The sequence below is a fragment of the Aeromonas hydrophila subsp. hydrophila ATCC 7966 genome (assembly GCF_000014805.1).
GTDB classification, from domain to species: Bacteria; Pseudomonadota; Gammaproteobacteria; order Enterobacterales; family Aeromonadaceae; genus Aeromonas; species Aeromonas hydrophila.
Genome location: NC_008570.1, coordinates 3,686,389 through 3,744,059, shown reverse-complemented (window position 1 = coordinate 3,744,059; position 57,671 = coordinate 3,686,389). Strand labels below are relative to the sequence as shown.

At 62.5% G+C, this 57,671-nt stretch carries 50 protein-coding genes and 2 tRNA genes (2 of these 52 only partly in view); 32 read left to right on the top strand and 20 right to left on the bottom strand.

The window, feature by feature from the left end:
- The 3 genes from AHA_RS16810 to AHA_RS16800 all read left to right on the top strand — a co-directional run.
- Positions 1 to 1,479, top strand: the 3' portion of a protein-coding gene (locus AHA_RS16810; RefSeq protein ID WP_011707091.1) for an ABC transporter substrate-binding protein. The gene continues 78 nt to the left of window position 1, outside the view; the window shows 1,479 of its 1,557 coding nt (coding positions 79-1,557); the start codon falls outside the window, past its left edge; the stop codon is at positions 1,477 to 1,479.
- Between the two features lie 99 nt (positions 1,480 to 1,578).
- Complete coding sequence (locus AHA_RS16805; RefSeq protein WP_011707090.1) at positions 1,579 to 2,553, top strand: ABC transporter permease; 975 nt, start codon at positions 1,579 to 1,581, stop codon at positions 2,551 to 2,553.
- A gap of 3 nt (positions 2,554 to 2,556) precedes the next feature.
- On the top strand, positions 2,557 to 3,498 hold the full coding sequence (locus AHA_RS16800) for an ABC transporter permease (RefSeq protein ID WP_011707089.1): 942 nt from the start codon (positions 2,557 to 2,559) through the stop codon (positions 3,496 to 3,498).
- A gap of 74 nt (positions 3,499 to 3,572) precedes the next feature.
- On the opposite strand, the gene dxs is transcribed toward AHA_RS16800, so the two are convergent.
- From dxs to xseB, 3 genes are read right to left on the bottom strand one after another with little or no spacing between them, the layout of a single operon-like run.
- Positions 3,573 to 5,438, bottom strand: coding sequence for a 1-deoxy-D-xylulose-5-phosphate synthase (dxs, locus tag AHA_RS16795; RefSeq protein ID WP_011707088.1), 1,866 nt, complete (start codon positions 5,436 to 5,438; stop codon positions 3,573 to 3,575).
- A 21-nt stretch (positions 5,439 to 5,459) separates the two neighbouring features.
- Positions 5,460 to 6,350 (bottom strand): (2E,6E)-farnesyl diphosphate synthase, encoded by an 891-nt coding sequence (gene ispA / locus AHA_RS16790; RefSeq protein ID WP_011707087.1) that lies wholly within the window; start codon positions 6,348 to 6,350, stop codon positions 5,460 to 5,462.
- Entirely contained in the window at positions 6,351 to 6,602 is a 252-nt protein-coding gene (gene xseB, locus AHA_RS16785) for an exodeoxyribonuclease VII small subunit (RefSeq protein WP_164927727.1), read from the bottom strand.
- 220 nt (positions 6,603 to 6,822) lie between these two features.
- On the opposite strand from xseB, the gene pomA reads away from it, so the two are divergent.
- The 3 genes from pomA to greA all read left to right on the top strand — a co-directional run bounded on the left by pomA (position 6,823) and on the right by greA (position 9,120).
- Positions 6,823 to 7,581 (top strand): flagellar motor protein PomA, encoded by a 759-nt coding sequence (pomA, locus tag AHA_RS16780; RefSeq protein ID WP_011707085.1) that lies wholly within the window; start codon positions 6,823 to 6,825, stop codon positions 7,579 to 7,581.
- An 8-nt stretch (positions 7,582 to 7,589) separates the two neighbouring features.
- A complete protein-coding gene (locus AHA_RS16775) occupies positions 7,590 to 8,489 on the top strand; it encodes a flagellar motor protein MotB (RefSeq protein WP_011707084.1) in 900 nt (299 codons plus the stop codon).
- Positions 8,490 to 8,643: 154 nt separating this feature from the next.
- The gene (gene greA / locus AHA_RS16770) at positions 8,644 to 9,120 is read left to right on the top strand and encodes a transcription elongation factor GreA (RefSeq protein ID WP_011707083.1); all 477 of its coding nucleotides are present in this window, start codon (positions 8,644 to 8,646) and stop codon (positions 9,118 to 9,120) included.
- 47 nt (positions 9,121 to 9,167) lie between these two features.
- On the opposite strand, the gene AHA_RS16765 is transcribed toward greA, so the two are convergent.
- Positions 9,168 to 9,761 (bottom strand): hypothetical protein, encoded by a 594-nt coding sequence (locus AHA_RS16765; RefSeq protein WP_011707082.1) that lies wholly within the window; start codon positions 9,759 to 9,761, stop codon positions 9,168 to 9,170.
- Positions 9,762 to 9,865: 104 nt separating this feature from the next.
- Positions 9,866 to 10,162, bottom strand: a complete 297-nt coding sequence (gene yhbY, locus AHA_RS16760) for a ribosome assembly RNA-binding protein YhbY (RefSeq protein ID WP_005298134.1) — start codon at positions 10,160 to 10,162, stop codon at positions 9,866 to 9,868.
- Positions 10,163 to 10,259: 97 nt separating this feature from the next.
- Between yhbY and rlmE the strand changes: the two genes are divergently transcribed.
- The 16 genes from rlmE (at position 10,260) to AHA_RS16680 (ending at position 27,000) form a co-directional block, all read left to right on the top strand.
- A complete protein-coding gene (gene rlmE / locus AHA_RS16755; protein ID WP_011707081.1) occupies positions 10,260 to 10,889 on the top strand; it encodes a 23S rRNA (uridine(2552)-2'-O)-methyltransferase RlmE in 630 nt (209 codons plus the stop codon).
- Positions 10,890 to 10,934: 45 nt separating this feature from the next.
- Positions 10,935 to 12,884 (top strand): ATP-dependent zinc metalloprotease FtsH, encoded by a 1,950-nt coding sequence (ftsH, locus tag AHA_RS16750; RefSeq protein ID WP_011707080.1) that lies wholly within the window; start codon positions 10,935 to 10,937, stop codon positions 12,882 to 12,884.
- Between the two features lie 62 nt (positions 12,885 to 12,946).
- A complete protein-coding gene (gene folP, locus AHA_RS16745; RefSeq protein ID WP_011707079.1) occupies positions 12,947 to 13,792 on the top strand; it encodes a dihydropteroate synthase in 846 nt (281 codons plus the stop codon).
- Between the two features lie 17 nt (positions 13,793 to 13,809).
- Entirely contained in the window at positions 13,810 to 15,144 is a 1,335-nt protein-coding gene (gene glmM / locus AHA_RS16740) for a phosphoglucosamine mutase (protein WP_011707078.1), read from the top strand.
- A gap of 131 nt (positions 15,145 to 15,275) precedes the next feature.
- Positions 15,276 to 16,040 carry a triose-phosphate isomerase gene (gene tpiA / locus AHA_RS16735; protein ID WP_011707077.1) on the top strand — a complete coding sequence of 255 codons (765 nt, stop codon included), beginning with the start codon at positions 15,276 to 15,278 and terminating at the stop codon, positions 16,038 to 16,040.
- Entirely contained in the window at positions 16,041 to 16,367 is a 327-nt protein-coding gene (gene secG, locus AHA_RS16730) for a preprotein translocase subunit SecG (RefSeq protein WP_010633113.1), read from the top strand.
- A gap of 7 nt (positions 16,368 to 16,374) precedes the next feature.
- Positions 16,375 to 16,459 (top strand) — tRNA-Leu (locus AHA_RS16725).
- Positions 16,460 to 16,551: 92 nt separating this feature from the next.
- A tRNA-Met gene (locus tag AHA_RS16720) sits at positions 16,552 to 16,628 on the top strand.
- Between the two features lie 167 nt (positions 16,629 to 16,795).
- Entirely contained in the window at positions 16,796 to 17,254 is a 459-nt protein-coding gene (gene rimP / locus AHA_RS16715; protein WP_016351719.1) for a ribosome maturation factor RimP, read from the top strand.
- A gap of 14 nt (positions 17,255 to 17,268) precedes the next feature.
- Complete coding sequence (gene nusA / locus AHA_RS16710) at positions 17,269 to 18,771, top strand: transcription termination factor NusA (RefSeq protein WP_011707075.1); 1,503 nt, start codon at positions 17,269 to 17,271, stop codon at positions 18,769 to 18,771.
- A gap of 20 nt (positions 18,772 to 18,791) precedes the next feature.
- On the top strand, positions 18,792 to 21,485 hold the full coding sequence (gene infB / locus AHA_RS16705) for a translation initiation factor IF-2 (RefSeq protein ID WP_011707074.1): 2,694 nt from the start codon (positions 18,792 to 18,794) through the stop codon (positions 21,483 to 21,485).
- A gap of 55 nt (positions 21,486 to 21,540) precedes the next feature.
- Positions 21,541 to 21,975: a 30S ribosome-binding factor RbfA gene (rbfA, locus tag AHA_RS16700; protein ID WP_011707073.1), complete on the top strand. Its 435-nt coding sequence runs from the start codon at positions 21,541 to 21,543 to the stop codon at positions 21,973 to 21,975.
- Between the two features lies 1 nt (position 21,976).
- Entirely contained in the window at positions 21,977 to 22,936 is a 960-nt protein-coding gene (gene truB / locus AHA_RS16695) for a tRNA pseudouridine(55) synthase TruB (RefSeq protein ID WP_016351717.1), read from the top strand.
- A gap of 144 nt (positions 22,937 to 23,080) precedes the next feature.
- Complete coding sequence (gene rpsO / locus AHA_RS16690; protein WP_005298162.1) at positions 23,081 to 23,350, top strand: 30S ribosomal protein S15; 270 nt, start codon at positions 23,081 to 23,083, stop codon at positions 23,348 to 23,350.
- A 167-nt stretch (positions 23,351 to 23,517) separates the two neighbouring features.
- A complete protein-coding gene (gene pnp / locus AHA_RS16685) occupies positions 23,518 to 25,656 on the top strand; it encodes a polyribonucleotide nucleotidyltransferase (RefSeq protein WP_011707071.1) in 2,139 nt (712 codons plus the stop codon).
- A gap of 102 nt (positions 25,657 to 25,758) precedes the next feature.
- Positions 25,759 to 27,000 (top strand): MFS transporter, encoded by a 1,242-nt coding sequence (locus tag AHA_RS16680; protein WP_330932970.1) that lies wholly within the window; start codon positions 25,759 to 25,761, stop codon positions 26,998 to 27,000.
- Positions 27,001 to 27,003: 3 nt separating this feature from the next.
- Here the strand turns inward: AHA_RS16680 and AHA_RS16675 are convergent, their stop codons facing one another.
- On the bottom strand, positions 27,004 to 28,086 hold the full coding sequence (locus AHA_RS16675) for a protoglobin domain-containing protein (RefSeq protein ID WP_011707069.1): 1,083 nt from the start codon (positions 28,084 to 28,086) through the stop codon (positions 27,004 to 27,006).
- A gap of 134 nt (positions 28,087 to 28,220) precedes the next feature.
- Positions 28,221 to 28,574, bottom strand: a complete 354-nt coding sequence (locus AHA_RS16670; RefSeq protein ID WP_011707068.1) for a DsrE/DsrF/TusD sulfur relay family protein — start codon at positions 28,572 to 28,574, stop codon at positions 28,221 to 28,223.
- A 178-nt stretch (positions 28,575 to 28,752) separates the two neighbouring features.
- Here AHA_RS16670 and AHA_RS16665 point away from each other — a divergent pair, with 178 nt between their 5' ends.
- Positions 28,753 to 29,127: a DUF1090 domain-containing protein gene (locus tag AHA_RS16665; RefSeq protein WP_011707067.1), complete on the top strand. Its 375-nt coding sequence runs from the start codon at positions 28,753 to 28,755 to the stop codon at positions 29,125 to 29,127.
- A gap of 69 nt (positions 29,128 to 29,196) precedes the next feature.
- Here AHA_RS16665 and fumC read toward each other — a convergent pair whose 3' ends face one another.
- From fumC to AHA_RS16630, 7 genes are all read right to left on the bottom strand, one after another.
- Positions 29,197 to 30,591: a class II fumarate hydratase gene (gene fumC / locus AHA_RS16660; RefSeq protein WP_011707066.1), complete on the bottom strand. Its 1,395-nt coding sequence runs from the start codon at positions 30,589 to 30,591 to the stop codon at positions 29,197 to 29,199.
- Between the two features lie 73 nt (positions 30,592 to 30,664).
- A complete protein-coding gene (gene pepE, locus AHA_RS16655) occupies positions 30,665 to 31,393 on the bottom strand; it encodes a dipeptidase PepE (RefSeq protein ID WP_011707065.1) in 729 nt (242 codons plus the stop codon).
- Between the two features lie 192 nt (positions 31,394 to 31,585).
- Positions 31,586 to 33,394 (bottom strand): carbon starvation CstA family protein, encoded by a 1,809-nt coding sequence (locus AHA_RS16650; protein WP_011707064.1) that lies wholly within the window; start codon positions 33,392 to 33,394, stop codon positions 31,586 to 31,588.
- Between the two features lie 215 nt (positions 33,395 to 33,609).
- Positions 33,610 to 34,347: a two-component system response regulator BtsR gene (gene btsR / locus AHA_RS16645; RefSeq protein WP_011707063.1), complete on the bottom strand. Its 738-nt coding sequence runs from the start codon at positions 34,345 to 34,347 to the stop codon at positions 33,610 to 33,612.
- On the bottom strand, positions 34,341 to 36,035 hold the full coding sequence (locus AHA_RS16640) for a sensor histidine kinase (protein WP_011707062.1): 1,695 nt from the start codon (positions 36,033 to 36,035) through the stop codon (positions 34,341 to 34,343). The genes btsR and AHA_RS16640 overlap by 7 nt, the downstream gene beginning before the upstream one ends.
- A gap of 224 nt (positions 36,036 to 36,259) precedes the next feature.
- Positions 36,260 to 36,871, bottom strand: a complete 612-nt coding sequence (locus tag AHA_RS16635; RefSeq protein ID WP_011707061.1) for a response regulator transcription factor — start codon at positions 36,869 to 36,871, stop codon at positions 36,260 to 36,262.
- Positions 36,868 to 38,829, bottom strand: coding sequence for a sensor histidine kinase (locus AHA_RS16630; RefSeq protein WP_164927726.1), 1,962 nt, complete (start codon positions 38,827 to 38,829; stop codon positions 36,868 to 36,870). Before AHA_RS16630 ends, AHA_RS16635 begins: the two co-directional genes overlap by 4 nt.
- 259 nt (positions 38,830 to 39,088) lie before the next feature.
- Here AHA_RS16630 and dsrO point away from each other — a divergent pair, with 259 nt between their 5' ends.
- From dsrO to AHA_RS16615, 3 genes are read left to right on the top strand one after another with little or no spacing between them, the layout of a single operon-like run.
- Positions 39,089 to 39,877 carry a sulfate reduction electron transfer complex DsrMKJOP subunit DsrO gene (gene dsrO / locus AHA_RS16625; RefSeq protein ID WP_011707059.1) on the top strand — a complete coding sequence of 263 codons (789 nt, stop codon included), beginning with the start codon at positions 39,089 to 39,091 and terminating at the stop codon, positions 39,875 to 39,877.
- Positions 39,867 to 40,973: an NrfD/PsrC family molybdoenzyme membrane anchor subunit gene (nrfD, locus tag AHA_RS16620; RefSeq protein WP_011707058.1), complete on the top strand. Its 1,107-nt coding sequence runs from the start codon at positions 39,867 to 39,869 to the stop codon at positions 40,971 to 40,973. The genes dsrO and nrfD overlap by 11 nt, the downstream gene beginning before the upstream one ends.
- Positions 40,973 to 44,080 (top strand): tetrathionate reductase subunit A, encoded by a 3,108-nt coding sequence (locus tag AHA_RS16615; protein WP_011707057.1) that lies wholly within the window; start codon positions 40,973 to 40,975, stop codon positions 44,078 to 44,080. Before nrfD ends, AHA_RS16615 begins: the two co-directional genes overlap by 1 nt.
- Positions 44,081 to 44,136: 56 nt before the next feature.
- On the opposite strand, the gene AHA_RS16610 is transcribed toward AHA_RS16615, so the two are convergent.
- Complete coding sequence (locus AHA_RS16610) at positions 44,137 to 45,498, bottom strand: endonuclease/exonuclease/phosphatase family protein (protein WP_164927725.1); 1,362 nt, start codon at positions 45,496 to 45,498, stop codon at positions 44,137 to 44,139.
- Positions 45,499 to 45,639: 141 nt separating this feature from the next.
- On the opposite strand from AHA_RS16610, the gene AHA_RS16605 reads away from it, so the two are divergent.
- From AHA_RS16605 to AHA_RS16585, 5 genes are all read left to right on the top strand, one after another.
- Positions 45,640 to 46,476 (top strand): patatin-like phospholipase family protein, encoded by an 837-nt coding sequence (locus AHA_RS16605; RefSeq protein WP_011707055.1) that lies wholly within the window; start codon positions 45,640 to 45,642, stop codon positions 46,474 to 46,476.
- Between the two features lie 555 nt (positions 46,477 to 47,031).
- A complete protein-coding gene (locus AHA_RS16600; protein WP_011707054.1) occupies positions 47,032 to 48,006 on the top strand; it encodes an L-tyrosine/L-tryptophan isonitrile synthase family protein in 975 nt (324 codons plus the stop codon).
- Between the two features lie 10 nt (positions 48,007 to 48,016).
- Positions 48,017 to 48,892 carry a TauD/TfdA dioxygenase family protein gene (locus tag AHA_RS16595; RefSeq protein WP_011707053.1) on the top strand — a complete coding sequence of 292 codons (876 nt, stop codon included), beginning with the start codon at positions 48,017 to 48,019 and terminating at the stop codon, positions 48,890 to 48,892.
- The gene (locus tag AHA_RS16590; RefSeq protein ID WP_011707052.1) at positions 48,892 to 50,175 is read left to right on the top strand and encodes a glycosyltransferase; all 1,284 of its coding nucleotides are present in this window, start codon (positions 48,892 to 48,894) and stop codon (positions 50,173 to 50,175) included. Before AHA_RS16595 ends, AHA_RS16590 begins: the two co-directional genes overlap by 1 nt.
- Before the next feature lie 278 nt (positions 50,176 to 50,453).
- A complete protein-coding gene (locus tag AHA_RS16585; RefSeq protein WP_011707051.1) occupies positions 50,454 to 51,380 on the top strand; it encodes a L,D-transpeptidase family protein in 927 nt (308 codons plus the stop codon).
- 75 nt (positions 51,381 to 51,455) lie between these two features.
- On the opposite strand, the gene AHA_RS16580 is transcribed toward AHA_RS16585, so the two are convergent.
- From AHA_RS16580 to fldB, 4 genes are all read right to left on the bottom strand, one after another.
- Positions 51,456 to 51,848, bottom strand: coding sequence for a VOC family protein (locus AHA_RS16580; protein WP_164927724.1), 393 nt, complete (start codon positions 51,846 to 51,848; stop codon positions 51,456 to 51,458).
- Positions 51,849 to 52,023: 175 nt separating this feature from the next.
- Positions 52,024 to 53,364 (bottom strand): TldD/PmbA family protein, encoded by a 1,341-nt coding sequence (locus AHA_RS16575; RefSeq protein ID WP_011707049.1) that lies wholly within the window; start codon positions 53,362 to 53,364, stop codon positions 52,024 to 52,026.
- Positions 53,364 to 54,764: a TldD/PmbA family protein gene (locus AHA_RS16570; protein ID WP_011707048.1), complete on the bottom strand. Its 1,401-nt coding sequence runs from the start codon at positions 54,762 to 54,764 to the stop codon at positions 53,364 to 53,366. The genes AHA_RS16575 and AHA_RS16570 overlap by 1 nt, the downstream gene beginning before the upstream one ends.
- Positions 54,765 to 55,076: 312 nt before the next feature.
- Positions 55,077 to 55,595, bottom strand: a complete 519-nt coding sequence (gene fldB / locus AHA_RS16565) for a flavodoxin FldB (RefSeq protein WP_011707047.1) — start codon at positions 55,593 to 55,595, stop codon at positions 55,077 to 55,079.
- Between the two features lie 187 nt (positions 55,596 to 55,782).
- Here fldB and xerD point away from each other — a divergent pair, with 187 nt between their 5' ends.
- Positions 55,783 to 56,682, top strand: a complete 900-nt coding sequence (gene xerD, locus AHA_RS16560; RefSeq protein ID WP_011707046.1) for a site-specific tyrosine recombinase XerD — start codon at positions 55,783 to 55,785, stop codon at positions 56,680 to 56,682.
- Here xerD and AHA_RS16555 read toward each other — a convergent pair.
- Positions 56,679 to 57,671: the 3' portion of a sensor domain-containing diguanylate cyclase gene (locus AHA_RS16555; RefSeq protein ID WP_164927723.1), read on the bottom strand. It continues 546 nt past the right edge of the window; the window shows 993 of its 1,539 coding nt (coding positions 547-1,539); its start codon lies off the right edge, out of view; its stop codon occupies positions 56,679 to 56,681. The two genes, xerD and AHA_RS16555, sit on opposite strands and share 4 nt — an antisense overlap.

Below are 57,671 nucleotides of genomic sequence, written 5' to 3'. Positions count from 1 at the left end.
AAGGTTGCCGTCGCCTCCGATGCCACCTCGCTGGATCCGCAGGAGCAGCTCTCCGGTCAGACCCTGGAGATGTCCCACCTGGTGTTCGACCCGCTGATGCGTTACACCCAGGACCTGAAATTCGAGCCGCGTCTGGCCGAGAAGTATGAGCGCATCGATGACAAGACCGTGCGCTTCTTCCTGCGCAAGGGCGTCAAGTTCCACTCCGGCAACGACTTCACCGCCGATGACGTGGTGTGGACCGTCAACCGTCTGAAGTCCTCCGTCGATTTCAAGGCCATCTTCGACCCCATCGCCGAAGTGAAGAAGGTCGATGAGTACACCGTCGATCTCGTCACCGCCAAGCCGTTCCCGCTGGTGCTGCAGACCGTCACCTATATCTTCCCGATGGACTCCAAGTTCTATACCGGCAAGACCGAAGCGGGCAAAGACAAGGCCGAGATCGTCAAGAACGGCGACTCCTACGCCTCCACCCACGTCTCCGGTACCGGCCCGTTCAGCGTCAAGTTCCGCGAGCAGGGCGTGAAGCTGGAGTACACCCGCAACGCCAACTACTGGGACAAAGCCTCCAAGGGCAACGTCGACAACCTGACCGTGGTGCCCATCAAGGAAGACGCCACCCGCGTGGCGGCCCTGCTGGGTGGCGACGTGGACGTGATCTACCCGGTTGCGCCGAACGATCTGGAGCGCGTGAAGAACGGCAAGGACACCCAGCTGGTGACCCTGTCCGGTACTCGCGCCATCATCATCGAGCTGAACCAGAACACCAACCCGGCGCTGAAAGACAAGCGCGTGCGTCAGGCGATCAACTACGCCATCAACCAGGTGGGCATCGTCGAGAAGATCAACAAAGGCTTCGGCACCCCTGCCGGCCAGCTGAGCCCGAAAGGCTATGCCGGTCACAACGAGGCGCTCAAGCCCCAGTATGATCTGGCCAAGGCCAAGCAGCTGATGAAGGAAGCCGGTTATGAGCAGGGCTTCAAGATGAGCTTCATCTCCCCGGCTGCCCGCTACGTCAACGACGTCAAGATTGCCCAGGCCGTCTCCGCCATGCTGGCCAAGATCAACATCAAGGTGGATCTGAAGACCATGCCGGTGGCCCAGTACTGGCCTGAGTTTGACAAGTGCGCCGCGGACATGCAGCTGATCGGCTGGCACTCCGACACCGAAGACAGTGCGAACTTCTTCGAGTTCCTGACCTTCACCAAGGATGCCAAGACCGGCATGGGCCAGTACAACTGCGCCGGTTATGCCAACGCCGAGGCTGACAAGCTGGTCGAGCAGGCCAACGCCGAGACCGATCCGGCCAAGCGTGCCGAGATGTTGAAGAAGGTCGAAGCCATGCTGATCGACGACGCTGCCTATGTGCCGCTGCACTGGGAAGATCTGGCCTACGGCGCCAAGAAGAACGCCGACATCAAGCCGGTGGTCAACGTGATGAACTTCCCTTACTTCGGCGACCTGGTGGTCGGCAAGTAAGCGAAGGTTGCAAGGAAGGACGGGGCGGGGTGGTCAGCCGGCCACCCCGCCTGCTAACAGAAGCCTGTGCCATGACACAGGCCACGTAGAAGGACAAGCATGTTTACATTCCTGCTGAAACGGTTCTATCAGGCCGTGATAGTGATGTTCGTCATCAGCCTGGTCGCCTTCTCCATCCAGGACAACCTGGGGGATCCGTTGCGCGAGCTGGTGGGACAATCCGTCTCCGAAGCCCAGCGCCACGAATTGCGCGAGAAGATGGGCCTCAACGATCCTTTCCTCGTCAAATACAGCCGCTTCTTGAAGAACGCGGTACACGGGGATCTGGGTACTTCCTACTTCTTCAAGCGACCCGCCCTCGAGGTTATCCTCGACAAGCTGGTGGCTACTCTTGAGCTGGTGTTTGGCGCTGCGCTGATCATCGTGGTGGTCTCCATTCCGCTTGGGGTCTACTCGGCGATCCGCCCGCACAGTATACCGACCAAGATCATCATGGCGGGGAGCAGCATCGGCATCTCGATCCCGGTGTTCCTGACCGCCATCATGCTGATGTATCTCTTCTCCATCCAGCTGGGCTGGCTGCCGGCCTATGGCCGCGGCGAGACCTACAACCTGCTGGGCTGGGAGTCGGGCTTCTTCACCTGGGACGGCATCAAGCATTTGATCCTGCCCTGCGTGGCGCTCTCCTCCATCATGCTGCCGCTGTTCATCCGGTTGGTGCGCTCCGAGATGCTGGAGCAGCTCTCCTCCGAGTACGTCAAGTTCGCCCGTGCCAAGGGGCTGGACAACAACAAGGTCTACTACAGCCACGCTCTCAAGAACACCATGCTGCCGGTCATTACCGTCGGTGGTGTGCAGATCGGTACCATGGTGGCCTATACCATCCTGACCGAGAGCGTGTTCCAGTGGCCGGGGACCGGCTTCCTGTTCCTCGAGGCGATCCACCGGGTCGATACGCCCCTCATCACCGCCTACGTCATCTTCGTCGGGCTCATTTTCGTGGTGACCAACACCCTGGTCGACCTGCTTTACGGGTTGATCAACCCGACCGTCAACCTGACCGCCAAGGGGTAACAGATGACTAATGCTGTGACTGCAAGCCCAAGCCGTTGGGCTCGTTTTAAAAATTCCGACATCGTCTACTACTTCCTGCGGGATAAGGTAGCCATGTTCAGCTTTGCGGTGTTCGTGGTGTTCGTACTGGCGGCGCTGCTGGCACCCTGGCTGGCCCCGTACAACGTCTACGACCAGACCAGCTTCGATCTGATGGATGCCGAATTGCCGCCCTCCTGGCTGGAAGGGGGCGAAGAGCGCTTCTGGCTCGGTACCGACAACCAGGGGCGCGACATCTGGAGCACCATCCTCTATGGCGCCCGCATCTCGCTGACCATAGGTCTGTTCGCGGTGGCGCTGCAGCTGGTGCTCGGTATCGTCATCGGGCTGATGGCCGGTTACTTCGGTGGCCGCATCGACAGCCTGTTGATGCGCTTTGCCGACGTGCAGCTGTCGTTCTCCACCATGATGGTGGCCATCATCATCTCCGCCATCTTCCAGGCGACGTTTGGTTCCGAGTTCTACTCGAAGTTCGCCATCCTGATGCTGGTGGTGATCATCGGTATCGCCGAGTGGCCGCAGTACGCCCGAACCGTGCGCGCTTCTGTGCTGGCGGAGAAGAAGAAGGAGTATGTGGAAGCGGCCAAGGTGATGGGCTTTCGCGCCCCGCGCATCATGTTCCGCCACATTCTGCCCAACTGCCTGTCGCCGATCCTGGTCATCTCCACGGTGCAGGTGGCCAACGCCATCATGAGTGAGGCAGCCCTCTCCTTCCTCGGTCTGGGGATGCCGGTGGATCAGCCGTCGCTGGGCTCGCTCATCAGCGTGGGTTTCAACTACATCTTCTCCGGTTCCTGGTGGATCACCGCCTTCCCGGGCATCTGCCTGGTGGTGCTGGTGCTGGTCATCAACCTGTTGGGTGACTGGCTGCGGGATGTGTTCAATCCCAAGCTCTACAAGGGCTGATGGTCGCGGATAAACCAACGAGACAAACAAAAAGGGCGCCATAACGGCGCCCTTTTACTGTGTGTGCTGAGGGGTCAAGCCTGCAGCCACTGCTCGATGCTGCGCTGGATGCCGGTGCCATCGAGCCCCAGCAGAGCGTAGATCTCCTCCTGGGTACCCTGTTCGACGAAGCGATCCGGCAGGCCGAGGTTGAGCACCGGCTTGCACTGTTTGCTGCGCATCAGCAGCTCGTTCACCGCAGAGCCTGCACCGCCCATGATGGCGTTGTCCTCGAGGGTGACGAACTGATCGTGAGTCGCGGCCAGGGAGAACACCAGCGCCTCGTCCATCGGTTTGACGAAGCGCATATCCACCAGGGTGGCATCGAGCGCCTCGGCTGCCGCTTTGGCCTGTTGCAGCAGGGTGCCGAACGCCAGGATGGCGGTGCCCTTGCCCTGACGCACAATGCGGCCCTTGCCGAGCGCCAGCGCCTGCATCTCGCTCTCGACCTGGATGCCGGTGCCACTGCCGCGGGGGTAGCGTACCGCCGCCGGCCCGTTGCACTGGTAGCCGGTGTAGAGCATCTGGCGGCATTCGTTCTCGTCGGATGGGGTCATGATCACCATGTTGGGCACGGTGCGCAGGAAGCTGATGTCGAACGCCCCCTGATGAGTGGGGCCATCGGCCCCCACCAGACCGGCCCGATCGATGGCGAACAGCACCGGCAGCTCTTGCAGCGCCACATCGTGGATCAGCTGGTCGTAGGCCCGCTGCAGGAAGCTCGAGTAGATGGCGACCACCGGCTTCTGGTCGGCGATGGCGAGACCGGCGGCGAAGGTGACCGCATGCTGCTCGGCGATGGCCACGTCGAAGTAGCGATCCGGATACTGCTGGCTGAACTTCACCAGGCCGGAGCCTTCGCGCATGGCCGGGGTGATGCCGACCAGCCGCTCATCCTTGGCCGCCATGTCGCACAGCCACTGGCCGAAGATGGCGGAGAAGCTCGGCTTGCCGCCGCTCGCCTTGGGCAGGGTGCACTCGTCCGGATTGAACTTGGGCACGCCGTGATAACCGATGGGGTCCTTCTCGGCAGGCTCGTAGCCCTTGCCCTTCTTGGTCTTGACGTGCAGCAGCTGCGGCCCCTTGAGGTTGCGCATGTTGCGCAGGGTCTCGACCAGAGCGTTGATGTCATGGCCGTCGATGGGGCCTATGTAGTTGAAGCCAAACTCCTCGAACAGGGTGCCGGGCACCACCATTCCCTTGAGGTGCTCCTCGGCCCGCTTGGCCAGCTCCTTGACCGGCGGCAGGCCGGCCAGCACCTTCTTGCCACCCTCGCGGATGGTGGTGTAGAGCTTGCCAGACATGATGCGGGCCAGATGGTTGTTCAGTGCCCCGACATTTTCGGAGATGGACATCTCGTTGTCGTTGAGCACCACCAGCATGTCCTTGTGGACATCGCCGGCGTGATTGAGGGCCTCGAACGCCATGCCGGCGGTAATGGCACCGTCGCCGATCACCGCAACCACCTTGCGCCCCAGCCCTTCGCTCTCGGCCGCGACTGCCATGCCGAGCGCCGCACCGATGGAGGTGCTGGAGTGGCCGACCGAGAGCACGTCATATTCGCTCTCGCCGCGCCAGGGGAAGGGGTGCAGACCGTCTTTCTGGCGGATGCTCTGCATCCGATCGCGGCGACCGGTGAGGATCTTGTGGGGATAAGCCTGGTGGCCCACGTCCCACACCAGCCGATCGAACGGGGTGTTGTAGACGTAATGCAGCGCCACCGTCAGTTCGACGGTGCCGAGCCCGGAGGCAAGATGGCCACTGGAGCGACTCACCGAACGCAGCAGATATTCACGCAGTTCGTTGCACAGTACGGGCAGTCGCTCGAAGGGCAGGGATCGCAACTCGACCGGCGTATCCGCGAGGGCCAGGTTGGGGAAATTGCTTATATCAACGCTCATATTGTTACTGTTATCCAGCGTTTAGTGGGTTCGCTCGATGATGTAATCGGCAAACGCTTCCAGAATGTCGGTATTGTAGGGCAAAGATTGCAAGGCTGTTAAGGCTTTACCATGCAGTTCGCGAGCCAGCTCACGGGCATTGTCGAGCCCCAGCAGCGCCGGATAGGTACTCTTTTCCTGCGCCAGATCGGAACCTTGTCGCTTGCCGAGGGTGGCGGTATCGCCCGTGATGTCGAGGATGTCATCCTGCACCTGGAAGGCGAGACCGATGGCGGCGGCATAGGTTTGCAGCGCGCTCAGGGTGGTTTCATCCACGTCCGCCTTGCACAGGGCGCCAAGCGCCACGGCGCACTCGATGAGGGCCCCGGTCTTGTGACGGTGTACCTGTTCCAGCTCGGCGATGGAGATCTGGCGACCTTCCGCCTGCAGATCCAGTGCCTGGCCGCCGCACATGCCGAGATAACCCGAGGCGCGGGCCAGCCGGCTCAGCATCCGTACCCGGTTGGCCAGCAGCGAATCCGGCATCGGGTGATCGGCCAGAATGGTGAAGGCCAGGGTCTGCAGGGCGTCGCCGGCCAAAATGGCGGTACCTTCATCAAATGCCTTGTGCACCGTCGGCTGACCGCGACGCAGATCGTCGTTGTCCATGGCGGGCAGGTCGTCGTGCAGCAGGGAGTAGGCGTGGATGCACTCCACCGCGGCGGCCGGGCCGTCCAGCAGTTCGTTCTTTACGCCCAGCATCTCGCCGACGGCGTAGACCAGGAAGGGGCGCACTCGCTTGCCGCCCAGCAGCAGGCCGTAGCGCATGGCATCGCGCAGACGAGGGGCCATTGCGGGCAAGGATTCAAGTTGTGCAGACAGACAGTCGTCAATACGTTGCCGGTGCAGGCGGGAAAAATCGTCCAGCGTCACTCACTCCTCTCCTTGCTCTGGCTGGAAGGGGGCGGCTTGCTCGCTGCCATCGGCCTGAGTCAGCAGGATCTGGATCTTCTGCTCGGCCTGCTCCAGCTTCTGCTGGCCGGCCCGCACCAGATGAATGCCCTGCTCAAACTGCTTGAGGGCCTCTTCCAGCGGCAGGGAGCCCTGTTCCAGTTGATGAACTATGGTTTCCAGCTCTTCCAGAGTGGCATCAAAACTCAGGCGGTCGATTTTTTTACTGGCCATGTCCATCCTCGGGGATTGAAAAAAACGGCTTATCTTAACATCGACGACGGGCAGGGGGGAGGCAGAAAAATGCCGTCGGCTTAAACTCTCGGAAAAGTGGCCGATAATAAGCCATCTTCCGAACGGGGAAAATTGTGGCAACCCTTGCCGCTGATGAGCCAATAGCAGAAAATTCAACAAACTGCAGATACAACAAATTTCAGCTGACAGGAGTAGGGATGTGGATTTAGGCAGTCTGATAGGCATAGTGCTGGGGTTCGGGGTGGTGGTGTACGGCATGCTGCTGGGTGGCCCCATGAGCATGTATGTGGATATGCCCTCGGTCTATATCACCATTTTGGGTTCTCTGTTCATCTGTATGATGAAGTTCAACCTCGGCCAGTTTTTGATGGCGTTCAAGGTGGCTGGCAAGGCCTTCATGTACAAGGGGGACAAGCTCGATGACCTGATTGCCAAGGCGGTGGAACTGGCGGACGCGGCCCGCAAGGGGGGCTTCCTGGCCCTGGAGGCGGCGGAGATCCCCAATACTTTCATGAAGAAGGGCATCGACATGCTGGTGGATGGCCATGACGCCGACGTGGTGCGGGCGGTGATGGAGAAGGACATCGAACTGACCTCGGAGCGCCACGTCATCGCCGTCAAGGTGTTCCGCTCCCTGGGGGATCTCGGCCCCGCCATGGGGATGATAGGTACCCTGGTGGGCCTGGTGGCCATGCTGGCCAACATGAGCGACCCCAAGTCCATCGGCCCGGCCATGGCGGTAGCCTTGCTCACCACTCTGTACGGGGCGATCGAGGCCAACATGATCGCCATCCCCATCGCCGACAAGCTGGAGCTGCGCAGCGGTGAGGAGCAGCTGAGCCGCACCCTGATCCTCGACGCCATCATGGGCATTCAGGACGGCCAGAACCCGAGAGTGATCCAGGCCATGCTGCAGAACTACCTGAACCAGTCCAAACGCAACAACGGGACCGAATAGGAGCGCGCATGGCAAAGTGCAAATGCCCACCTCCCGGTCTGCCCGGCTACATGGGAACCTTCGCCGACCTGATGTCGCTGCTGATGTGCTTCTTCGTGCTGCTGCTCTCGTTTGCCGAGATGGACGTGCAGAAGTTCAAGCAGATTGCCGGCTCCATGGAGAAGGCGTTCGGGGTGCAGAATATTCTCGAGGTGAAGGACATCCCCAAGGGAACCTCCGTCATCGCCCAGGAATTCAGGCCGGGTCGCCCGGAGCCGACCCCCATCGATACCATCATGCAGCAGACCATGGACATGACCCAGACCGAGCTGGATTTTCAGCCCGGTGATGCCGATCAGGCCGGCGGTCATGACAAGAGTGAAGAGAAGCTGGTGGGGGGCGACACCCAGCAGGAGGCGCAGAAACAACAGCAGCAGGAGCAGTCCAACGCGCTGGCCAAGGCGCTGGCGGATCAGATGAAGGCACAGATCCAGGATGGCGCCATCGAAGTGGAGGCGCTGGGTCAGCAGATCATCATCCGGATCCGGGAAAAAGCGGCCTTCCCGGCGGGATCCGCCTTCCTGCAGCCCCAGTTCTGGCCGGTGGTGCGCAAGGTGGCAGCCCTGCTCAAGGATGTGCCCGGCGAGATCACCATTTCGGGCCACACCGATGATGCCGCCACCGAGGATGAGCTGTTCCAGTCCAATTGGGAGCTCTCCTCCCAGCGGGCGGTGGCGGTAGCCCACCAGATGATCAAGGTGCCGGGCTTCGATGGCGGCCGGTTGGTGGTACAGGGCATGGCCGATTCCCAGCCGCTGGTGCCCAATACCAGCCCGGAAAACCGGCGCATGAACCGGCGGGTGGAGATCTCCATCATGCAGGGCAAACCGACGGTGTCAGCCCCGATCAGCGCGCAGGAGCAGAAATAGTTCCGGCAAATTCTGATGAGAAAGCGCGATCCTGCTCGCAGGGACTGACATGGATTTTGTGCCGGCTTCATATTAAGATGCCTCATCCGAACCGACAGCTGCGGCTCTCTCTGATAGCCGCAGCTTCTCTTTTCAAGCAACCCAGGTTTCGACTATGAATCATACTCCGATGACTGTTCGCGGCGCTGAAAAGCTGCGTGAAGAGCTCGAATATCTCAAGACTGAGCTGCGTCCGCAGATTATCGAAGCGATTGCAGATGCCCGTGAACATGGTGATCTGAAAGAAAACGCCGAATACCATGCTGCCCGCGAGCAGCAAGGCTTCTGTGAAGGCCGTATCCAGGAAATCGAGAGCAAGCTCTCCAACGCCCAGGTGATCGACATCACCAAGATGACCAACAATGGCCGCGTCATCTTCGGGGCAACCGTGACTCTGCTCAAGAGCGAGACGGAAGAAGAGGTGGTCTACCGTATCGTGGGCGACGACGAGGCGGACATCAAACAGAACATGATCTCCGTGAATTCCCCCATCGCCCGTGCTCTGATCGGCAAGGAAGTGGACGATGTGGCCATCGTCAAGACGCCGGCAGGCGATGTGGAGTACGAGATCCTGGAAGTTGCCTACCTCTGAGGTAGCTTGATGCCAGAACAGGGGAGCCCCGGCTCCCCTGTTTGTATTTAGCGGGGCTGGTAAGCCTGGGTGAAGGCGTCCTGATGACGTTGAAACATCCAGTTGCGCAGCAGTTCAAGGTCCACTTTGGCCATCTGGAAATGCAGGGCCCAGCCCTGGATGCCGTTGCGACGATGAATGTGTCTGACCAGCTCTGCGCTGAGCGGCAGGGGGGCGAGATCCTCAATGAGCAGGCTGCCCGTCAAGGTGGCGCCGACGGCCAGTCCGGGCGGCAGGCCCTCGACGACCAGACCATCGAGCGACAGGCTGTGCACCAGATACTCGTGCTCACCCATCCTGAAGCTGGCCTGCTCGTCCAGCCGCCAGGTGCGCGGATGGGGATAGCCCAGCTCCTTGATGACGGGGGCGGCGATGCGTGGCTCGACAAAGCCATCATCCCCTTGAGTGAAGCGCAGCGGAAAACGGAGCTGATGTCCGGCAAAACGGGCTTCCAGCACCAGCTGGTCGGCACGTTGCAGCAGGCCTAGCAGGGGAGTGGCGAGATAACCGCTCAGGGATTGACCGGCGGCCGTCTCCTGATCGCTTCCCAAGTCCCGTAGCATGGCCAGTTCATCTTCGGTGAGAATCTGATGGTGATCCATAGCGGGTATCCACGAGTATTCATCGCAGGTTAAGGGCCTGGCGACTACTTTGGCAAGCGACTTGGGAAGAGGGGAAATGAAGGAAAGAGCGATGCTCTTTCCTGTTACTTGCGGGGCAGTTGGATTTTCGGCTCGTTGGCTTGACGATAGATGGTCAGCACGTGGCCGATGCTCTGTACTTTCACCGCGCCGGTTTCACGGACGATGGCATCCATAACCAGCTGTTTCATCTCACGATCTTCAGACGCAACCTTAACCTTGATCAGCTCGTGGTGGTTGAGCGCCAGATCGATCTCGGCCAGCACACCTTCGGTCAGACCGTGTTGTCCCAGCAGGACGACCGGCTTCAGACTGTGGGCAAGGCCCTTGAGGTACTGTTTCTGTTTATTGTTGAGAATCATGGCAATTTCTTCATAAGTCAGGGTTGAAAGGGGCGTATTCTACCCCCACTTAGCCCTTAATACTAATAACCCTTGTGGTTTTTTAAAGTCGACGATCATGACCCAGAAAAAACATTCCCCCAGTTCAACCCGCTGGTTAAAAGAGCATTTTGACGATCAATACGTCAAAAAAGCCCAGAAGTTGGGACTGAGATCCCGTGCCGTGTTCAAGATCGACGAGATCCAGGGCAAGGACAAACTGCTCAAGCCGGGCATGACGGTGGTGGATCTGGGGGCGGCCCCCGGTGGCTGGTCCCAGTTTGCCATCGACCAGGTCGGTGACAAGGGCCGGGTGATCGCCTGCGATATTCTGCCGATGGATTCCATCGCCGGTGTCGATTTCCTTCAGGGCGACTTTCGGGAGGAAACTGTACTGGGCGCCCTGCTTGAACGGGTAGGTCCGGACAAGGTTGACGTCGTCATGTCCGACATGGCGCCCAACATGAGCGGTACCCAGCAGGTGGATCAGGCCCGTTCCATGTATCTGGTCGAACTGGCACTGGACATGTGCAACCAGGTCCTGCGGGCCAACGGCAGCTTCGTGGTCAAGGTGTTCCAGGGGGAGGGGTTTGATATCTATCTCAATGAAATCCGTAAACTTTTCACTGCTGTCAAGATTCGTAAACCAGACTCGTCTCGTGCCCGTTCACGAGAAGTCTACATTGTGGCTACCGGTTTTAAACTGTAGTACCCTAACCTTCATCGTTAACTGTCAGTCTGCGAGGTTACTGATTTGAGTGACATGGCGAAAAACCTAATCCTGTGGCTGGTCATCGCCGTCGTGTTGATGTCGGTGTTCAATAGCTTCAGCCCCAGCGATACCACCAGTCGCCAGCTGGACTATTCCAGCTTCGTTAAAGAAGTGACCCAAGAGCAGATCCGTGAAGTGCGGATGGATGGCAAGGTCATTAATGGCGTCAAGCGCACCGGTGAACGCTTCACCACCATCATCCCGGCGCCGGATCCCCAGCTGCTCAACGACATGCTCAATCACAATGTCAAAGTGATGGGCGAGAAGCCGGAAGAGCCGTCTCTGCTGACGTCCATCTTCATCTCCTGGTTCCCGATGCTGTTGCTGATCGGTGTCTGGGTCTTCTTCATGCGTCAAATGCAGGGCGGTGGTGGCAAGGGGGCCATGTCGTTCGGCAAGAGCAAGGCTCGCCTGATGAGTGAAGATCAGATCAAGACCACCTTTGCCGACGTGGCTGGCTGTGACGAGGCCAAGGAAGAGGTGAAGGAGCTAGTCGACTATCTGCGCGATCCGAGCAAGTTCCAGAAACTGGGCGGCAAGATCCCTACCGGCGTGCTGCTGGTTGGTCCTCCCGGTACCGGTAAGACCCTGCTGGCCAAGGCCATTGCAGGTGAGGCCAAGGTGCCCTTTTTTACCATTTCGGGTTCAGATTTCGTCGAAATGTTCGTGGGTGTCGGTGCCTCCCGGGTACGCGACATGTTCGAGCAGGCCAAAAAGTCTTCTCCCTGCATTATCTTCATCGACGAGATCGATGCGGTCGGTCGCCAGCGTGGCGCCGGTCTGGGCGGTGGTCATGACGAGCGTGAGCAGACCCTGAACCAGATGCTGGTCGAAATGGATGGCTTTGAAGGCAATGAAGGCATCATCGTCATCGCCGCCACCAACCGTCCTGACGTACTGGACCCGGCCTTGCTGCGTCCGGGTCGTTTCGACCGCCAGGTCGTGGTCGGTCTGCCGGATGTCCGTGGTCGCGAACAGATCCTGAAAGTGCATATGCGCAAGGTGCCGTTGGCGGATGATGTCAATCCGGCGTTGATTGCCCGCGGTACCCCCGGTTTCTCTGGTGCTGACCTGGCTAACCTGGTCAACGAAGCCGCCCTGTTCTCGGCCCGCGAGAGCCGTCGCGTGGTCTCCATGGCCGAGTTTGAAAAGGCTAAGGACAAGATCATGATGGGTGCGGAACGTCGCTCCATGGTGATGAAAGAGTCCGAGAAGGAGATGACGGCCTATCATGAAGCCGGTCACGCCATCATTGGTCGTCTGGTGCCGGATCATGACCCCGTCTACAAGGTCTCCATCATTCCGCGCGGTCGTGCGCTGGGTGTGACCATGTACCTGCCGGAGCAGGATCGCTGGAGCCACTCCAAGCAGCATCTGGAGTCCATGATCTCCAGCCTGTACGGCGGTCGTCTGGCGGAAGAGCTGATCTACGGTGCTGAGAAGGTATCGACCGGTGCGTCCAACGACATCGAGCGCGCCACCGACATCGCCCGCAAGATGGTGACCCAGTGGGGCATGTCCGAGCGTCTCGGCCCCATGCTCTACGCGGAAGAAGATGGCGAAGTGTTCCTCGGTCGCAGCATGGCCAAGGCCAAGCACATGTCCGACGATACTGCGCGCGTCATCGATGCCGAGGTCAAGCAGGTCATCGATCGCAACTATGCCCGCTCCAAGCAGATCCTGCTGGACAACATGGACGTGCTGCACAGCATGAAAGATGCGCTGATGAAGTACGAGACCATCGATGCCAAGCAGATCGACGATCTGATGGCTCGCCGCGAAGTGCGTGCCCCCAGCAACTGGCATGATGAGCACGGTGATACCCCGCAAGGCGGTGCCACGGTTGCAGCAGAGGCCAAGCCGGCGGTAGCCGAGACCGAGCAGGTGGCTGATGTCGATATCGACAAGGCCAACGATCTGCCGGCCAAATAAATCGTGATGATACAAACCCCGGGCTGGCCCCGGGGTTTTTCTTTATGTCAACGGAAGTAACGATGCAGCTAACCAGCAAGGGGCTCAGCCTCTCCCTCGAACGTCCCCACGTCATGGGGATCCTCAATGTGACACCGGACTCCTTCTCCGACGGCGGTCATTTCAATCAGCTGGAGCGGGCGATGACCCATGCGCGCCAGATGGTGGCGGAGGGGGCGACCCTCATCGACATCGGTGGCGAGTCGACCCGTCCCGGAGCTCCCGATGTGAGCGAGCAGGAGGAGCTGGACAGAGTGATTCCCGTGGTGGAGCGCATGGTCGCCGAGCTGGAGGTGATGATCTCCCTGGATACCTCCAAGGCGGCGGTAATGCGGGAAGGCTGCGCGGCGGGTGCCCATCTTATCAACGACGTACGAGCCCTGCTCGAGCCGGGGGCCCTGGCCGCGGCCGCCGTTGCCAACGTTCCGGTGTGCCTGATGCACATGCAGGGGCAGCCCAGAACCATGCAGGCAGAGCCGCATTATGACGATCTGCTGGGGGAGGTGAGGGCTTTCTTCGACGAGCGGATCGCCGCCTGCCTGACAGCGGGAATAGAGAGGGAGCAGTTGTTGCTGGACCCCGGTTACGGTTTCGGCAAGACGCTCGCACACAACTATCAGCTGCTTGCCCAGCAGGAGAAGTTGCTCGATTACCAGCTTCCGCTCTTGGTCGGTATGTCGCGAAAGTCTATGATAGGCAACCTGCTTGGCTGCCCGGTTGATGAACGGCTGGCCGGCAGTCTGGCCTGTGCGCTCATCGGGATGCAGCGCGGTGCCCGGATCATTCGGGTGCATGATGTGCGAGCGACCATGGATGCCTTGCGTACCGGCTGGATGGTCATGACGGGACAAGATTTCATATCCAAATAAAAAAACGAGAACAGACAATGGCAAGAAAGTATTTTGGCACCGACGGTGTACGCGGCAAGGTGGGTGAATACCCGATCACCCCGGATTTCGTGATGAAATTGGGCTGGGCCGCGGGCAAGGTGCTCTCCAAGAAGGGTACTCGCAAGGTGCTGATCGGCAAGGATACCCGCATCTCCGGCTACATGCTGGAGTCCGCACTGGAGGCGGGCCTGTCCGCCGCGGGTCTCAAGGCCATTCTGATGGGCCCCATGCCCACCCCGGCCGTCGCCTACCTGACCCGCACCTTCCGGGCCGAAGCCGGCATCGTCATCAGCGCTTCCCACAACCCCTATTACGACAACGGCATCAAGTTCTTCTCCGCCGACGGTACCAAGCTGCCTGACGAAGTCGAGATGGCCATCGAAGCCGAGCTGGACCACGAACTCAAGTGCGTGGAGTCCGCCGAGCTGGGCAAGGCACTGCGCATCGACGATGCCGCTGGTCGTTACATCGAATTCTGCAAGAGCACTTTCCCCTCCAATCTGAGCCTGGAAGGGTTGAAGATGGTGGTGGACTGCGGTCATGGTGCGACCTACCACATTGCGCCTTCCGTGTTCCGCGAGCTGGGAGCAGAAGTGATCGCCATCGGCTGCAGCCCGGATGGTCTCAACATCAACGACGGTGTCGGTTCGACCGCCCCCGAAGCCCTGGCGGCCAAGGTGCTGGAGTGCAAGGCAGATCTGGGGGTGGCCTTCGATGGTGATGGCGACCGTCTGGTGATGGTGGACAACACCGGCTATATCATCGACGGCGACGAAATCCTCTACATCATTGCCCGCGATGCATTGCGCAACGGTCGCCTCAAGGGCGGCGTGGTGGGCACCCTGATGGCCAACATGGGTCTGGAGCTGGCGCTGCAGACTCTCGGCATCCCGTTCGCCCGCGCCAAGGTGGGTGACCGCTACGTGCTGGAGATGATGAACGAGAAGGGCTGGCGCATCGGCGGCGAGAACTCCGGTCACATCATCTGCCTGGATCAGACCACTACCGGGGATGGCATCGTCGCCGCCCTGCAGGTACTGACTGCCATCTGCACTGCCGAGATGCCGCTGGCCAAGCTGCGCTCCGGCATGAACAAGTTCCCGCAGGTGCTGGTCAATGTGCGCTTTGCCGAAGGCAGGGATCCGCTGGCGGCCGACGCCGTGCAGCAGGAAGTGGCCAAGGTGGAACAGGAGCTGGCCGGTCGTGGTCGTGTGCTGCTGCGCAAATCCGGCACTGAACCTCTGATCCGCGTGATGGTGGAAGGGGAACATGAACAGCAGGTGCGTGACATGGCCCAACGCATCGCACAACAGGTTGAATCGGCGTTTTAATGAACAAAAAGGGCGGCTTTTAAGCCGCCCTGGTTGTATCTTGTTCAAACGATTCGAAAATTTGAAAATAGCGCTTGTCAGCTGACAATCCTCTGGATATTATCAGCCCCGCTTTCGCAAGGGAGTTGCCGATGGGACATCGCAAGCCGTTTGTAGCAGCCAACTGGAAGTTACACGGTAGTAGGTCGCAGTTAGAGCAGTTTACTGGTCAATGTCTGAAGGGCGTTGATGAACGAGTAGACGTGGTCTTGTGTCCATCCCATGTGCATCTCGACTTTACGGCCGCATTGCTCGGTGAGCAGCGAACAATGAAGTTGGGGGCTCAGAATGTGAGCCAGCACAGACAGGGCGCTTACACGGGGGAAATCTCGTGTCAGATGCTGGTCGAGGCAGGGTGTCGATACGTACTGGTAGGGCACTCCGAGCGCAGGCGTCTCTTTGGTGAGACCAGTTTTATCGTCGCAGAGAAGTTTGCGGCAGCCAGAGCGGCAGGTCTGATTCCCATCCTCTGTTTGGGTGAATCAGGGGCGGCGAGGCAGGCGAGAAGAACCTTCGAGGTGATCGCCGAAGAGCTGGACATCGTCATAGAGAAAAATGGCGCGATGGCTTTCGATAATGCTATCATCGCCTACGAGCCGATTTGGGCTGTAGGTACAGGTAAATGCGCCACACCCGAGCAGGCACAAGAGGTTCATTCCTTTATACGTGGTCGCTTGGCGGAGGATACTCCGGTCATAGGTGAGAAAGTTAGAATCATCTATGGTGGGAGCGTGACGCCGGCCAATGCGAGAGAGTTGTTTGCCCAGCCCGACGTTGACGGCGGCCTAATTGGTGGAGCAAGTCTCGATGACCAGACGTTTTTAGGAATTGTTGAAGCGGCAAAGGGTGCAAGTTAAATGTACGAGATTCTTTTGGTCGTTTATCTGCTGGTTTCACTGGCTCTGATTGGTCTGGTGATGATTCAGCAAGGTAAAGGGGCTGACATGGGCGCCTCCTTCGGCGCAGGGGCATCGAATACCGTATTCGGCTCCGGTGGTTCAGGCAGCTTCCTGACCCGCACAACAGCGATTTTGGCTACTCTGTTTTTCTTGATTAGCTTGGTGCTCGGCTCTATGTCGAGCAACAAGGTCAAACAGGGTAGTGAATGGGAAAATCTGCAACAAACCCAACAGGTTGAGCAGAGCAAAGCGCCAGTCAAGAAAGACACTGACGTTCCCGAGTAAGAGTTTTGCCGTGGTGGTGGAATTGGTAGACACGCTATCTTGAGGGGGTAGTGCTCTAGGGTGTGCGGGTTCGAGTCCCGCCCACGGCACCAATTAAGCAGTGAGCCCGGGTAACCGGGTGTATTATAGCCAGTCAGTCTTGTGTGACGAGGGTGAAGTGGCTATAATCTCGCACGATTTCGGACGCGGGGTGGAGCAGCATGGTAGCTCGTCGGGCTCATAACCCGAAGGTCGTCGGTTCAAATCCGGCCCCCGCAACCAAATTTCACGCATTTCCTACGCTCAGGAAGGCGGTCGCTGCGAGGCGACAATCAGGGTAAAGCGCCAAGCCCCGATTTGACATCGGGGCTTTTTGTTATGTGCAATTTACTCTGAACCAATTTCTATCTGGGCTTTATGCCCTTTTTTTGTTTTTTCGGAGGGTGACTTTGGCTACGTTGGAACAACGTTTGACCGATCTGCTCGAGGCTCCTGTCGTTGCCTTGGGCTTTGAACTGTGGGGTATTGAGTTTATCCGTGCGGGTAAACACTCCACCTTGCGCGTCTATATCGACGGCGAGCATGGCGTGAGCGTCGAGAACTGTGCTGAGGTCAGCCATCAGGTTGGCGCCATCATGGATGTCGAAGATCCCATCACAGAGGAGTATTACCTCGAGGTGTCTTCCCCGGGTCTGGATCGTCCCCTGTTCAAGGTTGCCCAGTTCGAAAAATACGTTGGCCAAGAGGCGGCGGTAACGCTTCGGATGGCAACAAACAACCGCCGCAAGTTCAAAGGCGTAATCAAAGCTGTGCAGGGCGACATGATCACCCTGACGGTAGATGGTAAGGACGAAGTGTTGGCTTTCACCAATATCCAAAAAGCGAACATAGTGCCGAACTTTGGTTAACGAGGCTATCGGATATGAATAAAGAGATTTTGCTGGTCGTTGACGCAGTTTCCAACGAGAAGGCGGTACCCCGCGAGAAGATTTTCCAGGCTCTGGAAACCGCGTTGGCGACGGCGACCAAGAAAAAATACGAAGGCGAGATTGAAGTTCGGGTCGAGATCGATCGCAAGACCGGTGACTACGACACTTATCGCCGCTGGGTGGTCATTGCAGATCAAGCTGCGATGGAAAACCCCTACGCCGAGATTACCCTGGAAGCTGCCCAGATCGAGCAGCCAGAGATCCAGATCGGTGAATACGTTGAAGATCAGATCGACTCTGTCACCTTCGACCGCATCACCACCCAGACTGCCAAGCAGGTCATCGTGCAGAAAGTGCGCGAAGCCGAGCGCTCCCAGGTCGTTGACCAGTTCAAGGACAAGGAAGGCACCATCATCAGCGGCGTGGTCAAGAAGAGCAACCGCGACAACGTGATTCTGGATCTGGGCAGCAACGCCGAAGCCGTGATCTTCCGCGACGACATGCTGCCGCGCGAGACCTTCCGTCCGGGCGACCGCATCCGTGGTCTGCTCTACGCCGTGCGTCCGGAAGCCCGTGGTTCCCAGCTGTTCGTCAGCCGTTCCAGCCCGGACTTCCTGAAAGAGCTGTTCCGCATCGAAGTACCGGAAATCGGTGAAGAGATGATCGAAATCATGGGCGCAGCCCGTGATCCGGGTTCCCGCGCCAAGATCGCGGTGAAGACCAACGATCGTCGTATCGACCCGATCGGTGCCTGTATCGGCATGCGCGGTGCCCGCGTTCAGGCGGTCTCCGCCGAGCTGAGCGGCGAGCGCGCCGACATCGTGCTGTACGATGACAACCCGGCCCAGTACGTGATCAATGCCATGGCGCCTGCCGATGTGGCCTCCATCATCGTTGATGAAGACAACCACACCATGGACATCGCCGTGGAAGCCGCCAACCTGGCCCAGGCCATCGGTCGCAACGGTCAGAACGTGCGTCTGGCTTCCCAGCTGACCGGTTGGGAGCTGAACGTGATGACCGTCGAGGACATGCGTGCCAAGCACCAGGCCGAGAACGACCGCATCCTGACGCTGTTCACCAGCACTCTGGACATCGATGACGATTTCGCCAGCCTGTTGATGGAAGAGGGTTTCTCCACTCTGGAAGAGATCGCCTTCGTGCCGGTCAACGAGCTGCTGGCCATCGATGGCCTGGACGAAGACATGGTGGAAGAGCTGCGCAAACGCGCCAAAGATGCTCTGACCACCAAGGCTTTGGCCAAAGAAGAATCCTTTGAAGGTGTAGAGCCTTCCGAAGAACTGCTCAATCTGAACGGCCTTGGCCGTGAAATGGCGTACGCACTGGCCGCTCGCGGCATCGGTACCCTGGAAGATTTGGCAGAGCAAGGCATCGATGACCTTGCTGATATTGAAGGGCTGACGGCAGAGAAAGCCGGTGAGCTGATTATGGCTGCTCGTAATATCTGTTGGTTCGGAGAAGAGCAGTCTGAGTAAGATCAAACGGAGGAAAATGAATGGCAGAAGTATCAGTCAAACAACTTGCCACTGACATCGACACACCGGTTGATCGTCTTCTCCAGCAGTTTGTCGATGCCGGTATCAGCAAGAGCAAGGCCGACGACATGGTCAGCGAGTCTGAGAAACAGACACTGCTGGCCCATCTGAAGAAACAGCATGGAGGTGACGAGGTCGCCGCACCTGCCCGCATGACCTTGCAGCGCAAGACCAAGAGCACCATCAGTGTTCAGGGGACTGGCGGCAAGAACAAGGAAGTGCAGGTAGAAGTGCGCAAGTCTCGCACCTATGTAAGACGTTCGGCGCTGGAAGATGAACAGCGCCAGGCGGAAGCCGAGGAAACAGCGCGTTTGGAAGCAGAAGAAAAAGCTCGTCGCGAGGCCGAAGAGAAGGCCCGTCTCGACGCTGAAGAGAAGGCTCGCCGTGAGGCTGAGCAGGCTCGTCGTGAAGCTGAGGAAAAGGCGCGGATCGAGGCACAACAAAAGGCTCGACAGGCTCAACAGCCCGCCAAAGCAGCCGGTAGCACAGCTCAGCAAGAGGCAGAAAAGATGGCCAAGCGCGAAGCAGAAGAACTGAAGCGCCAACAAGAACAAGCAGCCTTGACCAAGGCTGAGGAACTCGCCGCGAAGAAAGCCGAAGAGGCTCGTGTCATGGCGGAACAGAACGCAGCCCGCTGGGCTGAAGAAGAAGCCGCTCGCGCCAAAGAGAGCAGCGATTACCATCTGACCACCAACAAGCACGCTCAGGCGGCTGAAGATGAGTTGGATCGTAAGGAAGAAACCAGCCGCCGCACTGCCGCTGCTGCCAAGGGCCCGAAAAAGGCCGGTCGTCGTGAAGACGATCGCGATGCGCGCAACCCGCGTGCTCGCAAGGGCAAGCGTGGCAAGGTCGCCACTCCGAACGCCATGAAGCACGGCTTCAACAAGCCGGCGGCCGCGGTGAACCGCGACGTGGTGATTGGCGAAACCATCACTGTGGCAGAGCTCGCCAACAAGATGGCCGTCAAGGGCGTTGAAGTCATCAAGGTGATGATGAAGATGGGTGCCATGGCCACCATCAACCAGGTGATCGACCAGGAGACCGCTCAGCTGGTCGCCGAGGAGATGGGTCACAAGGTGGTGCTGCGCCGCGAGAACGAGCTGGAAGAGGCGGTACTGTCCGATCGTGACGAGACCTCCGAAGCCAAGCCGCGCGCGCCGGTCGTGACCATCATGGGTCACGTCGACCACGGCAAGACCTCTCTGCTGGACTACATCCGCAAGGCCAAGGTTGCTGCGGGTGAAGCCGGTGGTATTACCCAGCATATCGGTGCTTACCACGTCGAAACCGACAGTGGCATGATCACCTTCCTGGATACCCCGGGTCACGCGGCGTTTACCTCCATGCGTGCTCGTGGTGCCAAGGCGACTGATATTGTGGTGCTGGTCGTTGCTGCCGATGATGGCGTGATGCCGCAAACCATCGAAGCCATTCAGCACGCCAAGGCCGCTGAAGTGCCCTTGGTAGTGGCGGTCAACAAGATCGACAAGCCGGAAGCGGATCCGGATCGCGTCAAGACCGAGCTGGCCCGTTACAACGTCATGTCCGAAGACTGGGGTGGCGATTGCCAGTTCGTCCATGTCTCCGCCAAATCCGGCCAGGGCATTGATGACCTGCTGGAAGCCATCCTGATCCAGTCCGAAGTACTGGAGCTGAAAGCCGTGGTTGACGGCATGGCCAACGGCGTCGTGATCGAGTCCTTCCTGGACAAGGGTCGTGGCCCGGTTGCTACCGTGCTGGTACAAGAAGGTACCCTGCGTCAGGGCGACATCGTGCTGTGCGGCCTGGAATATGGTCGTGTCCGTGCCATGCGTGACGAGCTGGGTCGCGAGATCAAGGAAGCAGGTCCGTCCCTGCCGGTGGAAATCCTCGGCCTGTCCGGCGTTCCCTCTGCCGGTGACGAAGCCACTGTCGTGCGTGACGAGAAGAAAGCCCGTGAAGTGGCGCTCTACCGTCAAGGCAAGTTCCGCGAAGTCAAGCTGGCTCGCCAGCAGAAGGCCAAGCTGGAAAACATGTTCGCCAACATGACCGAGGGCGAAGTGTCCGAAGTGAACGTGGTGATCAAGGCCGACGTACAGGGTTCCGTGGAAGCGATCTGCGATGCCCTGGTCAAGCTCTCCACCGACGAAGTGAAGGTGAAGATCGTGGGTTCCGGCGTGGGTGGTATCACCGAAACCGACGCTACCCTGGCTGCCGCGTCCAGCGCCATCCTGGTGGGCTTCAACGTCCGTGCCGATGCCTCTGCACGCAAGGTCATCGAGGCCGAGAGCCTGGATCTGCGTTACTACTCCGTCATCTATGACCTGATCGACGAAGTGAAGCAGGCCATGAGCGGCATGCTGGCCCCCGAGTACCGTCAGGAAATCATCGGTCTGGCCGAAGTGCGCAGCGTGTTCAAGTCACCGAAGTTTGGTGCCGTGGCCGGCTGTATGGTCACCGAAGGTGTGGTCAAGCGTTCCAACCGCATTCGCGTTCTGCGCGACAACGTGGTTATCTATGAAGGCGAGCTGGAATCCCTGCGTCGCTTCAAGGATGACGTCAACGAAGTCAAGAACGGTTACGAGTGTGGTATCGCGGTCAAGAACTACAACGACGTACGCGAAGGCGACCAGATCGAAGTTTACGAGACCGTTGAAATCCAACGGACTCTGTAAGGCTGGAGTCAGATTAAATAGGGGGCCGCGGCCCCCTTTTATCGCAGGATAGAATATGGCCAGAGAATTTAGCCGGACCCGTCGGGTCGGACAGCAGATCCAGCGTGAAATCGCGCTCATTCTGCAGCGCGAGGTCAAGGATCCGCGCATCGGCATGGTGACCGTTTCCGATGTGGAAGTGTCCCGTGACCTCAATTACGCCAAGGTGTATGTCACCTTCTTGCAGCTGGAAAATGATGCCGAGCGCATCAAGGAAGGGCTCAAGGCGCTGACGGAAGCCGCTGGTTACATCCGCAGCCTGCTGGGCAGCGCCATGCGTCTGCGTGTGGTGCCCGAGCTGCGTTTCTTCTACGACCAGACCCTGGTCGAGGGGATGCGTCTCTCCAACCTGGTGACCAACACCATCCGTGAAGACAAGCGTCGCATGGCCGAATCCGGTCGTGAAGAAGACGATGCCGCGCCGGATGAAACTACTGAGGATAACGCCTGAGATGTCTCGTAGACGTCGTTTCAAGGGCCGTGACGTGCACGGTATCCTGCTGCTGGACAAGCCGACCGGGCTGACCTCCAACGATGTGTTGCAGAAGGTCAAGCGGATCTACAACGCCGCCAAGGCCGGCCACACCGGCGCCCTGGACCCGCTGGCAACCGGCATGCTGCCGATCTGCCTCGGCGAAGCCACCAAGTTCTCCCAGTATCTGCTGGAAGCGGACAAGCGCTACGAGGTGACCGCCAAGCTGGGCGAGCGTACCAATACCAGCGACTCCGATGGCGAGGTGGTCTCCACCCGGCCGGTGAACGTGGCCGTGGGTACCCTGATCGAGTCGCTGGACCAATTCCGCGGCCCCATCATGCAGGTGCCGTCCATGTACTCCGCCCTCAAGCACAACGGTCGCCCACTCTACGAGTACGCCCGTGAAGGCATCGAGATCGAGCGGGAAGCCCGCCCCATCACGGTGTTCGAGCTCAAGCTCATCAGCTTTGAAGGGGACGAGGTCAAACTGGAGGTGCACTGCAGCAAGGGTACCTACATCCGCTCCCTGGTGGACGATCTGGGGGAGGTGCTGGGCTGCGGCGCGCACGTCACCCAGTTGCGCCGTACCCAGGTGGCCAGCTATCCCTATGAGCGGATGCTGACTCTGGAACAACTCGAGTGCATCTTCGAGCAGGCCAAGGCCGAAAGCATTCCGCCGCGTGAGCAGCTGGATCCGCTGCTGCTGCCGATGGACACCGCCGTGGCAAGCCTGCCCGAGGTGAACATGCTGGCCGCCGTGGCCGCCTATGTGAACCAGGGCCAGGCCGTGCAGGTCGCCGGGGCGCCGCAGAGCGGTCAGGTGCGCATGACGGTCGGTCCGGAGCGCGAGTTCATCGGCGTGGGCGAGATCGACGACGAGGGGCGTGTGGCGCCCAAGCGTCTGGTGCGTTATCACGACGAACACGACGAGGAGTGATCCTCAGGCGGTATCGACGCGTGTTGGCCGTTGTGGCTCTTTCCCGTTGCGAAAAGTGACGGGGACGATTATGATACCGCCCTCATTTCACGGCTGAATTAGAGATTGGCTGTGAACCTTTAAACACTCTACTGGAGTAATACCATGTCTCTAAATGCTGAGATCAAAGCTCAAATCGTTGCTGACAACGCTCGTTGCGCCAACGACACTGGCTCCCCCGAAGTGCAAGTTGCCCTGCTGACTGCCCAGATCAACCATCTGCAAGGTCACTTCAAGGAGCACTCCAAGGATCACCACGGTCGTCGCGGTCTGCTGCGCATGGTTTCCCAGCGTCGTAAGCTGCTGGACTACCTGAAGCGTAAAGACGTTCAGCGTTACGCTGCTCTGATCGCCAAGCTGGGTCTGCGTCGTTAATCGACCATCAGATTTCGCGAAAAAGGGGAACCTCCGGGTTCCCCTTTTTTATTGCGCGTCAGGCTGTTGCCGCCCTCACAGAATTTGTGTCGCTGCTTACCTTTTGCATCGAATCAAGTATACTTGCACGCGAATTTAAAGCGCCAAATTGTAAAAAGGAAATTCACGTGAATCCTATTGTAAAGTCATTCCAGTACGGTCAACACACCGTCACTCTGGAAACCGGAGTGATGGCCCGTCAAGCCACTGCGGCCGTCATGGTCAGCATGGACGATACCTGCGTATTTGTGACCGTAGTTGGCAAGAAAGAGGCCGATCACGGCCGTGATTTCTTCCCGCTGACCGTCAACTACCAGGAGCGTACCTATGCTGCTGGTCGTATCCCGGGTGGTTTCTTCCGTCGTGAAGGCCGTCCGAGCGAAGGCGAGACCCTGATCTCCCGTCTGATCGACCGTCCTATTCGTCCGCTGTTCCCGGAAGGCTTCCTCAATGAGGTTCAGGTGGTTGCCACCGTCATGTCCGTGAACCCGGCCGTTTCTCCCGACATCGTTGCCATGATCGGTGCCTCCGCGGCGCTGGCCATCTCCGGTATCCCGTTCGGCGGCCCGATCGGTGCAGCCCGCGTGGGTTACATGAACGGTCAGTACGTGCTGAACCCGACCACGACCGAACTGCCGCAGAGCGATCTGGATCTGGTAGTTGCCGGTACCGCCAACGCCGTGCTGATGGTTGAATCCGAAGCGGCCATCCTCTCCGAAGAGGTGATGCTGGGTGCCGTGGTATTCGGTCACGAGCAGATGCAGGCCGTTATCAACGCCATCAACGAATTCGCTGCCGACGTCGGCACCAAGCCGTGGAACTGGACTGCTCCTGCCGTCAACGAAGCGCTGAAAGCCAAGGTTGCCGAGCTGGCGACAGCCGAGCTGGGTGAAGCCTACCGCATCACCGAGAAAGCCGTGCGTTACGAAACCATCGGTGCCATCAAGGCTCGCGTGGTTGAGCAAGTCATCGCTTCCGGTGTGGAAGAAGATGCCAAGAAGATCGGCGAAGAGTTCCACAGCCTGGAAAGCCGCATCGTCCGTGGTCGCGTCGTACGTGGTGAGCCGCGCATCGATGGTCGCGATCCGGAGATGATCCGCGCGCTGTCCGTCGCCACCGGCGTACTGCCGCGTGCTCACGGCTCCGCCCTGTTCACCCGTGGTGAGACTCAGGCCATGGTCGTTGCCACTCTGGGTACCGAGCGTGACGCCCAGAACATCGACGAGCTGACCGGCAACCGTGCCGATCGCTTCATGCTGCACTACAACTTCCCGCCATACTGCGTCGGTGAGACCGGCATGATGGGTAGCCCGAAACGTCGTGAGATCGGTCACGGTCGTCTGGCCAAGCGCGGCGTTGCTGCCGTGATGCCGAGCGCCGACGAGTTCCCGTACGTGGTACGCGTGGTCTCTGAAATCACCGAATCCAACGGCTCCTCCTCCATGGCCTCCGTCTGTGGTTCCTCCCTGGCGCTGATGGACGCCGGTGTGCCGATCAAGGCCTCCGTTGCCGGTATCGCCATGGGTCTGGTGAAGGAAGAAGAAGGTTTCGTCGTGCTGTCCGACATCCTGGGTGACGAAGATCACCTGGGCGACATGGACTTCAAGGTTGCCGGTACCACCGAAGGTGTGACCGCACTGCAGATGGACATCAAGATCGAAGGCATCACCAAAGAGATCATGGAGATTGCCCTGAAGCAAGCTCGTGGTGCTCGCCTGCACATCCTGAAAGTGATGGACGAAGCCATCCAGGCGCCGCGTGCCGAGATCTCCGATTTCGCCCCGCGCATCCACACCATCAAGATCAACCCGGAGAAGATCAAGGACGTCATCGGTAAAGGTGGCTCCGTGATCCGTGCCCTGACCGAAGAGACCGGCACCAACATCGAGCTGGATGATGACGGTACCGTCCGCATCGCCGCCGTTGACGGTGATGCCGCCAAGGAAGCGATCCGCCGTATCGAGGCCATCACCGCCGAGATCGAAGTGAACCGCATCTACGAAGGCAAGGTTGTACGTCTGGCTGACTTCGGTGCCTTCGTCAACATCCTGCCGGGCAAGGATGGTCTGGTGCACATCTCCCAGATCACCGATGCACGCGTGCAGAACGTGGCCGACTATCTGAAGATCGGTGACGTGGTGAAGGTGAAGGTACTGGAAGTGGACCGTCAGGGCCGCGTGCGTCTCTCCATCAAGGAAGCGAACGCCCCGACCGAAGCCGCAGCCGAGCCGGCTGTTGCCGCCGTCGAAGAGCCGGCCGCCGAATAAGCCGCCGAGCCGTGAAAAAGCCGACCTCAGGGTCGGCTTTTTTTATATTTGTGGCTTGATGTTGTCTCCTTTGAGACCTCTTGTTATAACGATAGGCTTCCCGTGCGACGGGCAACAAGGAGCAGTGTGATGTCGTGGGCCCTCCTCAGGCAGTTTCCTCCCCTGGTCTGGACCGTGATCCTGGGCACCTTCATGGTGCGCACCAGCTATTACATGGTTTGGCCGTTTCTCTCCATCTTGCTCTATCGGGAGTATGGCCTCTCGGCGACCGCCATCGGCGCCATGCTGGGGGCGACTGCCGCCATCTCTACCCTGGTCAGCTTCTATGGCGGCTGGCTGTCCGACAAGCTGGGGCGGCGCAACATCCTGCTGGCGGGTTGTCTGGTTTCGGTGCTCTGCTACGGCCTGCTCGGCTTCTCCCATTCGGTGCTCTGGCTTGGACTCGGGGTACTCGGCAGCGGCCTCTCCTCCGGGCTCATCGATGCGCCCGGCAAGGCGCTGATGGCCGACAGCCTGGCCTCGGCCAAGGCCCGCGAGCTGGCGCTGCACCTGCGTTACTTCCTGCTCAACCTGGGGGCGGCTCTCGGCCCCCTGCTGGGGGTGACCCTCGGCATCAGTGCCCAGCAGCAGACCTTCCTGCTGCTGAGTAGCAGCTATCTGCTGCTGGGATCAGCCTTCCTCTGGGGATTTGCGCAAAGCAGGGTAGTGGCGACCCACGGCAGTGAGCTGGGCTTGCGTGCGGCCATCAAGGTGCTGTGGCTGGACCGGGGCTTCTTGCTGCTGGTGCTGGCCAACCTGCTGATGAACCTGGTCTATTCCCAGTTCCACTCACCGCTGGTGCAGTACCTGACCCGGGCCGGGACGCCAGAGGTAGCGAGCCTCATCGCCCTTCTGGTGGCCACCAACGCTCTGACCGTGGTCTTGCTGCAATTTCCGCTGCTGCATCTGCTCGCCCGCTGGCCGGGCAAGGTGCGCCTGCAGGTCGGCATCACCCTGTTCTTGGGGGCTCAGGTGCTGTTTGCGCTGGGGGATCCGCAGCAGTGGTCGCACTGGGTCGGGGCGGTACTGATGCTGAGCGTGGGGGAGACCATACTGTTTCCACTGCTCAACGTGCTGATCGATCAGATGTCGCCCCCGCACCTGAAGGGGAGCTACTTCGGTGCCGGTGCGCTGGCCGGGCTGGGTGGCGCCATCGGCGCTCTACTGGGGGGCTGGATCCTTGCCGTGTGGGGCGGTCAGGCGCTCTATGTGCTGATGGCGGTGCTCTGCCTGTTTACCTTCCTGCTCTATGAGTGGGGCGCCCGCATTGCGCGCCCGGAACGGATTCGGGTCAGGCAGGATTGAACCTCAGTGGGTACTGTTCTGGTTGACCAGCTTCATCGCCTTCTTGGCGGCATACATGCGCTCGTCGGCCAGCCGGATCAGGCTGTTGCCCTCGTCGAACTGGACCGGCCCGGTCTGTACCAGACCGATGCTGAGGGTGACGTCACTGATCTGCTCGGCCAGCGCGTTGGTCAGCCGCTGCAGGTAGACGTCTCTGGCCTGCTCCTCGTTGCAGTTGGGCAGGATCAGGCAGAACTCGTCCCCGCCGTAACGGAAACAGCAATCCTCCGCCCGTGAGACCTTGCGAATGCAGTCGCCGACGATGCGCAGGATCTCGTCCCCGCGCTGATGGCCCTGGCTGTCGTTGATCTGCTTGAAGTCATCGATGTCGAGATAGGCGATGACCACCGGCTCTGAGCGGCGCTGGCAGGTACGCAGGGTGCGGGTCAGGTTCTCCTGCAGGTGGCGTACGCTGAGCAGGCCGGTGAGGGCATCGATCCGGCTCATCTCCTCCAACTGCTGGGTGCGCTCGCGCACCTTCTCCTCCAGCGACTTGGCGTAGATCTCCGATTTCTCCTTGGAGGACTCTATCTCCGACACCAGGCTGCGAATATAGGTCTCGAACACCAGGGTGATGTCGAACAGGAACAGCTTGTCGAGGGCGGTCAGCATGGTGATGCGGTCCGGCTCATGGTCTATCTGGGTGAAGATATCCTCGATGAGCAGCCCCTTGAGGGTGTTGATGGCAGCCAGATAGAGCTTGGGCTCCACCCCGATCCGTTTGTGCACCAGCCCGATCCGCAGCCGGTTGTTGACGTATTCCAGGTCGTACAGGCCGCTGAACAGGTCGAGAATGTAGCGACGCTGGGCGGCCCGCAGCCGGGTGAGGGTGTCGGCGTCACCGATCAGCAGGGCAATTTCGGTGATCCCGGTCTGCAGGGTGTAAAACTTGTCGACCAGGGCGTCGATGTGGGGCTCGATTTTGGGACGGTAGCTGGCGAGCAGGGCGAAATCCCGTTCATCCAGCAGCAACAGCTCCTTGCGATGAGCGATTTCGAACTCGGTGATCCGCATTTGTTCCAGCAGAGTCTGTTCGGTTGGATTCATGGCAGTTCCCTGAACGAAAATGAAAGCGCGCACGTTGTTATCTAACTGACAGTGTAGACATTAACAGCTGTGAACAGGTTTTCAAATGGCGCAGGATTGTTGCAGATCAATGCCTGCGCCCGGTTCTCGCACTGCTAGAAGGTCAACACCTTGTCGGCCGCCAGTGTCCACTGGGCCAGCAGCGGCAGGGTGCCGATCTCGATCCCCTCGATGAGCGGCAGCGCCGTGATGCCACGAGCATCGGTACAGGTCTTGCAAAGGCGGATGCTGATCCCCTGAGCCAGCAGGATCTCCAGCATCTGGCGCAGGTTGTAACCCTCGGCCGGAGCCTGGCCCGCCAGTGCGGCGCTGACCGCATCGGACATCAGAAACAGTTTCAGGTTGGCACCGCCCTGTTCGCGCAGGGCGATGGCCAGGCGCAGGGCATTGAACAGGGATTCGCTGCCATAGGGGGCGCCGTTGGCGATGATGACAATCTCTTGATTCATAACAGACTCCTTGATGAAAGTAGCCATTGTAGGCCCATCGGTACCCGGTTGGCGTGATGTCGCACAAACTCTGTCGTAGCGGTTTACCCGCGCCTTGACCCGGCCGGCCGAGTACGGTCTGATAGGCGGCCATCAAACATGACAGGGGAACGAGGTCGTTATGTGGAAGGTTATCGGAATGAGCATGCTGCTGTTGGCCGGCCAGGCCTATGGCAGTGAGGCCGTTGGCTGCAAGGCGCGCCAGCAGGCCGTCAAGGAGCAGCTGGTGTTTGCCAAGGCGCACGACAATGCGGATCAGGTCGCCGGGCTGGAGCGGGCTCTGCGCAATATCGAGACTCACTGTACCGACGCCGGCCTGTTCAAGGAGCAGCAGCAGCGGGTGGCCGAGCTCAAGGAGCAGGTCAACGAACGGTTGGTCGAGCTGCAAAACGCCAGGGTGACGGGCAAGCCCGACAAGATCGCCAAGAAACAGGCCAAACTGGAAGAGGCCCAGACCAAGCTGCTGGCTGCCCAGCGCGAGCTGGATGCCCTGAGCAAGCTGATCAAACCCTGACTCATTGATGAAAAAAGAAGCCGGCGCAGCCCGGCTTCTTTTTTATCTCATGTTTCCCTCCGGGCTGGCTCAGCCGTCGCGCCGACCCACCATGTCGGCCGGCACCACCCAGGCATCGAACTGTTGCGCCGTCAGGTGGCCGGAGGCGATGGCCGCCTCCCGCAGGCTGAGCCCCTCATGGTGGGCCCGCTTGGCGATCTCTGCCGCCTTGTCATAGCCGATATGGGGGTTGAGCGCCGTCACCAGCATCAGGGAGCGGGCCAGCAGCTCGTCGATGCGGGGCCGGTTCGGGGTGATGCCGACGGCGCAGTGGTCGTGGAAGCTCTGCATGCCGTCCGCCAGCAGCCGCACGCTCTGCAGGAAGTTGTGGGCGATCATCGGCCTGAACACGTTGAGCTCGAAGTTGCCGCTGGCACCGCCGATGTTGATGGCCACGTCGTTGCCCATCACCTGGGCGCACAGCATGGTGAGTGCCTCGCACTGGGTCGGATTGACCTTGCCAGGCATGATGGAGGAGCCTGGCTCGTTTTCCGGGATGATAAGCTCGCCCAGCCCGCTGCGGGGGCCGCTCGCCAGCCAGCGCACATCGTTGGCGATCTTCATGAGGGAGGCGGCCAGCGTCTTGAGGGCGCCGTGGCCATGCACCAGGGCATCGCTCGCCGCCAGCGCCTCGAACTTGTTGGGGGCGCTTATCAGCGGCAGACCGGTCTGCTCGGCCAGGGTGGCGGCCACCGCCTCGGCGAAGCCGGGCTGGGTGTTGAGGCCGGTGCCGACGGCAGTGCCCCCCAGCGCCAGCTCGCACAGATGGGGCAGGGCGGCCCGGATATGGCGCTCCCCCTGCTCGAGCTGGGCGACCCAGCCGGAGAACTCCTGCCCCAGGGTGAGCGGGGTGGCATCCTGCAGATGGGTGCGGCCGATCTTGACGATGTCGTCGAAGGCCGCCGCCTTGCCGGCCAGGGTAGTGCTCAGGGTCGCCAGGGCGGGCAGCAGGTGCCCGGTGATGGCCGTGACGGCCGCCAGGTTCATGGCGCTCGGGAAGACGTCATTGCTCGACTGGCTCTTGTTCACCTCGTCGTTGGGGTGCACCAGCCGCCCCTCGCCACGGGGGCCGCCAAGCAGCTCGCTGGCCCGGTTGGCCAGCACCTCGTTGAGGTTCATGTTGGTCTGGGTGCCGGAGCCGGTCTGCCATACCCGCAGCGGGAACTCCTCATCATGCTGGCCGCACAGGATCTCGTCGGCGGCACTCATGATGGCTTGGGCCGTGCGGGCGGGCAGCAGTCCGTTGGCGTGGTTGACCCGGGCACAGGCCGACTTGATGCGGGCCAGGGCGTGGATCAGCGCCATCGGCTGGCGTTCGCCGGAGATGTCGAAGTGTTGCAGGGAGCGCTGGGTCTGGGCCCCCCACAGCCGATCGGCCGGCACGGCGATCGCGCCGAAGCTGTCGTGTTCAGTCCTGCTCTTCATCTCATCCTCCCTTCATTGCAAAAAAAGGGGCGACATCCTGCGCCCCTGTGGGTTTTCAGCCGGTCAGCGTCATTCAGCCGCGCGGGCGAAACGGCGTCAGCTCGGCCAGCGGTGCGGCCGTGCTGAACTCCTGGGTGGTTTCGGCGTGCTTGAAGATTTTGAAGCCTTCGCCGCGGGCGCTCCAGTATTCGATGTGCTCGCCACTTATCTGGAGCAGACTTGCCTCGCGCAGAGCCACCACGTGTTCGCTCGGGTTGATGGCGCAGAACTCGGCCAGGCGCTCGTCGCGGGTCTCCCCCATGTGGCCGCTGATGCTGGCATCCAGATAGTGCGGATTGATCTGCAGCGGGAACAGCCCCAGCGCAGGCAGCACGGCGGCGCTGCAGACCGGCATGTCGTTGGTGGTGCGGATGCTCGGGGTCGCCACGTTGCAACCGGCGCTCCAGCCCACATAGGGCACGCCCCGCTCGCGTACGGCGCGCTGGATGGGCACCACCAGGCCGTTTTCGTGCAGCAGCTGGTTGAGGCGCCAGGTGTTGCCGCCGCTGATGAAGATGGCATCGGCATGGTTGATCGCGTCCACCGGGTCATCGAACTGGTGAATGCTGATGGCCTCCACCCCCAGGCTCTCGCTGAGCTCCAGGGCACGGGCATCCCAGTCGCTGCGGATCACCGCGTAGGGGATGAGCAGGATGCGCTTGACCTGTTTGCGGGCGAGCAGGGTCTGCACCCGATCCCGGGCCCAGCCGAGCAGGCCCGGGCATTCGGTGGCTTTGCCGTTGCTGAGAAGAAGCAGTTCCATGAAGCGTGTCCTCGATAAGTGAAAGCGCGAAGAGGTCACCGACCCCAGGCCGGGTGACGGAAGCCCCCATTCTAGCCCGATCGCTGCTCAGGTTCTGTGATCGATGGCGCCATGTATCCTGATGAGGCCGTTTTTTGACCGCCAGATGCAACAAACCCCGGCATGCCGGGGTTTGTGGTTGCAGCGGATGGGTCAGCTGGCGCTGGCCGGGGCAATCCGGAACTCGGGCTGCTGGCGCAGCTTCCACAGCTCAATCCACTTGCGGATGGCCGACACCAGAATAACGGCGCCCAGCCCCAGCATCAGCAGCGAGATGCCGCCGTTGAGCAGGTTGTAGCCCTTGGCTTCGGGGTTGAAGTAGACGTGGCTGACCATCCAGTAACCGGCGTAGTTGACGGTGACGAACAGGTAGGCCAGCGGGATCAGGCAGGTCAGCATGTAGCGGCGCTTGCTGGCCAGTCGCAGGATGATGGTGGCACCTATGATGAGGCCCACCGAGGCCATCAGCTGGTTTGATACCCCGAACAGCGCCCACACAGATCCGATGTCGCCGGACATCAGCAGATACCCCCACATCACGCAGGCGAGCACGCTGGCCCCGATGGCGCCCGGCATCCAGTCGATGCGCTTGAGGGGCAGGTAGAACTCGCCGAAGAAGTCCTGAATGAGGTAGCGGGAGACTCGGGTACCGGAGTCGACGGCGGTCAGGATGAACACCGCTTCAAACATCACCACGAACTGGAAGAAGTAGGAGGCGAGATTGCTGAACCAGGGCACCTTAGTGAAGATGTAGGACATGCCCACCGCCAGGGTGACGGCGCCGCCGGTGCGACCGTTCAGATCCATGCCGATCTCCTGGGAGAGGAACGGCAAGTCCACCACCTGCATCCCCAGTTTGGCGAAGGCCTCCGGGGTGGCGTTGATGGCGAAGTAGTCAGCCGGGTGCAGGGCAGTGGCGGCGATCAGCGCCATCACGCCCACCACGCACTCGGCCAGCATGGCACCGAAGGCGACCGGCAGGATGTCGCTCCACTTGTCCACCAGTTTCGGGGTGGTACCTGAGCCGATAAAGGCGTGGAAGCCGGAGATGGCGCCACAGGCGATGGTGATGGAGATGAAGGGCCAGACCGGGCCGCCCAGTACCGGGCCGCCGCCGTGGACGAACTGGGTCATGGCGGGGAACTGGATCTCCGGGTTGATGCAGATGACACCGATCACCAAAGCGCCGAACACGCCGATCTTCATGAAGCTGGAGATGTAGCCGCGCGGGGTAAGCAGCAGCCAGACCGGCAAGGCGGTGGCGAAGAAGGCGTAGACCGGCAGCGCCAGACTGATGGTCTCGGCACGCAGGGTCAGCCAGGCACCGAAGGCGCTCTCCTGCACGTAGGGGCCGAAGAAGACGCAGGCCAGCACGGCGATGAAGCCCACCCAGGAGGCGGCTTGCAGGTTGCCGGTCAGCTTGTGCCAGATCCCCACCACCATGGAGATGGGGATGGTCATGAACACCGCGAACACGCCCCAGGCGTTACGCTCCAGCGCGTGTACCACCACCATGGAGAGGCCCGCCATGGTGATGGTGATGATGAACAGCATGGCGAGCCCGGTGCACCAGCCGGCGATGGGGCCGAGCTCGGCCTTGGCCACCTCGGAGAGGGACTTGCCCTGATGCTTCATGGAGGCGAACAGCACGACTGTGTCGTGCACCGCGCCGCCGATGACGCAGCCGATCAGCAGCCAGAGAAAGCTCGGCAGGTAGCCGTACTGGGCAGCCAGTACCGGGCCCACCAGCGGGCCGGCGGCGGCGATGGCCGCGAAGTGCTGACCGAAGTTGACCCACTTGTTGGTCGGCACATAGTTTTTGCCATCCTCCAGCTGGTGGGAGGGGGTGACCAGCTTGTCGTCGGCCATCAGCACCTTGCGCACAAAGAACACGCCGTAGAGGCGATAGGCGATGGCGAGGATGCAGAGGGCCGCAATGACGAAGGTGATTGCGTGTTGCATGACGGAGTTTCCTTTTCCTGCGGCCAATCTGGCCGGGCTCAGGCTGCACTCTACTGATGCGGCAGGGAAAGGGGAGCGCAGAAAAGGTCAGTGGCAGAGGGCCGCCCGTGAGCGGTAGAAAAGCGGCCCCGAGCGGTTTGAGGGATAAGCCGGCGGGCGTGGCAAGCGGGTGAGTGGTAACGGGCAGAGCAGGAGCGGAGTGAGTGGCCCGCCCCTCAGGGGATCTCCAGCAGATCCTTGAGGGGCTTGAGGTAGCGGCGGCTCACCGGCACCTTGTGGCCGCCCTGGGTCACCACTTCCGCCAGGCCGCCGTCCAGCAGCAGGATCTCGCGGATCTGGCCGGGGTTGAGCAGGTACTGGCGGTGACAGCGCACGAAGCCGGTCTTCTCCTCCAGGGTGCGCAGGGTCAGCTCTGTGGTGCCCTGCTGCTGGGCGCTCACCACCTTGTTGCCGGCCAGATCGCTGTGGACGAACTCCACCTCGCCAAGGGGCAGCAGCAGGATGCGGTTGTGGCCGCTGCAGGGAATGCTGCGCAGGGGCTGGGCGATGCGGGTCGGATCCGGCAGCGGCTGGCCCGCCAGCTCCCCCTTTGGCGAAAGCAGCCGCTGGATGCGCTCCAGCGCCTTGTTCATCCGCTCTGCCGTGACCGGCTTGAGCAGGTAGTCGAGGGCGTTCTCCTCGAACGCGCGCAGGGCAAACTCGTCGTAGGCAGTGATGAAGACGATGTGGGGGCGCAAGTCCGGATCCAGCATGCTCACCAGCTCCAGCCCGCTGATGCGTGGCATCTGGATGTCGAGAAACAGCAGGTCGGGTTTGAGGCGGTGGATGGCGGGCAGCGCCTCCATGGCGTGGGCACACTCCCCCAGCAGGCGGATGTTGCCTGTCTGCTCCAGCAGCAGCCGCAGCTCCTCGCGGGCGAGGGGTTCATCGTCGACGATAAGGGCGGTCAGCATGGGCTCTCCTGCAGGGGAAGGGTGATCCTCACCCGGGTGGATTGATGGGGCTCGCAGTGAATGGTGACCCCGTACTCGGCGCCGTAACGGGCCTTGATACGCCGGTCCACTATGTTCATGCCAAGGCCGCTCTCCTCCCGCTTGGCCTGATAGAGGCCGGCGTTGTCGCACACCTCCAGCACCAGCTGCTCACCCTCCTGCCGCGCGGTCAGGGTCAGTCGGCCGGGCTCGAACATCTGGGAGATGCCGTGCTTGATGGCGTTCTCGACGATGGGCTGCAGGGAGAAGGTGGGCAGCCGGTACTCCAGCAGCGGCTCGGGAATCTGGATCTGCACGCTCAGGTGCTCGGCAAAGCGGGCCTGCTCGATGTGCAGATAGGCGTTCACGTGCTCCAGCTCGTCGGCCAGGGTCACCTCGTCCCCTTGGCGCTTGAGGTTCTTGCGAAAGAAGGTGGAGAGGTGGTGCACCAGGGTACGGGCATCCTCGGGGTCGCGCCGGATCACTGCCGCCAGGGTGTTGAGTGCGTTGAACAGAAAGTGGGGGTTGATCTGCGCCTGCAACAGCTTGATCTCCGACTGGGCCAGCAGCCGCTTCTGCTCGTTGTACTTGCTGGCCAGGATCTGGCCGGAGAGCAGCCGGGCGATCCCTTCCCCCAGGGTGCGGTTGATGGAGGAGAAGAACTTGCGCTTGGGCTCGTAGAGCTTGATGGTGCCCACCACCGACCCCTCTTCCCCCCGCAGCGGAATGACCAGCGAGGAGCCGAGCCTGCATTGGGGATGCAGGTTGCAGCTGTAGGGGATGAGGTTGCCGTCGGCATAGACCACCTCGTTGTGCTGGATCGCCTTGAAGGTGTGGGCCGAGTTGATGGCGGTGCCCGGCAGGTGGTGATCCTCGCCGATGCCGATGAAGGCGAGCAGCTTCTCCCGATCGGTGATGGCCACCGCGCCCACCCCGGTCTCCTCATAGAGAATGCGCACCATCTGCTGACACGCCTCCTGGGTGAACCCCTTGTCCAGCACCCGCATCGCCCGCTCGGCGATCTTGAGGGCGCGGGCGGAGAAGGCGACCGAGTACTTCTCCAGCATGGCGCGGTGATCGAGGATCATCCGCATGAACATGGCGGCCCCCAGGGTATTGGCCACCAGCATGGGGGCGATGATGTTCTCGATGAGGTGGACGGCGTCGTCAAACGGGCGGGCCACCAGCAAGATGATGCCCATCTGCATCAGCTCGGCGATGAGGGCCACAGATCCCACCACCCAGGGGCTGAACAGCAGGTCGAGTCGGTGACGGGCGACGAAGTGGCGGTGCACCAGGCCGCCGAGCAGCCCTTCGGCGATGGTGGAGAAGGTGCAGGCGAGCGCGGTAAAGCCCCCCAGCGAGTAGCGATGAATGCCGCCGGTGAGCCCCACCAGCAGGCCCACGACCGGGCCGCCGACTATGCCGCCGAGCACGGCGCCGATGGCGCGGGTATTGGCGATGGAGTCCTCGACTCTCAGGCCAAAATAGGTGCCCATCACGCAGAAGCCGGAGAAGATGAGGTAGCAGAGGATCTTGTGGGGCCAGCTCAGGGTCACCTGGGTCAGCGGCATGAACAGCGGCGTCTTGGAGAGCAGCCAGGCGATCACCAGATAGACGCACAGCTGCTGGAAGAGAGATATCACGAGCGCGAATTGTTCGAAAGCCACGGCACACTATCTCGAAAGGGGATGCTCATCCAATGGACGCGGAGTATTAGCAAACCCCGATTTGCGCTGCAAGCCGCGGGCGCCGGAATAGCGCGCCTGCGCACAGATTTGCCGGCACCCTGAGTCAAAGGCATCCCCTGTGCCGGCCGATGGGGGATGTGCATCGACCCGGCAAGTGGGTCACTCTCCCGGCCTGGATCAGGGGCCTGGATTAGTGGCCCGGCTCAGGGGGCTGAATGGACGTTTGCATAGAGCAGCATCAGCTCGGCCAGGGAGTCAACCTCGAGGCGTTTCATCAGGCTGGCGCGGCACACCTCGACGGTGCGCACCGAGATGCAGAGATCCTGCGCTATCTGCTGATTCTTGTGGCCCCGGGCGATGAGCTGCAGCAGCTGGTGCTCGCGCGGGGTGAGCCGCTGATAGGCGGCCAGCTGGGCGAAACGGGTGGCCGCACTCAGGGTAGCCTGCTCGGCCCGTTCGATGGCGGCGAGCAGGGGGGCCAGCTGCACCGGCTTTTGCAAGAAATCCACCGCCCCCAGCTTGAGGGACTCCACCGCCAGCGGCACCTCGCCGTGGCCGGTGAGAAACAGGATGGCGATGGGGCTCTGGGCCGCCTTCAGCCGCTGCTGCACCTCGGGGCCCGACAGCCCCGGCATGCGGCAGTCGAGGATGAGGCAGGCGGGCTGGTGCAGGTCCACCTCGGCCAGAAAGCGCTCGCCATCGGCAAAGCTGAACAGCTGCCGCTCGTCGCAGCTCTCCAGCATGAAGCGCAGAGAGTCGAGCACGGCCTCGTCGTCGTCAACCAGATAGAGCGGGGGGCGGGCAGGGGACGTCATCTCAGTTCCTCGGTGTCGGCAGGTTGGGGATGGGGGGCCTCGGGGAGTGGCACGGGCAGAATGACCCGGGCCAGACAGCCGTGGGGGCTCAGGTTCTCCAGACTGAACTGGCCGCGATGGCTCTCGACCACCTCCCGGCAGATGGCCAGCCCCAGCCCCATGCCATCCGGCTTGTCGCTGTAAAACGCCTGCTGCAGTTCGGTCGCGGGGACCCTCAGGCCGGCGCCGTTGTCGCGGATCTCCAGCAGCAGGCTCTGCGCCTCGAAGGCGATCAGCAGCTCGACCCGGGCAGGCTCCTGTGCCGCTGCTTGCGCAGGGGGGTGAGCAGGAGAGTGAACAGCGGCGCGCGCCTTCTTCACCGCACTCTTCGCTACACTCTGCGCCGCACTCTCGGCGCCATTCTTGATGAGGTTGACCAGCAACTGCTCCATCCCGGTGCCGTCCAGAGGCAACGGGCGCGGCTGGCCCCGCCAGTGCAGGGAGAAGGCGACGTCGAGGGGCGCCAGCATCTGTTCCAGCAGGGGGCGCAGCTCCGCCACCAGGGTGGGCAGGTCGCAAGGCTCGACGCGGGGAGGGCGCTTTTGCAGCCTGGCCCTGAGTCGGTTGACGGTCTGGGTGATGCGCTGGACCTGCAGCCCTATCTGCTCCAGGGCCTGACGCAGGGAGGCCTGGGCGGCAGCCTGGGCCGGATCCTGTGCGAGTTTGTCCAGTCGCAACAAGGCCCCCTGGCTGTAGTTGGCGATGGCGCTGAGGGGCTGATTGATCTCGTGGGCCACGTTGGCGCCCAGCTCGCCCAGTTCAGCGAGCCGTCTGGCCTGTGCCAGCTGGCGTCCCTTCTGCTCGAGCTGGTGGCGGGCTTTGAGCAGCCGGCGCTGGCTGCGGTTGAACAGACGTTGCAGCAGCAGGTGGTGGCCCCCCAGCAGCAGTACCAGCGCCAGGGCGCCCCAGCCCCACTGTTGATGCTGGCGCAGCCAGTGCCAGGCCGCTTGCCACCAGGGGCCCTGCAGCGGGTGGCGATCCAGCGCCTTGAGCAGGCGGTCGATGGCGAGCTCGCTGGTGGGCACGGTCCAGCCCGCCGAATCGGCAGCGATGGCCGCCTCGCTATCAGCGGGCAGATCGAACAGCGCACGGGTCACCGTCAGCGCCAGGGCGGGGGAGGCCCGCTCTGTCTTGGCGAAGGACCAGTTGGGGTAGAGCCGGGTCGAGCTCTGGCAGCCAAAGCCGGCCGGCGCCTGATCGTCCAGCACCCGATATGCCCCCCTGGCGACCTTGCCTTCCCGCTCCATGCGCTCCAGCTGACACACCGGCACGATGGCGGCAGCCACCTCCCCTGCGGCCAGCCGCTCGATGAGCCGGTCCAGCGGAAAGCCGGTGAACTGCACGGTGGAGAAGAAACGCTCCAGCCTGATCCCCTGTTCGCCCGCCTCGAAGCGATAGGCGAGGTAGCCGCCGAAGGCGTTCTCCGAGACGGCGGCGACCGCTTGCCCCTCGAGGTCACGCCAGTGTCGGTAGGGGGCCTGGGCGGGCACCACCAGGGCGGCGCCGATGGCGAGGTTGTCCCCCCCGGCCGGGCTCTTGAGGGTGGCGAGCCAGGCCAGCGGGTACTGGCGCGCCAGGCTCACCGACTGGCCCGGGTTGGTGATGACGAAATCGAGGTGCTCGCGGGCGACGGCCTCGGCCAGTTCATCGAGCCCCAGCGGATGCAGCACGAAGCGATGGCCGGGCACGCGCTGCGCCAGCCAGTACAGCAGCGGTTGCCACTGGGCTCTGGCCAGTGCCGGGCCGCGGGTCGCCAGCACGCCGATGCGTATCGGCTCGGCCAAGGCCTGCACCGGCGTGGCCTGGGATGGTGCGGATTCCTGTCGGGCCGGCGCTGGCAAAGAGGGGGTCGGGGCGGCCTGCACCCGCAGCGGCAGGGCTGATAGGGCGAGCCAGAGCAGCAGGCTGAGCAGGGGCAAGGGAACTGGGACGTGCAGGGGGCTTTCCTCTCGGTGCAAAGGGGGCAGTCTATCACCGGGGCGCGCGCTTGCACGCGAACGGGGCCGGGAGGGGCGGCAAACGCCGCCCCGGTCACAGTTCAACAGGGCTGGGCCATTTTTTATTGCGCTGGATCAACCCGGCTCCCGGTATGTGGAAAACCACAATAGAGGCGACTTCCTGCGTTGAGGACAATCGGCCCAACCCCTTTCAAGCCAGCTCAGCAGAAGGAAAGACGCCATGGAGCCCAGCAAGCGCCGATTGTTATCCGGGATCGCCGCCCTCACCGCAGGGGCGGCCCTGATCCCCGTCACCCAGGTTCAGGCGCAGTCCGTTCCCGCTCCCCGCAACGGGCGGGCGGCCATCAGCCGGGGGGACGGGCGCAAGCGTTACGGCATGCTGATCGACCTGCGCCGCTGCGTCGGCTGCCAGGCCTGCACCGTGGCCTGCACCATCGAAAATCAGCCTCCCCTCGGCCAGTTTCGCACCACGGTGAGCCAGTACGAGGTGAGCGACGTGGCCGCCCTCGCGGCTCCCGCCTCCCTCTTGATGCTGCCGAGGCTGTGCAACCACTGCGCCGAGCCTGCCTGCCTCGATGTCTGCCCCACCGGCGCCACCTTCCAGCGTGATGACGGCATCGTGGTGGTCAACAACGACTGGTGCGTCGGCTGCGGTTACTGCGTGCAGGCCTGCCCCTACGACGCCCGCTTCATCAACCACGAGACCAACACCGCCGACAAGTGCACCTTCTGCGCCCATCGGCTGGAGGCTGGGCTCTTGCCCGCCTGCGTCGAGAGCTGTGTCGGCGAGGCGCGCATCATCGGCGATTTGAACGACCCCAAGAGCCGGATAAGCCGCTTGCTGCGCGAACACGAGCCGGCGCTCAAGGTGCTCAAGCCAGAGGCCAATACCCAGCCGCGGGTCTTTTATCTCGGTATGGACGAGGCCTTCGTCAGCAAGGTCGACGGCAACCCGGCCCTGCGCACCCTGCTCACCGACGATGGCAAGGAGATAGCCCATGGTCATTAACGAACTGCTGGCCCCGGCTCAGCCCATCACCTGGCTGCCCTGGGCGGTGCAATATTTCTTTCTGATCGGCCTCGCCTACGGGGCCCTCTGGCTCGGCGCGTCTGAGCTGTGGCGCAAGACGCCGGACCCGCGGCTGCAGACCCTGGCGGCGGTGCTGATGGTGGCGGCTGGTCTGGTGGCTCCCATCGCCTTGACCGCGGATCTGCACCAGCCGGCCCGGGCCTGGCACTTCTACGCCCAGACGCGCTTTGGCTCCGTCATGTGGTATGGCGCCTATCTGCTGCCGTTGTTCAGCCTGCTCTCCATGCTGCTCGGCTGGCTGCTGCTAAGGCCCGCCCTGGCCCGGCGCGGTGCAGAAGGGGACAAGATAGCCCGCCTTGCCCGGCTGCTCTGCCTGGGAAGCTGGTCGGGGCACGTTTGGCTGCGGCCCCTCTCCCTGCTGGCGGCCGTGAGCGGGCTCAGCATCGCCCTCTACACCGGGCTCGAGACCATGGCGGTGGCGGCGCGCCCGCTCTGGCATACCCCCTGGCTGCCCTGGCTGCTGACCCTGAGCGCCGTGCTAGGGGCCCAGAGTGTCCTGCTGCTGCTCAACCGCTTGCTGACGGGCTGGGGGGGCGAGACCGAGTCGACCCTGCTGCGCCAGAGTGGCTGGACGTTAGGCCTGCTGGCGCTCTCCCTGCTGGGCTGGGCCCTGTTGGGCGGCGCCTCGGCGGCAGAGGCCGCGGCCCTCTATCGGCTCGACCCGAGCTGGCGGCTGGCGGCCCACTGGCTGCTGCTGACCCTGGGGCTGGCCGGTCTGCTGATGCTGCTCCGGCCAAGGCTCTCTGCTCGCCTGTCACTCTGGGGGCTGGCGCTGCTGGGGCTGCACCTGGTGTGGGGCCTGCGCTGGCTGGTGCTGATCCAGGGGCAGCTCGCGCCCAAGTACGGGGCTGGCGTCTATCTCTATGAAATCGCCTGGGGCCCGGCCGGTGTGCTCGGCATTCTCGGCACCTTCGGTCTGCTGCTGGCCCTGCTGGTGGCCCTCTCGGAGCTGGTGCGCCCCTCTGTTTCCCCCGCCATCAAGGCATCCACTCCTTTTGCACGCGAGGCACTCTGATGGATCACAGCAAACGCAAGTTTCTCAAGGGCGCCGCCATTGCCGGCGGCACCGGGCTGTTCGTCGCCGGTTACAGCGACACCCTCAAGCAGGTGGCGAGTGGCATTGCCACCGGCAGCTCGGGCAAGCCGACCCGGGATCCCATCCATGGCAACTCGCTGGCCGTGGAGTACCGGGTTGACGAGCAGGGGGAGTTGCACCCCAACCCGGCCCAGCGGGTTGCCAACACCATGTGCCTCGGCTGCTGGACCCTGTGCGGAGTGCGGGCCCGTATCGACAACGAGCGCGACCAGATAGTGCGGATCCTGGGCAATCCCTATCATCCCCTCTCCGCCCGCCATCACATCGACTTCAAGACCCCGGTTAAGCAGGCGCTGCTCGCCACCAGCGGCTACCAGGAAGGGGGGCTGGACGGGCGCTCCACCGCCTGCGCGCGGGGCAACGCCATGCTGGAGCAGCTCGACAGCCCGCAGCGAGTCACCCGCTGTCTCAAGCGGGTGGGACCCCGTGGCAGCGGTCGCTGGCAGAGCATCCCCTTTGAGCAGCTGGTGGCCGAGGTGGTGGAGGGGGGCGATCTGTTTGGCGAGGGCCAGATAGAGGGGCTGCGGGCCATCCGCAACCTCGCCGAGCCGCTCGACCCGGCCAACCCGGAGTACGGCCCCAGGGCCAACCAGCTGCTGGTGAGCAACGCCTCGGACGAGGGGCGGGATCACTTCATCAAGCGCTTCACCTTCAACAGCTTCGGCACCCGCAACTTCGCCAACCACGGCGCTTATTGCGGCCTGTCGTTCCGGGTCGGGGCCGGCGCCCTGCTGGACGATCTGGAGAAGAACGCCCACCTCAAGCCGGACTGGGACGAGAGCGACTTCCTGCTGTTCATGGGCACCTCGCCCCAGCAATCGGGCAACCCCTTCAAGCGCCAGTCCCGTCAGCTGGCGGCGAACCGGGCGCGGCCGGGCAAGCCGTTCTCCTACGTGGTGGTGGCCCCCAGCCTGCCCAACACGGTGAACATGCCCTCCGCCCCCGCCAACCGCTGGCTGCCCATCCGGCCCGCCACGGATTCCGCCCTGGCCATGGCCATGCTGCGCTGGATCATCGATAACCAACGCTATGCCGAGCCCTTCCTGACGGCACCCCATGCTGCCGCCGCCGAGCGGGCCGGCTATCGCGGTTTTTGCAACGCCAGCCATCTGGTGCTCTTCGACGAGTCCCACCCGCGCTTCGGCCAGATGCTGCGGGCCAGCGATCTCGGCTTGCCCTTTGATGGGGAAGCCTATGGGGAAGGGGATGCCATGCTGGTAGAGGAGGCGGGCAGCGGCGAGCCGAGGCCCGCCGACCAGTGTGAGCGGGCCAACCTCTGGGTGGATCGCACCATTCAGGGCCCCAAGGGGGCGCTGATGGTGAAGAGCAGCTTCCAGCTGCTGGCCGAGGCGTGCCGGGAACACTCCCTCGCGCAATACAGCGCCGAGTGCGCCGTGCCAGTGAGCGATATCGAGGCGCTGGCGCGGGAATTCACCAGCCACGGTACCCGGGCGGCGGTGGTCTCCCATGGCGGCACCATGAGCGCCAACGGCTTCTACTCGGCCTGGGCCATCATGATGCTTAACGTCATGATTGGGAACCTCAATGCCCGGGGCGGCGCCGTGGCGAGCGGCGGCAAGTTCGATCCCTTCGGGGCGGGGCCGCGCTACGATCTGGCGAGCTTCCCCGGCATGGTCAAACCCACCGGAGTTTTCCTGTCGCGCTCCAAGTTCCCCTACGAGAAGACCTCCGAATATCGGCGCAAGCGTGAGGCAGGCCAGAACCCCTATCCGGCGCAAGAGCCCTGGTTCCCGATCTCGGGCCCTCTGCTCGGCGAACACCTGACCGCGGCGGTGAACGGTTACCCCTACCGGCTCAAGGCCTGGATCAATCACATGGGCAACCCCCTCTACGGCCAGGCCGGGCTCAGCAAGGCCATAGGCGGAGAGCTCAAGGATCCTGCCGTGCTGCCGCTCATTGTCAGCATCGACAGCTTCATCAACGAGTCGTCGGCGCTGTCGGACTACCTGGTGCCGGACACCCTGACCTACGAGTCCTGGGGCTGGGCCACCGCCTGGCACGGGGTGATGACCAAGGTCTCCACCGGCCGCTGGCCCATCGTGGAGCCCCGTGTCGCCAAGACCGCCGAGGGAGATCCGGTCTGCATGGAGTCCTTCTTTATCGCGGTGGCCAAACGGCTGGGGCTGCCGGGCTTTGGCGAGGGGGCGCTCAAAGGGGCGGACGGCAAGGTGCACGGCTTGAACCGGGCGGCGGACTTCTCCCTCTACGGCGCGGCCAACGTCGCCTATCTCGGCGAGCCGGTGCCTGCCATAGAGCCTGAGGATCTCGCCTGGTCCGGGGTGGAGCGGATCCTGCCGGTGCTGAATGCCACTTTGAGCGTGGAGGAGGCGGGCCGCGCCGCCTATCTCTTCGCTCGCGGCGGGCGCTTCGAGCCGGCGGCCAAGGGGCGCGACGACGCGGGTCAGCCAAGCAAGCGCTGGCCCAAGCCGCTGATGGTGTGGAACCCCGAGGTGGGCAGCCGCCGTCACAGCCAGAGCGGCCAGTTCTTAAGCGGCACCCCGCGCTTCTTCCGCCCCCAGCTGGCGGACGGCACGCCGCTCGATGAGGCGTTCAAGCCGGCCCAGTGGCCGCTGCTGCTCACCAGCTACAAGTCCCACACCATGAGCTCCATGAGCATAGGCTCGGATCGCCTGCGCCAGGTGAACCCCAGCAACCGGGTGCGGCTCAATGCGCAGACGGCGGCGCAGCTGGGGATCGAGAGCGGGGACAGGGTGCGGGTCAGCACCCCGGATGGCAGTGTGATCGGGGTGGCCGAGTGCGTGGCCGGGGTACAGGCCGATGCCATCGCCATCGAGCACGGCTTCGGCCACAAGGAGCTGGGGGCGCGGGAGCACTGGATAGACGGCCAGAAAGTGGTCGCCAATCCGCTGCGCGGAGCCGGGGTCAACCTCAACGATCTGGCGGTATTGGATCCCAGCCGCCATGGCCGCTACCCCCTGGTGGACTGGGCCATCGGTTCCTCGGCCCGCCAGGGGCTGCCGGCCCGGGTGGAGAAGCTGGTATGACGATCCAATGAAAACGGGGCCTGCGGGCCCCGTTGCTTATCTGCTCTGCGTCACTGTCACAGTTTGAAGTCGACCCACACCAGGCGGTGATCCGAGCTGACTCCCTTGGCGATGCCGAGCTTGGCGTCATACACCAGGTGGTAGCCAGGCTCGAAGCTGGCCGGCCAGAACACGCCGGAGGCGACCGCGTTCAGGTTGGCGGAGGGCAGCACGTGGTCGAGCTGCAGGCCGCTGCTGCTGGTGATGCGCTCCGGGGTGGGGCGGTTGTTGTTGCGCTTGCACTGATCCGGCTGGCTGGCGAGGCACTCGGGGCCGCCCTGGCTGACCGGGATCAGGGCGCCGTTGGTGACGGCCTGGTTGACCAGCACATGGTTGTGCAGATCCTGGATGGCGGTGAGATCCCCATCGCCAATCTGGGGATCGGCGTTGAGATCGCCGGCGATGACGAACTTGGCACCCGCGGGCAGGCCACCGGCCTTGCCGGCGTCATCCACCATGTAGCTGGCGGTCTCCACGTAATCCTGCCAGAAGGCGACTTCGGCCCGGTTGTGCTTGACGTTGTGGCGCGCCGCGTTGCCGAAGATGGGCGGAGTCGGGTGGGAGATGAGGAAGTGGATCACCTCCTCCTTGTTGCCGCGCTTGATGCGCACCGGCACGTCGGCGTGGTTCTTGGACGAGAGCGGGAAGGCTTGCCAGGCTGCGTCGTCATACCAGGCATCGCCGCACTGGCGGCCGGCCGGGATCGGCGCCTTGGCATTGTTGCAGTCGTCGATGACGGGGTTCACTTCGCCCGGCATGTCCTTCCACTTGAATTTCTGGAAGGTGCGGATCTGTTTGGTATCGATGGGGTACTGGGACATCACGGCGAAGGCGTATTGGCCGTGGTAGTTGCCAAAGCCCCAGGCGTCGTCCGGCCCGTTGTTGACCTTGCCGTCCAGGTTGAGGTCATGGCCGCTCATCAGGCCGGTGTTGGTGGCAAAGTTCTGCAGCACCGGGTAGCTGATGGCCTTCACCTCGTCGTGCTGGGCATGGGCCAGGTAGTTGTCGTTGAAGGCTTTCAGATCGGCGGTGTTCTCACCTTTGCCATCGTTGTCGAATTCGTTGAGCAGGAACACGTCCGGCCGGGTGCGCTGGATGATTTCGGCGATGTTGCGGATCTGCTGAACGTCGAGGGCCTTGGTCTTCTCGGCGCCGCTCAAGGTGCCGTCGGCGAGGCGGGCCAGCAAGGCATCCTGCTCGGTGCGACTGAGGGCCAGTTCACCGGCGAGCATGCCGGCGGCGGTGCGATCGAAGGAGAGGTTGAAGGTAGCGAAGCGAACCATGGGGGTCGGGGTCTCGGAGTCATTTTGGCTGTTACAGCCTGCCATCAATCCGAGGGAAATGGCAGCGGCCAGTAGGGATTTGCTGATATTTTTCATTGTAATATTCCGTAGCATCAATAAGTTATACCTTTCTCATGGGGAGCGAAGGCGTGCCCATTATAGGGATCCCGGCCGGCAGCCGGGCTCTGAATGGGCCAAAGTGTGAGACCATTCACAGAGCAAAAACGGGGAGGCGAGATGAGTCGGCGACAGACGGCCCTGGTGGTCGAGGGGGGCGCCATGCGCGGCATTTTCGCCGCCGGGGTGCTGGATGCGTTTCTGGCCAAGGGCCGCACGGCGTTTGATCACTGCATCGGGGTATCGGCCGGGGCGGTCAATCTGGCGGCCTTTCTGGCCGGTCAGCAGGGGCGCAACCACAACGTCATCACCGACTACTCCTGCCGCCCCGAGTTCATCAACCTGGCCAAGTTCTTGCGCGGCGGCCACTGGCTCGATCTCGACTGGCTGTGGGCGATCACCATCCGCGAGTGTCGGCTCGATCTGGCGCGCTTTGCCGCCAACCCGGTGCCGCTGACCGTGGTGGCCACCCGGGTAGCGGATGGCCAGGCCGCCTACCTCAAGGCCAACGCCGCCGAGCTGGAGCAGCAGATCAAGGCCTCCTGCTCGGTGCCGCTGGTCTACCGGGACTTCGTGCGCATCGACGGGGAGGCCATGACGGACGGCGGGGTGGCCGACTCCATTCCGGTGCGCCACGCCTATGAGCAGGGGGCGCGCGACATCACTGTGGTGCTCTCCCGCCCGCTGGGTTATCGCAAGCGGGCGCCGCGTCTGCCCGCCCTGCATCGCTATCTGCTGCGCGAGACGCCGGCCCTGGCTCGCGCCAGCCTGTCGCGTCATCAAAGCTACAACGATGCCATCGACTTCATCCGCCAGCCGCCGGCCGATTGCCGCATCCGGGTCATAGTGCCGCCGGCGGGTTTTCGGGTCGGCCGCATGACCACAGACAAGGGGCGGCTGGAGCAGGGCTACCAAATGGGCTGGCAGGCGGCCCTCGACTATCTGGGGAGCGCTTAGGCGCGCTTTGCACACCATTGCGGCCCCGATCGGGGTCGCCACCATGAAAGCGCATGGCGATGGCGCAGCAGATCTGCGACGGGTCATTTCGCCCGCTCATTCCCCTTTTGCGCGGCGGTGGCTGCACTCCGTTCGTCTGCTTAATATGTAGATGGATAATTATTTGCGATATTTACAGCGAAATGGTCAGGATTGCCGCCATGAAAAAATATCACTATTAAGTTGTGCTAAATAATCCACGAGTCAAATTGTGACTGAATAATAAAGCGGTTGGGGAACTTTTCTTGTTGGTGATATTTGATACGCATCAATTTAAATAAAATCTGTTTTTATTCATATGCATAGTTCAGCTTAACTTATGCGAAATAGATTATTCGCTGCGGGTTGAATCTGTTTACATCAATGGCGAATTGATAGCCTGACTTCATCTCGGCTACTGTCCCCTCTCGATTCGTTTGGGTAGCAAACGGATACAAAAATAATAACGACAGAGACTGGACGCATTGATAAAGAGTCATCTTTATTGATTTTTATCCTGCCAAAGGAGCCGGAATAATGAGTGGTTTATCTTCCCATCATATTGCCCAAAATATATTTGCCGAGCTGTTGCCTTATCGCCGCCGCTTCCCCGATCCCATTCTGGATCGGCAGCAGGAGGAAGCCGAGGTGGCCGCCATCCAGATCCCCCGTCTGCAGGCTTTCATCGAGCGGGGCGAGACCATCACCTGCGTGCTGCCCGCCTTCCCCACCAAGTCACCCAATCCGAACAAGGTGCTGGGTACCCTGCCGGACATGGCGGAGCGGCTCTCCCTCAGCTTTCTCAATCACCTCTGCCAGCGCATCCAGCTGCACTACGCGCCCGGCATGCGGATCCTCATCTGCTCGGACGGCCACGTGTTCGGTGACCTCATCCGGGTGGCGGACCCGGCCATCGACGCCTATCAAGCCCACATCGAGCAGCTGATCCTGGAGCTGGGGGCGACCCACCTCGGGGTCTTCCACCTAGGGATGGTGGCGGGCATGGCCGAGTTTTGCGCCAGCCGCGACTTCGACACTCTGCGCGAACAGCTGGTAGAGCGCTATGCCGAGCCGCTGGCACAGATAACGGAAGAGGTAAGAAGCACCGAGGAGGGCATTCGCCTCTATCGCGCCATGACCCGCTTCCTCTATGAAGACAGCCAGTTGCCGGATACCCCGCTCTCCAACACGGCGCTGCAGCGGGATGCCAAGGCGCGCACCCATGCGGTGATCCAGCGCAGCCGCGCCTGGGGCAACCTGCTGGCGGAGCGCTTCCCCGAGGCGATCCGTCTCTCCATCCACCCCCAGGCGAGCCACAGCCTGAAGATGGGCATCCACATGCTGCCGACCCGGGATGACTGGCTCACCCCCTGGCACGGGGTGGCGGCCAATCTGGATGGCCAGTTCGTGCTGATGAAGCGGCGCGACGTGCTGGCGATGGAGCATGAGCTGGTCCACATCCACGGCCGTCCGAGCCACTACCTGATCAACGGCAAGCAGGCCGCTGCCTGAGGAGTTTCCCATGACTGCATCCATCGTTACCCTCGGCGGCGAGCGCTGCCGCATCCTGCCACAGACCCCGTTCGGCCTGCTGATTGAACCGGCCCGCAACGCCCAGCCGGTGCAGAGCCTGGCTATCGAGGCGCTGCGCGAACTGGCCCGCCGCCACGGCGTGCTGATCCTGCGCGGATTCGAGTCCGGCTTCACCGATCCCGAGCGGCTGACCCGCTACGGCGAGGGGTGGGGCGAGATCATGATGTGGCCCTTCGGCGCCGTGCTGGATGTGAAAGAGCACGAGAACGCCACCGACCACATCTTCGACTCCAGCTATGTGCCGCTGCACTGGGACGGCATGTACAAGCCGACCCTGCCCGAGTTCCAGCTGTTTCACTGCGTGCACGCCCCGGCGGTGGACGAAGGGGGGCGCACCACCTTCATCAATACCCGCCAATTGCTCACCGAGCTCGACGGCGAGCGGCTGGCCCGCTGGGAGCGGGTGCACATCACCTATCGCATCAAGCAGGTGGTGCACTACGGCGGCCAGGTGCGCTCGCCACTGCTGGTGCCCCACCCGGTGAGCGGCGAGACGGTGCTGCGTTACAACGAGCCGCCGCGCGAGGGGGTACGTTTTCTCAATCAGCATGCCCTCGAGATCGAAGGGGTGGCACCGGCCGAGCAGGCCGCCTTCGTGCAGGATCTGCACCAGCGGCTCTACGATCCGCGCTACTTCTATGCCCACCAGTGGCAAGGGGGAGACGTGGTGATCGCCGACAACCTCGGTCTGCTGCACGGCCGCGAGGGGTTCACCGCCCGCTCCGCCCGCCACATCCAGCGGGTCCACATCCAGGCCAGCCCGGTCTGCCTCAACCCGGCGCTGGCGCCGCAAGGGGCGGCGTGATGGCGACCATTTTGCTGGCGGCCACCGCCACCCCGGGCCACGTCAATCCCATGCTGGCGGCGGCCCGTCTGCTGGTGGAGGAGGGGCATAGAGTGCTGATGCTGTGCGGCGCCCTGTTCGAGCAGCGCATCCGCGCAGCCGGTGCCGAATTCGTGCCCTTCGCCCCCGAGGTGGACTTTGACTACCGGGCGCTGGAGCGGCATTTTCCCGAGCGGGCCAGCCTGAGCGGCGCCGCCCAGATGGCGCTGGCACTCAAGCGCTTCTTCGCCGCCCCCATGGCGCAGCACGATAGCCATTTGCGGGCGCTGCTCGCGACGGAGGGGGTGGATCTGCTGCTGGTGGAGAACGGCTTCTACGGGGTGCTGCCGCTGTTGCAGCAGAGGGACGGGCGGCGCCTTCCCATCCTGATGCTGGGGGTGAACCCGGTCTCCTTCTCGAGCCCGGATGCCATCTTCTACGGCCCGCGCATTCCGCCCGAGTTGCGCCGCTCCCTTGGCGAGCTGCCCTGGCTCGATGAGCCGACCCGGCAACTGCAAAGGGAGGTACAGCAGAGCTTCGATGCCGCGCTGGCCGAGGCGGGGGCGCCGCCGCTGACGGCTCCCTTCACCGATGTGATGGTGACGGCCCCCGATGCCTTTTTGCAGCTCTCCTGCGCCGGCTTTGAATACGAGCGGCCGGAGCTGGAGGGGGTGATCCGTTATGTCGGCCCGCTGCTGCCACCCCGGATTGAGCTGACGCCACCGCCCTGGTGGGAGCGGCTCGATGAGCGGCCGCTGGTCATCGTCAGCCAGGGCACCCTGGCCAACGTGGATCTGGGGCAACTGCTGATCCCGGCCATGCAGGGGCTGGCCGGCGACGAACTGCAACTGCTGCTGACCACCGGCGGGCGGGATCCGGCGCGGCTGGGCGCCGCCGTCCCGGCCAATGCCATCGTCACCGAACACGTGCCGTTCGAGCTGGCGCTGCCCCGCGCCGCCGTGCTGGTGACCAACGGTGGTTATGGCTCGGTACAGGCCGCGCTGGCGCACGGGGTGCCGCTGGTGGTGGCGGGCACCGGGGAGGACAAGGCGGAGGTGGCCACCCGGGTGGCGTGGAGCGGTGCCGGCATCAATCTGCACAGCAACGAGCCGACGGCGGACGCGGTGGCGGCGGCGGTGCGCAAGCTGGTGCACGAGCCGCGCTATCGGGCCAGGGCCCGGCTGCTGGCCGACGAAATGGCCACGCTCGATGCCCGCGCCGCCATCGCCGGGGCGGTGACGGCCCTGCTCGGCGGGCAAGGGTGATCCCGTGATGAAACAGGGGGGCTCGATGGCCTCCTTGTTGTTCAGCTTGCGCTCAGTTTGTGGCTGCTAGGGTGGCCAGGGTGACAAGAGGCGGCGTCAGCGGCGCCGGATGCGCTTTTTCATGCAAAAAGAGCGATCCCGACGTTGAATTTTTGGCCGACTCAGGAAAGAATGCGCGCTCGGTAATCGACCTCGGACGCAAGGTGACTCGTCACGGGCCAGACCGAGGATGAAATGGCCGTCGGCCAACTTGGTACAGGAAACCACACAGGAATTTTATGAATCCCCTTCGCACTGCCGCTTCGGCCCTTTTATGTACTCTGGCGCTGGTCAGCCAGCAGGCCGCCGCCGTTGAATACCAGCTGCCTGCAGCCAACAGCCGTCTGATCGGTGAGAACCAGGAGTACGTGGTACCCGCGGACAACCGTCCGCTGGAGCAGATCGCCTCCGACTTCCAGTTGGGTCTGACCAACATCATGGAAGCCAACCCGGGTGTCGACCCCTACCTGCCCAAGGCGGGCAGCAAACTGGTCATCCCCCATCAGCTGATCCTGCCGAACGCTCCCCGCGAAGGGATCGTCATCAACGTGGCTGAGATGCGTCTCTACTACTACCCGAAAGGCAAGAACGTGGTGCAGGTGCTGCCCATCGGCATCGGCCAGCTGGGGGTCAACACCCCGGAGAACTGGATCACCAAGGTGGAGCGCAAGCGCGCCAACCCGACCTGGACCCCGACTGAAAACATCCGTCGCCGCTACGCCGCCCAGGGCAAGACCCTACCGGCAGTCTGGCCGGCCGGTCCGGACAACCCCATGGGTCTGCACGCGCTCTACATCGGCAATCTGTACGCCATTCACGGCACCAACGCCACCTTCGGCATCGGTCTGCGGGTGAGCAGCGGTTGCGTGCGTCTGCGCGCCGACGACATCAAGTACCTGTTTGACAACGTGCCGGTCGGCACTCGCGTCCAGTTCGTCAACCAGCCGGTCAAGACCACGGTCGAACCGGATGGCGGTCGCTACATGGAAGTGCACGAGCCGCTGTCACGCAACGAGGAGGAGTTCAACTCCACCGCCTCCGTGCCGCTGCCCATGACCCAGGCCACCACCCGCTTCATCGCCCACATGGACAGCGACTCCAATGTGGTCAAGCAGGTGCTGGAACAGCGTACTGGCATGCCGACCCGTCTCAACCCGCAGGTCTGATGACCGGGGAGACTGGCTAATGCACAACGGCGACCATGAGGTCGCCGTTGTTGTTTCTGGCACTGCTACCGGTCATCAGCTGGCGGGAGGCGCATAGAGGGCCAGCCAGTTGCCCTCGGTATCTTCGATGATGACCCGGCAGCCATGGCCGCTGCCGATGCTGTGCAGGGGCTCGAGCACCCGTCCGCCGATCTTGGGCACCAGCTGTTCAGCCTCCTGCAGGCGCTGGCCAAGGGAGAGGTAGATTAGGGGGCCCGTGTGCCCCGGCTGGTGGTACTTGTCCATAGGGCCGAGACAGGCCGCCGCGTTGTTGCCATCGTGGCGCAGCATGGCGAAGCGGATCTCCTCCTGTATCGGCGTGACCGGCACGTCGAGCAGGGCCGAGTAGAAGGCCATGGCGCGATCCAGATCCCGTGTCGGAATGTCGGCCCAGACCAGGGTATTGTTCATCTTGGTGATCTCCAGCATGTTCCGGCCGATGCGGCCGGCGGCGCTGTTCCTTGCTGACGGCCTCTCGCGGCAGCTCGCAGACAGCTTCCTAGAGGTTAGGAGCGGCCCATGAGGGGCGCCAGAGCTAAAAAAGCGGCGCCTGATGGCGCCGCTTTTGGGTGGGGAGCTGGGGGTTTTTTCCCTCGATATACAGTTACTTGCCAGCGATACTCAGCCCGCCGAAACGGATAAGAGGCGCATAGAAGCTCTTGCCATCGTCGTGGTGCAGCACGTTGGCGACCGCTTCCAGCTCACCCAGCAGGCGATAGAAGTTGCCCGCCACCGTGATGCCGCGCACCGGCGCCACCCGCACGCCGTCCCGGCACAGGAAGCCGGAGGCGCCGAACGAGAAGTCGCCGCTCACCGCATCGGCGCCGGAGTGCAGGCCGTCCAGCTTGACCAGCTCCAGGTACTCGCCGCCTTGCGCCTCGGTCTCGCTGTGGGGGCCGAGCCCGAACACCAGGTGGCGCGGGCTGACGTCCAGCGCACTGCGGGCGCTGCGCGCCGCCGAGCCGTTGCTGGCCAGGCCGAAGTGGTGGGCGGTGGCGCTGTTGTGCAGCAGGGTTTTGAGCTCCCCTTCGCCGATCAGCAGCAGATCCTGGGTGGGGGCACCCTCGCCATCGAAGGCCTTGATGTGCATGCCGCCCGGCATATAGGCCCGGCTCTCCAGGGTGAGCCAGCGGGATGCCACCGACTGGCCCAGCTTGTCGCGCCAGGGGTTGATCCCCTGCTGGGCCCACTTGCCCGACAGCGCGGCCTGGAAGCAGCCGAACAGGCTGGCCAGGGCATTGGTGTCGAAGATGGCGCTGTAGTGGCCGCTCGGCACCGCTTCTCCCGCCAGCAGGCCGTCGGCCACGGCGTGGATCTGGCGGATGAGGGTCTGGCTGTCCAGTGCATCGAAGCGGCGTTCATACTGCCCCTGGGAGAACATGGACTGACGGCCGTCGCGCTCGATGAGGGCGGAGCTGTAGCAGCCGACGCTGAACGCCTGATGCTGGCAGAGGCTGCCCTGGCTGTTGGCGAGCCACAGCCGACCCTCTCCCTCGAAGAAGCTGTTGTAGGGGGCGCCGGTCACGTCCGGCAACGCCAGCATGTCCGACTCGAGGCGCAGGGCCAGGGCAATCTTCTCCTCCACGGGGGTGGTGTCGGGCTGATTGATCTCGGCGCAGTCGGTGGTGAGCCGGCTCTGCTGCACAGCGATGGTCTGATCCGGGTCCACCTTGGCGAAGCGGCTGGCATCCAGCGCATCCTGCAGCATGGCGGCCAGTGCCGACTGGTCGAGGGACTCCGAATAGGCGATGCCGACCCGGCCCTCTTTTATCAGCCGAATGCCGATCTGCTGGCTGCTGGTGACCTTGTATTCGCTGAGCTCGCCCTTGTCGGCCTTGAGGGAGAAGGCCTTGTCCTGGTTGGCGATGATGTCCGCCTCGGCACCGAGATCGGCGACCTGGTCCAGCAGACGGACAAGCAGTTGGTTCATGTCGAGTTGGCTCATCAGGCGTTCCCCCCCACCAGAATGTTGTCAACCTTGAGCGGCGGCTGGCCGACGGATGCCGGAATGGAGCCTGAGACCGAGCCGCACATGCCGGCGGAGAGGGCCAGATCGCGCCCCACCATGGAGATCTCCTTCAATACTTGCGGGCCGGTGCCGATCAGGGTGGCCGACTTGAGCGGCCGGGTGATCTTGCCCCCCTCGATGAGGTAGGCCTCCTGCACGTTGAAGTTGAACTCGCCGGTGCCGGGCTGCACCGAGCCGCCCCCCATCCGTTTGGCATAGATGCCGTGTTCCACGGTCGCCAGCATCTCGTCCAGGCTGTGATTGCCCGGCTCTATGTAGGTGTTGCGCATGCGCGAGGCCGGCGCGAACTTGTAGGATTCGCGGCGCCCGGAACCGGTACGGGCGTAGCCGGTGCGCAGGGCTCCCATCCGGTCCACCAGGAAGCCGGTCAGCACGCCATCCTTGATGAGCTGGGTGTGCTGGGTCGCCATCCCCTCGTCATCGACGTTGATGGAGCCCCAGGCGTTGCCCTGCAGCCCCTCGTCCACCGCGCTGACCGCCGGATTGGCGATGAGCTGGCCCATCTTGTCGTGGAACACCGAAGCCTTCTTGGCCACCGAGGTGGTCTCCAGCAGGTGGCCGCACGCCTCGTGGAAGATGACGCCGCCAAAGCCGCTCTCCATGATGACCGGCAGCTTGCCGCTTGGGCAGGGGGCGGCACCCAGTTTCACCAGCGCCTGGCGGGTGGCGGTGAGGGCCAGCTCGCGGGGATCCACGCCGGCGGCGTGCTCCCAACCCATCATGGCGCCGGGGGCTTCGTAACCCACGCTCTGTTCGCTGCCAAGGGCGGCGATGGTCTGGGCCATGATGCGGTTGTAGTGGCGGCGATCGCTCACCTGCACCCCTTCGCTGTTGAAGATCTCCACCTCCTGCTCCCAGCCCAGCACGTTGCCGGCAAACTGGCTCACCTTGGTGCTCTCGGCGCGGGCCGCGGCATCCATGGCGTGCAGGTAGGCGATCTTCTGTTCCAGCAGCTTGTCGGCCGACAGCGGCAGGGCCACCGGGTTGCGATCGCTCAGGCGGCTGAAATCGAAGGCGGTGGCGGTCACCACGGGGTCACGCCGGTCCTTGGCTGCCAGCAGGCTGACGATGCGCAACAGTTCATCGCGGCTGGCCAGGTTGGTGTAGCCATAGAGCACCTTGTGGCCGTAGCACAGGCGCACACCGATGCCGAAATCGAGGCCGCCGCTGATGTTTTCTATCTGGCTGGAGAGCAGGCTGAGCTGGCTGCGGCGCTTGCGCTCCACAAACAGCTCGGCGAAGTCGGCACCCAGCGCCAGCGCGTGATCGAGCACGTCGCGGGCGATGGCGGGGGCCAACAGGGAGAATGGGGTCATAGAATTTCCTTATTCTGGTCTGTCCGTTTGCTTCCGATACCCGGCTGTGATTGTTATGGGGTACCGTTTCCATTGTTGCAGACCAGCACAAAAAAGTCGCTATAGCGTCATGCGATGATACCGATTGAGAAAATCGGTGCGATTTATGCGCCCGGCGGTCCGAAACCTGGGCCGGCTGTCAGTGAAGCGTCGCAGCTGAGGTTTGTTCAAGGGGGCCTTTCACCAGGCCTTCTTCGTCATGCCGTGCGGGGAGAGGGCGATGGCTTGTGGCCATCGCCACTAGTATCAGGCCACCCTAGGTGGCCAGCAGGCTCACAACAGCTCGTGGATTTCGCTCAGGATCTGGTCGACCCACTGCTCGATGCGGGATTCGGTCTGGTCGTACTGGTTGGCGTCGTCGAGCGCCAGGCCGACGAAGTGACGGCCATCGTCGATCAGCGCCTTGGAGGCATCGAACTCGTACCCCTCGTTGGGCCAGTAGCCCACCAGCTTGACCCCCTTGGGGACCAGCTGATCGTGCAGCAGGCCGAGGGCATCCTGATACCATTCGCCGTAACCCAGCTGATCGCCCATGCCGAACAGGGCGATGATGCGACCTTCCAGTTCGACGTCCTGAATGTCTTCCCAGCGGGATTCCCAGTCTTCCTGCAGCTCGCCGAAGTCCCAGGTGGAGATGCCCAGGATCAGGATGTCGTACTCCTGCATGAGGGTGAGGGGCACATCCTTGATGTTGTGGAGATCGACCAGCTCGGGGCCAATGAGGGCGCGGATCTTCTCGGCGGCCATCTCGGTGTAGCAGGTGGTAGAGCCGTAAAACAAACCTATCTTCATCGCTCTTCTCTTGATCGCAGTCGGCAATGGGAGCGGGCAACCGCAGGGTGGCGCCCGGGGGAGGGCGTCAGTCTAGCAGATTGCCCGGCGCGCTTCACCGCCTGGCGGGCGATGGACAACGGCAACTTGCGGCCGCGGTGGGTCGGCACGTTACAATGGGCCATGTTTCCCCTGAGCGCGGCGCACCATGAGCAAGTCTGAATCCCATCCCCTGATCGAGCCGTTTCTTGACGCCCTCTGGCTGGAGCGGGGCCTCTCCGACAACACGGTCAGCTCCTATCGCACCGATCTGGAAAAATTTGCCCTCTGGCTCGACGAGCAGGGTGGCTCCCTGCTGCTGGCGGGGCTGGACGACATCCAGCACTATCTCGCCTGGCGGGTGGACCAGCAGTTCGCGGCCAGCAGTACGGCCCGCTTCCTGTCGGCCCTGCGCCGTTTCTATCAGTATCTCAACCGGGAGAAGCTGCGCAGCGACGACCCCACCGTGCTGCTGGAGGGGCCCAAGCTGCCCAAAAAGTTGCCATCGGATCTCAGCGAAGCCGAGGTGGAGGCGCTGCTGCAAGCGCCACTGGTGGACGAGCCGCTGGAGCTGCGGGACAAGGCGATGCTCGAGCTGCTCTACGCCACCGGGCTGCGGGTCTCCGAGCTGGTGGGGCTGACTGCCGAGCATGTCAGCCTGCGCCAGGGGCTGGTGCGGGTGGTCGGCAAGGGCAATAAGGAGCGGCTGGTGCCCATGGGGGAGGAGGCGGTGCACTGGCTGGAGCGCTACTACCGGGAGGCGCGTACCCTGCTGCTCGGCGGCACCAGCTCGGACGTGGTGTTCCCCTCTAAGCAGGCGCGCATGATGACCCGTCAGACCTTCTGGCACCGCATCAAGCTCTATGCCCAACGCGCCGGCATCCAGGGCGAGCTCTCGCCCCATACCCTGCGCCACGCCTTCGCCACCCATCTGCTCAACCATGGCGCCGATCTGCGGGTGGTGCAGATGCTGCTGGGTCACGCGGATCTCTCCACCACCCAGATCTATACCCACGTGGCCAACGAGCGGCTCAAGGCGCTGCACGGCCAGCACCATCCGCGCGCCTAGGCCAGAGAGAGACGGTCCTTCCCTTCCTGCTTGGCGCGATAGAGGGCGGCGTCCGCCTGGGCAAGCACCTGGGCGGGGGGCGCGTCCAGCGCCTCGGCCAGCCCGCCGCTGAAGGTGACGGTCAGGCCGGGCTCGCGCCAGTTCTGCTTGCCCATGGCGCGGCGCCACTGCTCCATCTGCTGATGGGCCTCCTTCAGCCGACCCTGTTCGAAGATGGCGACCAGCTCCTCGCCGCCAAAGCGGCAGAGGGTAGCCTTGCCCTCCAGCAGCTTGCTGCCGAGGGAGGCGGTACGCCTGAGCACGCTGTCGCCGACGGGGTGGCCATATTTGTCGTTGATCTGCTTGAAGTTGTCGATGTCGATGATGGCCAGCACATAGGGGGTATGCTGCTGGTGCAGCTCGACCAGCAGGGTGTCCATGTAGCGGCGGTTGTAGAGCCCGGTCAGGGCATCGCGCTGGGCTTTTTCGCTCTCGGCCTGCATCTGGTCGGAAATCATGGTGATCTCCTCTTCCAGCTCTTCGATACCCGGAATGCGAGGAATGATGAGGGGCTGGCCCGGCGGGGTGATCCGCAGCTGGCGTACCACCTGCACCAGCATGCCGATGGTGTTTTCCAGGCGCTGATGGAAGATGACGGCCACCAGTATGTACATGGTGAGCGAGAGGAGCAGCCCGACCATCATGGTGGGCAGCAGCTCCTTGATGACGAAGGAGTTGCTGAACGGGTAGATGATGATGACCCGCCAGTTGGGGTTGTTGGTCAGGGTGTAGTAGGCGATCAGCTCGTCATTGTCGCTCAGCAGGGAGCCACTGCGTCCCTTGAGTTCGGCCAGCCGCTCGTCATCAAGCGGGGCGCCATTCTTGAGGGGATCGCTGTGGGCTACCACGCTGTGGTTTTTCATGTCGTACAGCAGATAGCTTATCTGGCGCCCTCCCTGCAGCAGCCGGCCAATCCGTTGCGATATCTCCGACAGGTCGATATCGATGCC

Bases quoted from the DNA above. Each gene is read 5' to 3' on its own strand.
- AHA_RS16805 (WP_011707090.1), top strand. From the start codon at position 1,579: ATGTTTACATTCCTGCTGAAACGGTTCTATCAGGCCGTGATAGTGATG.
- AHA_RS16800 (WP_011707089.1), top strand. From the start codon at position 2,557: ATGACTAATGCTGTGACTGCAAGCCCAAGCCGTTGGGCTCGTTTTAAA.
- dxs (WP_011707088.1), bottom strand. From the start codon at position 5,438: ATGAGCGTTGATATAAGCAATTTCCCCAACCTGGCCCTCGCGGATACG.
- xseB (WP_164927727.1), bottom strand. From the start codon at position 6,602: ATGGCCAGTAAAAAAATCGACCGCCTGAGTTTTGATGCCACTCTGGAA.
- AHA_RS16775 (WP_011707084.1), top strand. From the start codon at position 7,590: ATGGCAAAGTGCAAATGCCCACCTCCCGGTCTGCCCGGCTACATGGGA.
- greA (WP_011707083.1), top strand. From the start codon at position 8,644: ATGAATCATACTCCGATGACTGTTCGCGGCGCTGAAAAGCTGCGTGAA.
- AHA_RS16765 (WP_011707082.1), bottom strand. From the start codon at position 9,761: ATGGATCACCATCAGATTCTCACCGAAGATGAACTGGCCATGCTACGG.
- yhbY (WP_005298134.1), bottom strand. From the start codon at position 10,162: ATGATTCTCAACAATAAACAGAAACAGTACCTCAAGGGCCTTGCCCAC.
- rlmE (WP_011707081.1), top strand. From the start codon at position 10,260: ATGACCCAGAAAAAACATTCCCCCAGTTCAACCCGCTGGTTAAAAGAG.
- folP (WP_011707079.1), top strand. From the start codon at position 12,947: ATGCAGCTAACCAGCAAGGGGCTCAGCCTCTCCCTCGAACGTCCCCAC.
- glmM (WP_011707078.1), top strand. From the start codon at position 13,810: ATGGCAAGAAAGTATTTTGGCACCGACGGTGTACGCGGCAAGGTGGGT.
- tpiA (WP_011707077.1), top strand. From the start codon at position 15,276: ATGGGACATCGCAAGCCGTTTGTAGCAGCCAACTGGAAGTTACACGGT.
- secG (WP_010633113.1), top strand. From the start codon at position 16,041: ATGTACGAGATTCTTTTGGTCGTTTATCTGCTGGTTTCACTGGCTCTG.
- nusA (WP_011707075.1), top strand. From the start codon at position 17,269: ATGAATAAAGAGATTTTGCTGGTCGTTGACGCAGTTTCCAACGAGAAG.
- infB (WP_011707074.1), top strand. From the start codon at position 18,792: ATGGCAGAAGTATCAGTCAAACAACTTGCCACTGACATCGACACACCG.
- rbfA (WP_011707073.1), top strand. From the start codon at position 21,541: ATGGCCAGAGAATTTAGCCGGACCCGTCGGGTCGGACAGCAGATCCAG.
- truB (WP_016351717.1), top strand. From the start codon at position 21,977: ATGTCTCGTAGACGTCGTTTCAAGGGCCGTGACGTGCACGGTATCCTG.
- rpsO (WP_005298162.1), top strand. From the start codon at position 23,081: ATGTCTCTAAATGCTGAGATCAAAGCTCAAATCGTTGCTGACAACGCT.
- AHA_RS16675 (WP_011707069.1), bottom strand. From the start codon at position 28,086: ATGAATCCAACCGAACAGACTCTGCTGGAACAAATGCGGATCACCGAG.
- AHA_RS16670 (WP_011707068.1), bottom strand. From the start codon at position 28,574: ATGAATCAAGAGATTGTCATCATCGCCAACGGCGCCCCCTATGGCAGC.
- AHA_RS16665 (WP_011707067.1), top strand. From the start codon at position 28,753: ATGAGCATGCTGCTGTTGGCCGGCCAGGCCTATGGCAGTGAGGCCGTT.
- fumC (WP_011707066.1), bottom strand. From the start codon at position 30,591: ATGAAGAGCAGGACTGAACACGACAGCTTCGGCGCGATCGCCGTGCCG.
- pepE (WP_011707065.1), bottom strand. From the start codon at position 31,393: ATGGAACTGCTTCTTCTCAGCAACGGCAAAGCCACCGAATGCCCGGGC.
- AHA_RS16650 (WP_011707064.1), bottom strand. From the start codon at position 33,394: ATGCAACACGCAATCACCTTCGTCATTGCGGCCCTCTGCATCCTCGCC.
- btsR (WP_011707063.1), bottom strand. From the start codon at position 34,347: ATGCTGACCGCCCTTATCGTCGACGATGAACCCCTCGCCCGCGAGGAG.
- AHA_RS16635 (WP_011707061.1), bottom strand. From the start codon at position 36,871: ATGACGTCCCCTGCCCGCCCCCCGCTCTATCTGGTTGACGACGACGAG.
- dsrO (WP_011707059.1), top strand. From the start codon at position 39,089: ATGGAGCCCAGCAAGCGCCGATTGTTATCCGGGATCGCCGCCCTCACC.
- nrfD (WP_011707058.1), top strand. From the start codon at position 39,867: ATGGTCATTAACGAACTGCTGGCCCCGGCTCAGCCCATCACCTGGCTG.
- AHA_RS16615 (WP_011707057.1), top strand. From the start codon at position 40,973: ATGGATCACAGCAAACGCAAGTTTCTCAAGGGCGCCGCCATTGCCGGC.
- AHA_RS16610 (WP_164927725.1), bottom strand. From the start codon at position 45,498: ATGAAAAATATCAGCAAATCCCTACTGGCCGCTGCCATTTCCCTCGGA.
- AHA_RS16605 (WP_011707055.1), top strand. From the start codon at position 45,640: ATGAGTCGGCGACAGACGGCCCTGGTGGTCGAGGGGGGCGCCATGCGC.
- AHA_RS16600 (WP_011707054.1), top strand. From the start codon at position 47,032: ATGAGTGGTTTATCTTCCCATCATATTGCCCAAAATATATTTGCCGAG.
- AHA_RS16595 (WP_011707053.1), top strand. From the start codon at position 48,017: ATGACTGCATCCATCGTTACCCTCGGCGGCGAGCGCTGCCGCATCCTG.
- AHA_RS16590 (WP_011707052.1), top strand. From the start codon at position 48,892: ATGGCGACCATTTTGCTGGCGGCCACCGCCACCCCGGGCCACGTCAAT.
- AHA_RS16585 (WP_011707051.1), top strand. From the start codon at position 50,454: ATGAATCCCCTTCGCACTGCCGCTTCGGCCCTTTTATGTACTCTGGCG.
- AHA_RS16580 (WP_164927724.1), bottom strand. From the start codon at position 51,848: ATGCTGGAGATCACCAAGATGAACAATACCCTGGTCTGGGCCGACATT.
- AHA_RS16575 (WP_011707049.1), bottom strand. From the start codon at position 53,364: ATGAGCCAACTCGACATGAACCAACTGCTTGTCCGTCTGCTGGACCAG.
- AHA_RS16570 (WP_011707048.1), bottom strand. From the start codon at position 54,764: ATGACCCCATTCTCCCTGTTGGCCCCCGCCATCGCCCGCGACGTGCTC.
- fldB (WP_011707047.1), bottom strand. From the start codon at position 55,595: ATGAAGATAGGTTTGTTTTACGGCTCTACCACCTGCTACACCGAGATG.
- xerD (WP_011707046.1), top strand. From the start codon at position 55,783: ATGAGCAAGTCTGAATCCCATCCCCTGATCGAGCCGTTTCTTGACGCC.